The sequence below is a fragment of the Stenotrophomonas sp. PE591 genome, from assembly GCF_018320795.1.
Taxonomy (GTDB): Bacteria; Pseudomonadota; Gammaproteobacteria; order Xanthomonadales; family Xanthomonadaceae; genus Stenotrophomonas; species Stenotrophomonas maltophilia.
Genome location: NZ_JAAOKO010000005.1, coordinates 1 through 55,474 on the forward strand (window position 1 = coordinate 1; position 55,474 = coordinate 55,474).

The 55,474-nt window shown below is 62.8% G+C and carries 55 protein-coding genes (1 of these 55 cut by a window edge); 18 read left to right on the plus strand and 37 right to left on the minus strand.

The genetic code is table 11. The features are described from left to right. The coding region (locus JLDANKMP_RS13725) for a transposase (protein ID WP_212561428.1) at positions 1 to 283 on the plus strand (283 nt) is incomplete at its 5' end. An 11-nt stretch (positions 284 to 294) separates the two neighbouring features. Here the strand turns inward: JLDANKMP_RS13725 and JLDANKMP_RS13730 are convergent. From JLDANKMP_RS13730 to JLDANKMP_RS13755, 6 genes are all read right to left on the minus strand, one after another. Further along, a complete protein-coding gene (locus JLDANKMP_RS13730) occupies positions 295 to 711 on the minus strand; it encodes a hypothetical protein (protein ID WP_005407613.1) in 417 nt (138 codons plus the stop codon). A gap of 145 nt (positions 712 to 856) precedes the next feature. Then, on the minus strand, positions 857 to 1,831 hold the full coding sequence (locus JLDANKMP_RS13735) for a Dyp-type peroxidase (RefSeq protein WP_024957753.1): 975 nt from the start codon (positions 1,829 to 1,831) through the stop codon (positions 857 to 859). A gap of 123 nt (positions 1,832 to 1,954) precedes the next feature. Further along, positions 1,955 to 2,323 (minus strand): VOC family protein, encoded by a 369-nt coding sequence (locus JLDANKMP_RS13740; RefSeq protein WP_212561429.1) that lies wholly within the window; start codon positions 2,321 to 2,323, stop codon positions 1,955 to 1,957. 67 nt (positions 2,324 to 2,390) lie between these two features. Further along, entirely contained in the window at positions 2,391 to 3,158 is a 768-nt protein-coding gene (locus tag JLDANKMP_RS13745; protein ID WP_212561430.1) for a helix-turn-helix transcriptional regulator, read from the minus strand. A 123-nt stretch (positions 3,159 to 3,281) separates the two neighbouring features. Then, positions 3,282 to 3,857: an Ax21 family protein gene (locus tag JLDANKMP_RS13750; protein ID WP_005411880.1), complete on the minus strand. Its 576-nt coding sequence runs from the start codon at positions 3,855 to 3,857 to the stop codon at positions 3,282 to 3,284. A 454-nt stretch (positions 3,858 to 4,311) separates the two neighbouring features. Beyond that, positions 4,312 to 4,497: a hypothetical protein gene (locus tag JLDANKMP_RS13755; protein WP_130768359.1), complete on the minus strand. Its 186-nt coding sequence runs from the start codon at positions 4,495 to 4,497 to the stop codon at positions 4,312 to 4,314. Between the two features lie 274 nt (positions 4,498 to 4,771). Between JLDANKMP_RS13755 and JLDANKMP_RS13760 the strand changes: the two genes are divergently transcribed. Continuing rightward, positions 4,772 to 6,562, plus strand: a complete 1,791-nt coding sequence (locus JLDANKMP_RS13760; protein ID WP_014645525.1) for an ATP-binding protein — start codon at positions 4,772 to 4,774, stop codon at positions 6,560 to 6,562. Between the two features lie 88 nt (positions 6,563 to 6,650). Here the strand turns inward: JLDANKMP_RS13760 and JLDANKMP_RS13765 are convergent, their stop codons facing one another. The 9 genes from JLDANKMP_RS13765 to JLDANKMP_RS13805 form a co-directional block, all read right to left on the minus strand. Further along, positions 6,651 to 6,896, minus strand: a complete 246-nt coding sequence (locus tag JLDANKMP_RS13765; protein ID WP_008267212.1) for a hypothetical protein — start codon at positions 6,894 to 6,896, stop codon at positions 6,651 to 6,653. Between the two features lie 39 nt (positions 6,897 to 6,935). Next, entirely contained in the window at positions 6,936 to 7,577 is a 642-nt protein-coding gene (locus tag JLDANKMP_RS13770; protein WP_033835097.1) for a hypothetical protein, read from the minus strand. A gap of 16 nt (positions 7,578 to 7,593) precedes the next feature. Beyond that, positions 7,594 to 8,292 (minus strand): HupE/UreJ family protein, encoded by a 699-nt coding sequence (locus tag JLDANKMP_RS13775; protein ID WP_008264906.1) that lies wholly within the window; start codon positions 8,290 to 8,292, stop codon positions 7,594 to 7,596. A 29-nt stretch (positions 8,293 to 8,321) separates the two neighbouring features. Then, positions 8,322 to 11,459: a CusA/CzcA family heavy metal efflux RND transporter gene (locus JLDANKMP_RS13780; protein ID WP_014645523.1), complete on the minus strand. Its 3,138-nt coding sequence runs from the start codon at positions 11,457 to 11,459 to the stop codon at positions 8,322 to 8,324. A gap of 9 nt (positions 11,460 to 11,468) precedes the next feature. Then, positions 11,469 to 12,701 (minus strand): efflux RND transporter periplasmic adaptor subunit, encoded by a 1,233-nt coding sequence (locus JLDANKMP_RS13785; protein WP_014645522.1) that lies wholly within the window; start codon positions 12,699 to 12,701, stop codon positions 11,469 to 11,471. Next, positions 12,698 to 13,948 (minus strand): TolC family protein, encoded by a 1,251-nt coding sequence (locus JLDANKMP_RS13790; protein ID WP_014645521.1) that lies wholly within the window; start codon positions 13,946 to 13,948, stop codon positions 12,698 to 12,700. Before JLDANKMP_RS13790 ends, JLDANKMP_RS13785 begins: the two co-directional genes overlap by 4 nt. An 88-nt stretch (positions 13,949 to 14,036) precedes the next feature. Next, positions 14,037 to 14,402 carry a hypothetical protein gene (locus JLDANKMP_RS13795; protein WP_075075811.1) on the minus strand — a complete coding sequence of 122 codons (366 nt, stop codon included), beginning with the start codon at positions 14,400 to 14,402 and terminating at the stop codon, positions 14,037 to 14,039. Between the two features lie 130 nt (positions 14,403 to 14,532). Beyond that, positions 14,533 to 15,183 (minus strand): hypothetical protein, encoded by a 651-nt coding sequence (locus JLDANKMP_RS13800; RefSeq protein ID WP_033835782.1) that lies wholly within the window; start codon positions 15,181 to 15,183, stop codon positions 14,533 to 14,535. 19 nt (positions 15,184 to 15,202) lie between these two features. Then, entirely contained in the window at positions 15,203 to 15,853 is a 651-nt protein-coding gene (locus tag JLDANKMP_RS13805; RefSeq protein ID WP_223224807.1) for a HupE/UreJ family protein, read from the minus strand. Positions 15,854 to 16,232: 379 nt separating this feature from the next. Between JLDANKMP_RS13805 and JLDANKMP_RS13810 the strand changes: the two genes are divergently transcribed. Beyond that, the gene (locus JLDANKMP_RS13810; RefSeq protein WP_008264507.1) at positions 16,233 to 16,556 is read left to right on the plus strand and encodes a hypothetical protein; all 324 of its coding nucleotides are present in this window, start codon (positions 16,233 to 16,235) and stop codon (positions 16,554 to 16,556) included. A gap of 111 nt (positions 16,557 to 16,667) precedes the next feature. On the opposite strand, the gene JLDANKMP_RS13815 is transcribed toward JLDANKMP_RS13810, so the two are convergent. From JLDANKMP_RS13815 to JLDANKMP_RS13850, 7 genes are all read right to left on the minus strand, one after another. Continuing rightward, positions 16,668 to 18,002, minus strand: a complete 1,335-nt coding sequence (locus tag JLDANKMP_RS13815; protein WP_033836038.1) for an MFS transporter — start codon at positions 18,000 to 18,002, stop codon at positions 16,668 to 16,670. A 97-nt stretch (positions 18,003 to 18,099) separates the two neighbouring features. Continuing rightward, positions 18,100 to 21,345 (minus strand): CusA/CzcA family heavy metal efflux RND transporter, encoded by a 3,246-nt coding sequence (locus tag JLDANKMP_RS13820; protein WP_014645518.1) that lies wholly within the window; start codon positions 21,343 to 21,345, stop codon positions 18,100 to 18,102. Then, positions 21,345 to 22,520, minus strand: coding sequence for an efflux RND transporter periplasmic adaptor subunit (locus tag JLDANKMP_RS13825; protein ID WP_014645517.1), 1,176 nt, complete (start codon positions 22,518 to 22,520; stop codon positions 21,345 to 21,347). Before JLDANKMP_RS13825 ends, JLDANKMP_RS13820 begins: the two co-directional genes overlap by 1 nt. Next, positions 22,521 to 23,744 (minus strand): TolC family protein, encoded by a 1,224-nt coding sequence (locus JLDANKMP_RS13830; RefSeq protein ID WP_033836037.1) that lies wholly within the window; start codon positions 23,742 to 23,744, stop codon positions 22,521 to 22,523. 87 nt (positions 23,745 to 23,831) lie between these two features. Beyond that, a complete protein-coding gene (locus JLDANKMP_RS13835; RefSeq protein WP_049429827.1) occupies positions 23,832 to 24,395 on the minus strand; it encodes a sigma-70 family RNA polymerase sigma factor in 564 nt (187 codons plus the stop codon). 14 nt (positions 24,396 to 24,409) lie between these two features. Next, on the minus strand, positions 24,410 to 24,838 hold the full coding sequence (locus JLDANKMP_RS13840; protein ID WP_087948687.1) for a periplasmic heavy metal sensor: 429 nt from the start codon (positions 24,836 to 24,838) through the stop codon (positions 24,410 to 24,412). Positions 24,839 to 25,343: 505 nt separating this feature from the next. Next, entirely contained in the window at positions 25,344 to 25,625 is a 282-nt protein-coding gene (locus JLDANKMP_RS13850; RefSeq protein ID WP_033836035.1) for a hypothetical protein, read from the minus strand. Between the two features lie 72 nt (positions 25,626 to 25,697). On the opposite strand from JLDANKMP_RS13850, the gene JLDANKMP_RS13855 reads away from it, so the two are divergent. Continuing rightward, positions 25,698 to 26,312 carry a hypothetical protein gene (locus JLDANKMP_RS13855; RefSeq protein ID WP_033836041.1) on the plus strand — a complete coding sequence of 205 codons (615 nt, stop codon included), beginning with the start codon at positions 25,698 to 25,700 and terminating at the stop codon, positions 26,310 to 26,312. A 1,487-nt stretch (positions 26,313 to 27,799) separates the two neighbouring features. Here JLDANKMP_RS13855 and JLDANKMP_RS13865 read toward each other — a convergent pair. Both JLDANKMP_RS13865 and JLDANKMP_RS13870 read right to left on the minus strand, forming a co-directional pair. Further along, positions 27,800 to 28,855 carry a hypothetical protein gene (locus tag JLDANKMP_RS13865; RefSeq protein WP_158229108.1) on the minus strand — a complete coding sequence of 352 codons (1,056 nt, stop codon included), beginning with the start codon at positions 28,853 to 28,855 and terminating at the stop codon, positions 27,800 to 27,802. Beyond that, positions 28,845 to 31,235 (minus strand): hypothetical protein, encoded by a 2,391-nt coding sequence (locus tag JLDANKMP_RS13870; protein WP_130768356.1) that lies wholly within the window; start codon positions 31,233 to 31,235, stop codon positions 28,845 to 28,847. The genes JLDANKMP_RS13865 and JLDANKMP_RS13870 overlap by 11 nt, the downstream gene beginning before the upstream one ends. A gap of 1,023 nt (positions 31,236 to 32,258) precedes the next feature. On the opposite strand from JLDANKMP_RS13870, the gene JLDANKMP_RS13875 reads away from it, so the two are divergent. The 4 genes from JLDANKMP_RS13875 to JLDANKMP_RS13890 all read left to right on the plus strand — a co-directional run bounded on the left by JLDANKMP_RS13875 (position 32,259) and on the right by JLDANKMP_RS13890 (position 35,074). Further along, complete coding sequence (locus JLDANKMP_RS13875; RefSeq protein WP_212561431.1) at positions 32,259 to 33,209, plus strand: DUF2268 domain-containing putative Zn-dependent protease; 951 nt, start codon at positions 32,259 to 32,261, stop codon at positions 33,207 to 33,209. A 214-nt stretch (positions 33,210 to 33,423) separates the two neighbouring features. After that, entirely contained in the window at positions 33,424 to 33,696 is a 273-nt protein-coding gene (locus tag JLDANKMP_RS13880) for a hypothetical protein (protein ID WP_005407606.1), read from the plus strand. Between the two features lie 157 nt (positions 33,697 to 33,853). Continuing rightward, positions 33,854 to 34,540, plus strand: coding sequence for a L,D-transpeptidase (locus tag JLDANKMP_RS13885; protein ID WP_212561432.1), 687 nt, complete (start codon positions 33,854 to 33,856; stop codon positions 34,538 to 34,540). Positions 34,541 to 34,741: 201 nt separating this feature from the next. Next, complete coding sequence (locus JLDANKMP_RS13890; protein ID WP_343237742.1) at positions 34,742 to 35,074, plus strand: hypothetical protein; 333 nt, start codon at positions 34,742 to 34,744, stop codon at positions 35,072 to 35,074. 28 nt (positions 35,075 to 35,102) lie between these two features. On the opposite strand, the gene arsH is transcribed toward JLDANKMP_RS13890, so the two are convergent. Beyond that, positions 35,103 to 35,831, minus strand: coding sequence for an arsenical resistance protein ArsH (gene arsH, locus JLDANKMP_RS13895; protein ID WP_212561433.1), 729 nt, complete (start codon positions 35,829 to 35,831; stop codon positions 35,103 to 35,105). A gap of 17 nt (positions 35,832 to 35,848) precedes the next feature. Between arsH and JLDANKMP_RS13900 the strand changes: the two genes are divergently transcribed. From JLDANKMP_RS13900 to JLDANKMP_RS13915, 4 genes are all read left to right on the plus strand, one after another. Further along, positions 35,849 to 36,178, plus strand: a complete 330-nt coding sequence (locus JLDANKMP_RS13900; RefSeq protein WP_212561434.1) for a metalloregulator ArsR/SmtB family transcription factor — start codon at positions 35,849 to 35,851, stop codon at positions 36,176 to 36,178. Positions 36,179 to 36,215: 37 nt separating this feature from the next. After that, positions 36,216 to 36,719: an arsenate reductase ArsC gene (locus JLDANKMP_RS13905; protein ID WP_099529945.1), complete on the plus strand. Its 504-nt coding sequence runs from the start codon at positions 36,216 to 36,218 to the stop codon at positions 36,717 to 36,719. 13 nt (positions 36,720 to 36,732) lie between these two features. Then, positions 36,733 to 37,764 carry an ACR3 family arsenite efflux transporter gene (gene arsB / locus JLDANKMP_RS13910; protein ID WP_212561435.1) on the plus strand — a complete coding sequence of 344 codons (1,032 nt, stop codon included), beginning with the start codon at positions 36,733 to 36,735 and terminating at the stop codon, positions 37,762 to 37,764. Positions 37,765 to 38,244: 480 nt separating this feature from the next. Next, on the plus strand, positions 38,245 to 38,619 hold the full coding sequence (locus JLDANKMP_RS13915) for a hypothetical protein (RefSeq protein WP_212561436.1): 375 nt from the start codon (positions 38,245 to 38,247) through the stop codon (positions 38,617 to 38,619). Positions 38,620 to 38,679: 60 nt separating this feature from the next. Here the strand turns inward: JLDANKMP_RS13915 and JLDANKMP_RS13920 are convergent, their stop codons facing one another. After that, positions 38,680 to 39,354: an Ivy family c-type lysozyme inhibitor gene (locus JLDANKMP_RS13920; RefSeq protein WP_212561437.1), complete on the minus strand. Its 675-nt coding sequence runs from the start codon at positions 39,352 to 39,354 to the stop codon at positions 38,680 to 38,682. Between the two features lie 136 nt (positions 39,355 to 39,490). On the opposite strand from JLDANKMP_RS13920, the gene JLDANKMP_RS13925 reads away from it, so the two are divergent. Next, the gene (locus tag JLDANKMP_RS13925) at positions 39,491 to 39,946 is read left to right on the plus strand and encodes a nuclear transport factor 2 family protein (RefSeq protein WP_212561438.1); all 456 of its coding nucleotides are present in this window, start codon (positions 39,491 to 39,493) and stop codon (positions 39,944 to 39,946) included. Between the two features lie 149 nt (positions 39,947 to 40,095). Here JLDANKMP_RS13925 and JLDANKMP_RS13930 read toward each other — a convergent pair whose 3' ends face one another. The 5 genes from JLDANKMP_RS13930 to JLDANKMP_RS13950 all read right to left on the minus strand — a co-directional run bounded on the left by JLDANKMP_RS13930 (position 40,096) and on the right by JLDANKMP_RS13950 (position 43,180). Continuing rightward, a complete protein-coding gene (locus tag JLDANKMP_RS13930; RefSeq protein ID WP_005407597.1) occupies positions 40,096 to 41,121 on the minus strand; it encodes an NAD(P)H-dependent glycerol-3-phosphate dehydrogenase in 1,026 nt (341 codons plus the stop codon). A gap of 20 nt (positions 41,122 to 41,141) precedes the next feature. Continuing rightward, positions 41,142 to 41,660 carry a protein-export chaperone SecB gene (gene secB / locus JLDANKMP_RS13935; RefSeq protein WP_005407596.1) on the minus strand — a complete coding sequence of 173 codons (519 nt, stop codon included), beginning with the start codon at positions 41,658 to 41,660 and terminating at the stop codon, positions 41,142 to 41,144. Positions 41,661 to 41,759: 99 nt separating this feature from the next. Next, positions 41,760 to 42,197, minus strand: a complete 438-nt coding sequence (locus JLDANKMP_RS13940; protein WP_004153552.1) for a rhodanese-like domain-containing protein — start codon at positions 42,195 to 42,197, stop codon at positions 41,760 to 41,762. A gap of 57 nt (positions 42,198 to 42,254) precedes the next feature. Then, entirely contained in the window at positions 42,255 to 42,680 is a 426-nt protein-coding gene (locus JLDANKMP_RS13945; protein WP_005407594.1) for a hypothetical protein, read from the minus strand. Between the two features lie 32 nt (positions 42,681 to 42,712). Beyond that, complete coding sequence (locus tag JLDANKMP_RS13950) at positions 42,713 to 43,180, minus strand: YiiD C-terminal domain-containing protein (protein WP_061479369.1); 468 nt, start codon at positions 43,178 to 43,180, stop codon at positions 42,713 to 42,715. Between the two features lie 35 nt (positions 43,181 to 43,215). On the opposite strand from JLDANKMP_RS13950, the gene JLDANKMP_RS13955 reads away from it, so the two are divergent. The 3 genes from JLDANKMP_RS13955 to JLDANKMP_RS13965 all read left to right on the plus strand — a co-directional run bounded on the left by JLDANKMP_RS13955 (position 43,216) and on the right by JLDANKMP_RS13965 (position 46,409). Further along, entirely contained in the window at positions 43,216 to 44,025 is an 810-nt protein-coding gene (locus JLDANKMP_RS13955) for a uroporphyrinogen-III synthase (RefSeq protein ID WP_212561439.1), read from the plus strand. 104 nt (positions 44,026 to 44,129) lie between these two features. Then, a complete protein-coding gene (locus JLDANKMP_RS13960; RefSeq protein WP_012478740.1) occupies positions 44,130 to 45,107 on the plus strand; it encodes a uroporphyrinogen-III C-methyltransferase in 978 nt (325 codons plus the stop codon). Positions 45,108 to 45,113: 6 nt separating this feature from the next. Beyond that, positions 45,114 to 46,409 (plus strand): heme biosynthesis HemY N-terminal domain-containing protein, encoded by a 1,296-nt coding sequence (locus JLDANKMP_RS13965; protein ID WP_012478739.1) that lies wholly within the window; start codon positions 45,114 to 45,116, stop codon positions 46,407 to 46,409. Between the two features lie 109 nt (positions 46,410 to 46,518). On the opposite strand, the gene JLDANKMP_RS13970 is transcribed toward JLDANKMP_RS13965, so the two are convergent. Further along, positions 46,519 to 47,814 (minus strand): acetyl-CoA C-acetyltransferase, encoded by a 1,296-nt coding sequence (locus tag JLDANKMP_RS13970; protein ID WP_111193964.1) that lies wholly within the window; start codon positions 47,812 to 47,814, stop codon positions 46,519 to 46,521. 93 nt (positions 47,815 to 47,907) lie between these two features. Between JLDANKMP_RS13970 and JLDANKMP_RS13975 the strand changes: the two genes are divergently transcribed. Beyond that, positions 47,908 to 48,795 (plus strand): hypothetical protein, encoded by an 888-nt coding sequence (locus JLDANKMP_RS13975; protein ID WP_212561440.1) that lies wholly within the window; start codon positions 47,908 to 47,910, stop codon positions 48,793 to 48,795. Between the two features lie 99 nt (positions 48,796 to 48,894). Beyond that, the gene (locus JLDANKMP_RS13980) at positions 48,895 to 49,962 is read left to right on the plus strand and encodes a TonB family protein (RefSeq protein ID WP_212561441.1); all 1,068 of its coding nucleotides are present in this window, start codon (positions 48,895 to 48,897) and stop codon (positions 49,960 to 49,962) included. A gap of 100 nt (positions 49,963 to 50,062) precedes the next feature. Here the strand turns inward: JLDANKMP_RS13980 and JLDANKMP_RS13985 are convergent, their stop codons facing one another. The 5 genes from JLDANKMP_RS13985 to JLDANKMP_RS14005 form a co-directional block, all read right to left on the minus strand. Next, entirely contained in the window at positions 50,063 to 50,689 is a 627-nt protein-coding gene (locus JLDANKMP_RS13985; RefSeq protein ID WP_212561442.1) for a superoxide dismutase family protein, read from the minus strand. Positions 50,690 to 50,720: 31 nt separating this feature from the next. Continuing rightward, positions 50,721 to 51,290: a superoxide dismutase family protein gene (locus JLDANKMP_RS13990; protein WP_005407586.1), complete on the minus strand. Its 570-nt coding sequence runs from the start codon at positions 51,288 to 51,290 to the stop codon at positions 50,721 to 50,723. A gap of 93 nt (positions 51,291 to 51,383) precedes the next feature. Continuing rightward, positions 51,384 to 52,832, minus strand: a complete 1,449-nt coding sequence (ntrC, locus tag JLDANKMP_RS13995) for a nitrogen regulation protein NR(I) (protein ID WP_212561443.1) — start codon at positions 52,830 to 52,832, stop codon at positions 51,384 to 51,386. Further along, positions 52,825 to 53,886, minus strand: coding sequence for an ATP-binding protein (locus JLDANKMP_RS14000; RefSeq protein WP_049459769.1), 1,062 nt, complete (start codon positions 53,884 to 53,886; stop codon positions 52,825 to 52,827). Before JLDANKMP_RS14000 ends, ntrC begins: the two co-directional genes overlap by 8 nt. Before the next feature lie 114 nt (positions 53,887 to 54,000). Next, positions 54,001 to 55,474, minus strand: the 3' portion of a protein-coding gene (locus JLDANKMP_RS14005) for a TonB-dependent receptor (protein ID WP_212561444.1). It continues 572 nt past the right edge of the window; the window shows 1,474 of its 2,046 coding nt (coding positions 573-2,046); the start codon falls outside the window, past its right edge; it ends in the stop codon at positions 54,001 to 54,003.

Genomic DNA, 55,474 nt, shown 5'->3' on the forward strand with positions numbered 1-55,474 from the left:
CAAGGCCATAGCATCGCTGGTGGGATTGGCCCCGATGAACCGCGAAAGTGGCACCTGGCAGGGCCAACGGCGGATCAGTGGTGGGCGCGCGGTGGTACGCGAAGCCCTTTACATGGCGGCCCTGACGGCCATCCGGTACGAGCCAAGGCTGCGCGCGTTTTACGCTGGCCTGAAGGCCAAGGGCAAAGCGAGCAAGGTGGCGCTCGTGGCGGTCATGCGCAAAATGCTGGTGATCCTCAACGCCCGTAAGCGAGACGCCGAGGTGGCCCTCGGCTGCCCCTGACAAGACAGTTGCTACTGGGTAAGCACCAAACCCAGCCGCAGCGGCTGGCGCATGTCGGCCGGTGGCGCGGCCTGCAGGGGTGCACTCTGCAGGGTCGCGCGCAGGTCGGCGTCGACCTGGGCATCGCCCAGGCTGTCGAATTCCAGCTTCGAGATGCGGCCATCCGCCGCGATCCACACGCTCACCGGTAGCGGCGTCGGTGCGTCCGGATGTGCCTGCAGCCATTCCAGCACGCGCTGCGCCTGCGGGTCCTGCTCCTGCTGCAGGCGCTGCTGCAGCTGCCCCCCCACGGCGGCGGCATAGGCCATCCAGTGTGCAGGAGCTTCCTGCGCGGAAACGCTGGCACTCCCCAGTGCCAACGCGCCGAACAACGCGGCCAGTGGCCGCCACCAGCGGCGTGCACCGGTTGTGTTCCTTGCCATCGCCATCGCCCGCCCCTGCGCTCTCATCCAACGGCTGATGGTCGGCGCGGTAGATGACAGGCAGATGGCGGCACAGTAGAGCCACGCCATGCGTGGCGTGGATCTACTGGAACAGAGCGGCCAGTAGCATGCGCAAGGACGAGAGCCGCGATCAGTCGCCCAGGTCGGCCAGCACCTTGCGCGAGGGCGCGAAGAAGGTCACGCCGGTGGTGGCGGTGGAGAAATCAAGGATGCGGTCATGCAGCGGTGCGGGATTACCGATGAACATGCGCTCGAGCATCTTCTCGATCACCCACAGGCGGCGCGTGTAGCCGATGAAGTAGGTGCCGTACTCGCCGCGACCCGGGTTGGCGAACGGCATGTTGTCGCGCAGGATCTCGTGCTCGCCGTCGGCATCCTCGATGGTGCACAGCGTCTTGTGCGACTTCTGCGCATCGGCCGGCGCATCGTCCAGCTCGATGTTGTCGTGCTTGGTGCGGCCGATGATCGCTTCCTGCGCTTCGGTCTTCTGCGCGCGCCAGGCATCGAGGTTGTGCAGGTACTTCTGCACCACCACGTAACTGCCGCCGGCATGCTCCGGGTCTTCCTCGCCCACGATGGTGGCTTCCGGCAGTGACAGCCCTTCCGGGTTGGCGGTGCCGTCAACGAAATCGAGCAGGTCGCGGCCATCGAAATAGCGGAAGCCGGCCACGTCATCGACCGTCTCCACCGCATCGCCAAAGGCCATCAGCAGGTTGCGCTCGAACGCCACGATCAGGTCCATGGTACGTGCACGGATGTGGTACAGCAGGTCGCCTGGCGTGGACACAGCGGTATGGGTCGCGCCCTTGATCTCGCGGAACGGCTGCAGCTCGCGCGGCGGCGTGGTGCCCACCAGCGGCTTCCACACGCGGTGGCCGATGGCCACGTTGCAGGTGAAGGTGCGTTCGATCTCGCGGATGGCGGTGTTCTTGATCAGGTCGTCGGTGCTGGCCAGCACCTCGCGTGCCTTGGCGATCGACGCCTCGTCATCCTTCACCTTCAGCACCAGGAACGCCGCCGAATGGGTCAGTGGCGCGGTGATCTGCTGCGGCTCGTTGTCGAGCGTGTGGTTGACGGCGGTGATCGGTGCGGGCTGGGAGTTCACGGCGGTTCCTGCTGGCTTGAGGCGGGCGCATCGCGTGTGGCGATGTGCGGGCGATCATAGCGGAACCGCCTGACCGGGGACGGAGCGGTTCTCGTTCCGTCCACCGGCGAAGCTACGAAGGCCTCAGTCCACATCACTCCAGACCGCCAGTTCGTAGCCATCCAGATCGCGGAAGTGGAAGCGGCGACCACCCGGGAAGGCGAACACCGCCTGCACTACCTCGCCACCGGCGGCCACTACGCGTTGCTGCGCATCGGCCAGGTCCGCGCAGTAGAGGATCACCAGCGGCCCCCCGTGGGCACGCACCGGCGCGTCGGCCACGAAGCCACCTTTCAGACGGCCGTCGTCGAACTCGGTGTAGGCCGTGCCGTAGTCCGTGAAATGCCAGCCGAACACCCCGCCGTAGAAGCGCTTGCTACGGGCAATGTCGGCGACGTTGAATTCGATGTTGTCGATGCGGCGTTCGGCATCGTGGGGCGCGGCAGGATTCATGGCGTGGCTCCGTGGTGGGAGCCCAGCATCGATCAATGCAGCACAGTGGTCTTGAACAAAACGGCCATCATTGTCCCCACTCCAGGCGCAGCTCGCTGGCGGTCATGCCCGCCAATTCACGCGCCTCGCGGCTGAGATGGGCCTGGTCGGCATAGCCGGCATCAGCGGCCAGCATCGCCAACGAGTGCTGCGGCAGCGCACGGCTGTGGCGCAGGAAACGTTGCAGCCGCAGGATCCGCTCCAGCGTCTTGGCGCCGTAGCCGAACTGCGACTGGCTGAAACGCCGCAGGCTGCGCGGGCTCAGGCCCAAGTGCGCCGCCAGCGTATCCAGCGTGGCATTACCCGCGGCGAGCGCCTGGAACAGGACATGGGCGCGCTGCGCCGGCGTATCGAGCGCGGCCGCACCCATGTGCTGTTGCAGGCAGTGCGCCATTCGCTGCAGGCGCTGTGCAGGCGCGGTGTCGCCGATGGAGGCCGCCGCCTTGTTCGCCCACGCGCCCTTCAGGTCGGCCAGTAGCACGGCCTGGCCGATGATCCCGGCCAAGGGCAGGCCCAGCGCGGCCAATGCCTGGCCGGGACGGAAGCGTGCGCCCAGCACCTGCGCACCGGGTGCCAGCGCCGGGTGCGCGGCCACGCGGTCCGGGCCGACGACGAACAGCGCACCGTCGCGCCAGAGGATATCCACGCAGCCATCGGGCAATACGGTGATGTGCCCATCGGCATCGGCAGGAAGCTGGCTCTGCCACAGCTGGCCAAAGTGGCCGCGCAGCGGCGCAGGCGCCAGATGCTCCTGGTAGGTCGTGCCGGTGCCTGCAAGAGAGGAAGGGTCGCCCATGCCGCATTGTGGCGCCACGGGGCCCATAAAAGTGAAGCCCGGCGCGAGGCCGGGCTTCGGTTGGCGTGTGGGAGAGAGAGAGAGTCACACGCCAGCACAACACGCACTAACGACAGGCGTTTGTTACCAGGTGAAGCGCGGGCCCACGAACCACTCGCGGTCGCCGGCCTTGGCCAGCTTCACTTCGCCACTCAGGCCCCAGTTCTGGTTGAACTTGGCCGTGGCGCCGACACGGCCGTAGAACTCGCCGTCCGGGTTGATGCCGTGCTTCTTGGTGTAGTCCTCGTAGCCGGCCATCACGTAGCCTTCCACGTACGGGTTGAACGCGGTGCGCACGCCAACTTCGGTCGAGTAGCCGTTGAAGTCCAAGCCATGCTTCATGTCGAACTTCTGGTACGCAACGCGAGCCACCAGGTCGGTGTTCGGTGCGATGCCGTAGTTGTAGCCGGCGCCGATGCGCCACTGGTCGACGTCATTCTTGAACTTGTCGGTCTCCTGCGCGCTGTAGTCGCCGAAGATGTGGAAGTTCGGGTGCACCGCCACGGAACCCTTCACCTTCCAGCCGTCGGCGTCGCCGCCCTTGGCATCGGTGTTCACGTAGCCGCCTTCAACGTAGTTGTACGACAGGCCATCGGTTGCCGATGCAGCGAACGGCAGAGCAGCCAGAAGACCCAGGGCGAGCAGCGAATTCTTGTTCATCGGGACACACCTTTAATTATTTTGGTTTCGTCGGCCGCCTCCCGGGAGGGGAGAGAGAAGAGGCGGTCGACAGGTGTGAATTATCCGTTAGGGGGTCTAATCAACCCTGAATATTGAACTGACTGGTGTATAAATAAGGCTGGCGTTCAGGGAACTCCGCATGGGACCGCTTAGCCACGTGCCCATAGTTGGGCACTTGAACGCCAACTATGGGAACACATCGGCGTCCCAACTATGGGAACACTCTCGGGCACCGACTAGGGGTACGCCCCGAGTAGCCTGGGCGAGCGGCACTGAGACCAAGAAGATCTAGGCGTGAATAGCCCTGAGGCTCACTCAGACCTTCCGCTCAGATCGCCGGCAAGGCCGCCGACGCGCAGCGAGCCAGCAGGCCCACCCGACAAAGAAGACGGCAAAAGAAGCGATAAACAAGCCGACGATCAGGATATCTCGATCAATTGCGTTCATGTCCTCGCCACCGTTTGAGGTGATTTTCTTGACTATCTGATGATATCGAAATTGGTTTGGCTCTGCGAACGACCTCAAGCACATCGGCCCATTGCTTTTGAGAGATGGCGGCGATGCAGACGAATCCGTCAACCAAATCAATCAATGTGCTGCCCTCAACACTGCGCAGCATGCAAGGATCTCTCTTCGTCTGCCCGATAGAGCGCCGCCAACTAGAATCTGGCAATCGTGGTGGAACATTGGACACAATTCTAGCCAGCTACCCCTGCTGCGCAGTTGTCCTACTCCGTCAGACTGAAGGGAGCGCATCTTCTCTCCAGCTCCTAGGTCACTCCAATTCCATTCCGCCTCCTGCTACGGTAGCGGGTACGGAGAATTCGCCGAACGAAATCGGCTGAGCATTGACTTCGTCGCAAATGGAAATGAAAAATTTCTAGGGGGGATACATGCATATAAAGAAGATCACGCTACATCGCTTTAAGCAGTTTCGGGACACAGAGATAGAGATTGATCAAGGCCTTTCGCTTGTTGTTGGAGGAAACAACTCCGGCAAGTCCTCGATTCTGCAAGCTCTCGCTATCTGGCAGTTCTGCAAGACTATGCTAGAGATCGAGAAAGGGCGATCCAGCTGGCTGCAAACCAAGAACAAAACTGGCCTGGGCATGGGTATTGCGGATTTCACGCCGATGCAAATTCCATCGCTCAGCCATCTCTGGACCAATCTGAAGACTAGCAAGGACGACGAGCCCGACGGCTATACACTGAAGATTGGCGTCTATTGGGACCTGCCCGACAAACAGGAGCGGCACTTGGAGATAGGTCTGTCACAGGCCAATGATCGTCTCTTTGTGCGAACCACTTCAACGAATCTGGTAGCTGCTGAGATCGTCAACGCAAAGGGCGAGCCGATCGATGGCAACGTCCCGCGAGTGGGATATCTACCGCCATTCGCTGGCATCACTGATCGTGAAGGCAGACTGACTCCTGCCATGAGAGAACGTCTGATAGGCCAAGGCCTATCGGGTGGAGTCATTCGCAACGTCCTATTCGATCTGCACGAACACAACAGGAGGGAACGTGAACGCCTGCGTGGAAACAGCAGAAAGTTGAAGGATTCCTCGCTGAAATGGCTGCGCTCGAACGACCCTTGGGAGATCCTGCTACGCACGATGCAGTCCATCTTTGCCACTGATTTGAGGGTCGTTCCTTTCAACGAGAGATTTCACAGCTACCTTCGTGTAGAGAGCGCCAAGGGTGAACTGAAGGGTGACACATTCAAGCGACACCCCAAATACACTCCAAGAGACCTTATGGTGGAGGGAAGTGGCTTCCTCCAATGGCTGAGCGTGTACGCCCTCGCACTCTCACCCGATGTCGACGTCGTTCTTCTCGATGAGCCGGATGCACATCTGAACGCGACCCTGCAGAGGGAGCTGCTTATGTCCCTCGGGCACGTTGCAAGCCTCCGCAACAAGCAAGTACTGATGGCCACACACTCTCCTGAACTGATTCGCTTTTACGATCATGGGAAAATTCTGGCTGTCGCAGAAAGAAAGGCAAAGTACCTCCAAGAGGAAGTGGGCAAAGTCAAGGTTCTTGGCGGGATTGGGACGATCCAGACCCCTACCCTGCACTCCTTGATGGAGCACAGACGTATGCTGATCTTGGAAGCCGAGAGCGATTGGCGCTTCCTCCAGCTAATCGCTAAACAAGCAAACTTTGCGTGGCCCAAGAACGTTGTCCCTTGGTACTGGACGGGATCTGCCGGCGAGAGGCAGCAACTCTACCTCCAGCTGTTGGCGGAGATTCCTGGTCTTCGGGCAATCAGCATTCGGGATCGCGACGATGAGCCACATGCGACGGTCGGTAATGATCTTATCGACAAGTCTTTCACTTCCAAACAACCCCATTTCAAAGCCATGAAATGGCGGCGTAGGCACATTGAGAACCATCTCCTCTGCACGAGCGCCATAGCTCGCGCAGCTGGATCACCTCAAGGCGATGTCACCGCCTTCTTCGCCGAGCACGCTCTTGTTATCCCTGCTGATCCAACAGCTAGCGATATCGCACTACCAATCCGTGATGCGCATGGGAAAGAAATATTCATAAGCGGAAACTCCGTTCTTAAAAAATTCCGCGTAAGCAGAGAAGACGTCGCCAGGAATCTAACCTATGGAGAGGTACCCCAAGATATGCATACCTTCTTTGCCGAATTGAGTCAGCTTGCACAGCCCTGAATCCACGCGTCAGCTCAACGTATGCATATAGGTTAGAAGGGGAAGGATGGTCCGGCCCCTCACAATCCGGACCATCCTTTGCAGCCTACTACTTCTTCTTGGCTGCAGACTGCGCCTGAGCGTCGCACCTGTCCTTCAGCGCCTTGGTCTGAGGATCGGCAAGATCCACCTTGAACTTCGTCCGGTCAGCCAGCTGTTCACACGTAGCAGGCTTTGCCTTAGGCGCCTCCTTCACTTCCGACTCGGCATGAAGCGCCGGATCATGTGCGAAGGCCGATGCGGACGCTGCAATGGAAGCGAAAAGGACGCTGATGAGGGCAAAACGATTCTTCATGTTGCTTCTCCTAGGTTGATTTCGGCGTTATGCCGGGTGTCACGGCTGGTAGAGGTCGGCTTGGTAGCCGGTAATTTGCACCTCGATGATCACGGGGGTGCTGCCGCGGTTCTGCCAGTACCACCCATGGGTACCTTCAAAGGGAGCAATGAACGTTCCCTCAGCCTGACGCTGGGCGCCTTCAACGGCGTAGCTGGTCCAGGGGCCCTTCACGTCGGGACGCTCGCCGTGCATGTCCACGGCAACATCAGACGTGGCCTTCCAGCTGAAAACCATCCCAGCGCCCTGAGCCATATGGGCCTTCACCTCCTGGCCCTTACCAGGGGCAAGCTCGATCGTCAGTGAGTCCTGCCGTAAAGGAGTGCTGGCGAGAGAGACAGCGGCGGGTTCGAAGGTCTGCTTGCCATTGCTCCCGAAGGCAACCTTGGCCTTCTCGAACAGCGCCGAGACGGCTTCGGCGCTGCCAGCAGATGCCGGAACTGGGGGAGCTACGGCCTCTACCTGGTCAGTGGAGGCTAGGGCGTCCAGACCCAGAACCTTGCCTACGCCCGTAGGGTCGATTCCGTACTCCGCGGGAAGCACGGTGGTGAGCAGAATCACCCCTGCAACGGCAGCGGCCAGGGCGGTGGATTTCAGCAGCTTGCGAGTGCTGGGCAGCTGATTGGAAAGCGTGATGGACATGAGTACCTCTGTAGATTCAGGAAACGAAGTAGCCGGTGAGCTGCATGCCAACAAGCACGAAGCCGGCGCACATAAGGGCGGTGTTGATGCTGTACGCCTGTCGATGGAATGACGGCAAGCGGCGCCAGAAGCCCATCACGATCAAGATGCCTGCGAGCGCGAGCAGCTGTCCGATCTCGACCCCCACGTTGAAGGCGAGCATGTTTGGGACAAGCCCGTCAGGTGAGAGCGAGAAATCCTGCAGCTTTGTCGCTAGACCAAAGCCATGGAAGAAGCCAAAGATCAGCACGGCGGCTTTGGTGTTGGGCTGTACCCCAAACCAGCGCTTGAACGCGCCCATGTTGTCCAGCGCCTTGTAGACAACCGACAGGCCAATGATTGCGTCGACCAGGTACGCATTCACATGCAATCCGCCCAGGACACCTAGCAACAAGGTGGTGCTGTGGCCGATCGCGAACAACGTCACGTAGATGCTGACATCACGCATCCGGTACAAGAAGAAGATCACCCCGAACAGAAACAGGAGGTGGTCGTATCCAGTCACCATGTGCTTGGCGCCGAGGTACGTGAACGCGATGAGCTGCAGGCCGGTACTGTCTTCCAGGAAGGCCTGGTCGCCTTCACTGACGCCATGCGCCCAAGCAACGCAAGGCAGAAGGATGGCTGCAAGCAGGTAGAGCCACGCTTGGGTTCGTTTGGAAATGGTCAACTGCATGTTCCTGGGAGGGGTTGAGATGGACGGGTTCACGCTGCGTCCTCCTTCCGCTCATCCCCTTCGCGGTGGATGAGGCGATAGAGCGCCGGCAACACCAGCAAGGTCAGCAGCGTGGAGGAGATGATTCCGCCGATAACGACCGTCGCCAGCGGGCGCTGAACTTCCGCGCCAGCCCCAACGTTTAGGGCCATTGGCAGGAAGCCCAGGCTGGCAACCAGGGCCGTCATCAGCACGGGGCGCAGCCGGGTCAGTGCACCTTCGGTTACCGCTTGGTGCAGGGGAGTGCCCTGTTCCCTAAGGCTCTTGATGAAGCTGATCATGACCAGGCCGTTGAGCACGGCGACGCCCGACAGCGCGATGAACCCCACGCCTGCAGAAATGGACAGGGGTATGTCACGCATCCACAGAGCCACCACGCCACCGGTCAACGCAAGTGGAACGCCGCTGAACACGATGGCAGCATCCTTGCCCGAGCCGAACGCCATGAAGAGCAAGCCGAAGATCATCACCAGGACGACCGGCACGACCACGGACAGCCGCTTGCTGGCAGAGATGAGCTGCTCGAAGGTACCGCCATACTCAATCCAGTAGCCTTCCGGCAACTGCACCTCCTGACCAACCTTCTCTCGCAGCTCCTCTACGAACGAACCAAGGTCGCGACCACGTACATTGCTGGTGATGACGACGCGACGCTTGCCGTTCTCGCGACTGACCTGGTTTGGGCCTGGCGCAACTTCAACTTTAGCCAGCTGCCCCAGCGGAACGAACGCTCTCTGTTCGCCGGAACTGGCCCCGAGGGCGACGGCTACCGGTAGCGATGCGAGCGTCCGGGTGTCCTGACGCAGGTTCTCGGGCAGACGAACGACGATGTCGAAGCGACGATCACCCTCAAAGACCTGACCGACCGCCTCACCGCCCAGCGCAACAGAGATGGTCTTCTGGACCTCGTCGATCGAAACGCCATAGCGGGCCAAAGCATCCAGGTCAGGCGTGATGGTCATAAGAGGCAGACCACTGATCTGCTCTAACTTCACGTCTGCGGCGCCTGGGATGGAACCTGCGGCGTCCTCGATCTGGCTGCCGATCTGCGCCAGCTGATCCAGGTCGTCACCGTACAACTTCACCGCCACCTCGGCGCGTACACCGGCAATCAGCTCGTTCATGCGCATCTGCACGGGCTGGGTGAACTCGTAGTTGTTGCCGGGAATTGCTCGGACAGCCTTCTCCAGCTCAGCAATGAGCTGCGCCTTTGGCTTGCGGGGATCAGGCCATTGGTCGCGATCCTTGAGCATGATGAAGGTGTCTGCGACCGACGGTGGCATGGGGTCGGTCGCTACCTCTGCTGTGCCGATCTTTGCGACAACCTCATCGACCTCGGGGAACTTCTTGATGGTCGCTTCAAGCTGGCGCTGCATGCCGATGGCTTGCGTCAGACTAGTGCCGGGAATGCGCAGCGCGTGAAGCGCAATATCACCTTCGTCCAGATTCGGAATGAACTCAGTGCCCATGCGACTGGCCAGAAGACCCGCCAGTACGGTGAGAACGGCTGCACCACCCACAACCAGTTTGCGAGCACTGACTGCCCGTTCCAGCATCGGGCCATACAGCTTGGTCACGCCCCGCATAGCCTTGGTTTCCTTCTCCGAGACCTTGCCCGTGACAAACTGAGCAACCGCAGCGGGAACGAACGTGAGGGACAATGCCATCGCACCAGTCAGCGCGATAACGACGGTCAGGGCCATCGGGTGGAACATCTTTCCTTCCACGCCGGAGAGCGCAAAGATCGGGATGTAGACGGCGGCAATGATGAACAAGCCGAACAAGCTGGGCTTGATCACCTCGGCACTGGCGCTGGCGGCCAAAGCAAAGCGCTCATCCCGGGTCAACAGACGCCCCAGGGCGTGCTGACGCTCGCCGAAGCGGCGCAGACAGTTCTCAACAATGATGACCGCGCCGTCGACGATCAGACCGAAGTCCAGCGCACCCAAGCTCATCAGATTTGCTGAGACACGGTTCTGGACCATGCCGGAGATGGTCAGCAGCATGGTCAAAGGAATGACCGCGGCCGTGATCAGTGCGGCGCGAAGATTTCCGAGCAGAAGGAACAGCACCGCAATGACCAGCAGGGCACCTTCCAGCAGGTTCTTCTTGACGGTTTCAATGGTGCGGTCGACCAGCTCCGTACGGTCATAGACCGCATGCGCGCGGACACCTTCTGGAAGCGTCTCGTCGATCTCCTTCAGCTTGGCAGCGGTTCGCTGAGCGACTTCGCGGCTGTTCTCACCAATGAGCATGAATGCAGTACCAAGTACCACTTCCTTGCCATCTTTGGTCGCTGCCCCCGTTCGAAGTTCGGTGCCCTCGTGAACGTCTGCGAGGTCACCGACGCGAAGCGGCAGCCCCTCGCGATTGGCGACCACGATCTTGCGCAGGCCGTCCATGTCCGCCACTTGGCCAGGAACGCGTACAAGGTACTGTTCACCACTCTTTTCAATGTAGCCGGCACCCACGTTCGCATTGCTGCGCGCCACGGCCTCCATCACATCCTGCATGGTCAGCTCGTACGCCTGAAGCTTGCGCGGGTCAGGCGTGATGTGGAACTGCCGCACATAGCCACCGACGGTGTTGACCTCTGTCACACCTTTCAGATGTCGCATCTGGGGGCGTACCACCCAATCCTGGAGGGTACGAAGCGCCATCGGCGTCCAGGTCTCTTCAGCACCCTTCTCGGCTTCCACGGTGTACATGAAGATCTCACCGAGACCGGTGGCGACCGGGCCCAGCGTTGGCTTCAGCCCAGTTGGGAGCTGGGATGCGGCTTGCTGCAAGCGCTCGGCCACCTGCTGCCGCGCGAAGTAGATGTCGGTACCGTCTTCGAATACAACGGTGACCTGGGAGAGACCATAACGCGAGATGGACCGCGTGTACTCCAGCTTGGCCAAGCCGGCCAAGGCTGTCTCGACGGGGAACGTTACCCGCTGCTCTGCCTCCAGTGGAGAGTAGCCTGGTGCTTCGGTGTTGATCTGGACCTGGACATTGGTGATGTCAGGGACGGCGTCGATTGGCAGCTTGCTGTAGTTCCAGATGCCCAAGCCTGACAGCGCCAGGACCAGAAGCAGCACAAGCCATCTATGCGCGATGGACGCGCGAATGATTCGCTCTAGCATGATGGATCCTTAGTGGTCGTGGCTGGCGCCAGACTTCTCGATGTCTGCACGGATCAGATAGCTCTGCTCGGCGACGTACCGCGTTCCGGGCTTCAGTCCGCCAAGAACCTCTGCCCACTCGCCATCACGCTTTCCAAGCTCAAGCATGCGCACCTCATAGGTATCGCCCACCTGCGCAAATACGACGGTAAAGTCGCGAAATCGCTGGAGCCCTGACTCTTTGACGGCCAGTGGAACAGGTGTCTCGGCAATGATGACCTCGGCCGAGACAGCCATTCCTGGACGCCACTTGCCGTCACCATTGGGGATACTCACGCGCGCAACCACGCTTTGGCCGCTGCTTGCCAGCGGAAGCAGGCTTTGGAGCCTACCTTCAGTCTCCAAGGCACCCGTGGCGGAACGGATCCGCACTGCTTGACCTGGAGCGAGACGCTCGGCGTCAGTGCCCAGAGCTCGTAGATCGACCCAGACCTCTGACAGATCGGCAACGTCGAACAGTGTGTTGTCGCCGGCCACATCACCAACACTGGTGTTGCGCGCAAGAACGATGCCGCTGAAGGGAGCAATCACCGCGTAGGTGCGCATGCTGTCATTGCCTTCAACCGTCGCCAGCGTCTGCCCTGCCGAAACGCGTTGGCCCATCTCGACCGACACGCTGCGGACAATACCTGGGAATCGTGCTTTGACGGCGGCCTGGCGGCCAGTGTTGACCGCGATGTTTCCCATCAGCGTGACCGTATCGCGGATAGTGCCAGCGGTAGCCTCTTCCACCACCACACCCGCATCCTTGGCAGCGCTTGGCTCGATGGTGGTACGGCCTTCATAGGACTGATAGGACCAGGTGTGTGTCTTTCCTCCTACCACTGCGTCTGCCTTCACGTCGAAAGAATGAGGTTCCACGACCTCGCCGTTCCCTACGAGATAGTCGTTTTCGGCGGTGAAAGTGAAATCATTGACCTCACCGTCGAGGCGCTTCAACTGCATTGTTGCCTTCACCTCATTCGGTGAGATCGGCTTGTCATTTCGATAGGCGTAGAGGCGGAACTGAGGAGGCGTGTTGGTTTCATAGACGGTGACTTCAAGTGCGAAATCACCATCGCGGAGCATGCGACCGCGGTTGGGGCCGCGCTCGTAGTCGCCGGCCGCGGCGGCGGATTCTGCGGCTTCTTTCTCAACCGGCTTTTCACCGCCACAGGCGGCCAGTGCCAGCGGAAGCAACATAAGAAGGGCGTAACGATTCATGGGCGGATATCCTGGGCGGAGGCGGTGAGGCGATCTGCCTCGACCAGCAATCGGAGATAGAGTGCGGCGGACTCGACTTCGCGCTCACGAAGGTCGAACAGCGTCTTCTGCGCCTGGCTCAATGCGAGATAGGAGAATCGACCCTCCTCGAAGCCACGACGGCTCTGATTCATCGCCTGCTCCGCCTTGGGGAGCTGCCGCTCACGAACGGAGGTGACCTCCAACTGCGCTTGGCGCAGCTGTTGATAGACTCCGAACAGCTCCTGGTTGAGCTCCAACATTTGTGCTTCACGGCGTGACTTGAGCGCACTCAGTTCGTAGTCGACTTCGGATACCAAGTAGGCTGATCGACGCCGGGTTCCCAAGGGAACCGAGATCGACATGACCAAGCCACTGTCCTTCGTTGCTTCAAGACGGCGAAGTCCAAATCCAACACTCACGTCAGGCTTCGCGCTGGAAACGGCGACATCGCGGCGCGCGGCAAGAACTCTGGACTGGGCATCGAAGGCACGTTGCTGTGGCGCGTTCTGAAGGCGTTCGGACAGCGTCTGGTAGTCATCCAGCGGAGGGAGGATGTTTGTATCGCCGGCGACGGTGTCGAAGTCAGCGGTGAAAGAGCCCCAGGAAGACGCAAGCGCCATGCGCGAGGCCTCCAACCGCTGGACTGCTTGATCACGCTTGAGCTCTGCATCGGCCAGGGCAATTTCAGCGGCCCTCAGGTCTGAATCCGGGTTCCGTGCCGCAGAGACCCAGCGGGCCACCTCTCGCTGAAGCGCGCGGGCCATACGAATCCGCTCTTCCGCATGCTCGACATGCTCCTGCGCCGCAAGCACGTCGATGAATCGACCAGCGGTGCGTGTGGCGATGGCCACCCGGGTCACATCAGCCTCTCGCAGGGCTGCATCCACCTCGGCGCCGCCAAGCGCTTGGCGGGCCGCCCGCTTGCCACCCAGTTCCAGAATCTTGGATACCCGGAACGTTGCCTCGGCAGCGTCCATACCTCGCACGCTGCCACTACCGGCCACGTTCTCCAGTTCTCCGCCGAGCACCAACGGGGCTGCTAAGCCCTCTCGCGCCGCACGGTTCTTTGTCGCCTCTATTTGTGCGGCATCTGCCTGCACGCTTGGGTGAGTGCCCAGAGCGCGGGCGACCGCATCCTCCAGGCGCAGCACTTCGGCGGCGTAGCCAGGAACGGCCACACCGCAGGCGCCGGCAACAGCCAGCGCCCACACACTACGGAATTTCACGGAAGCCTCCGGAAAGAAAGTCAGAACGACGCGCCGCCTTCCGCTACACGGGAGGCGCGCTCAGGCTGCTAGAGCGCAGCTAGGGTCGTCAGACGATCGGAGGTCGGAAGGGTGACGCCGGGTGCCCTGCAGGCACCCTCAGAAGTCGCAGAGCATGGACTTCACCGGCCAGCGGTAGTGAAGCCAGGTAGACGTGGGGCGTGAACAGGCTTCCAGCGAAACTCGCATCTGCCTGATGCAGTACCGCATGAGCGCCAGTGGCGTGATCCGGGTCCAGATTGTCGCCCGCACCGCCGGCATGTGAATGGCCATGATCCACCGCTGCTGCGATGTCATGTTCCAATCCGTGCAGTTCGCTGAGCTGGATCACCATCGGCCGCGCAACGACACTCAACAGCATCAGCGCAAAGAAGCTGATCCTGAGGGCAAGGCCGTGGCGGGCGGAAAGACGCATATAGGTTAGCTTAAGCGGGGCTGGCTGGGGTTGTCGAGGGGGCCGAAACTGGGCGCAGCCCATCGGAAATACCGCACATAGGGCGGTGGCCGGGCCTTAAGCGCACCCGGCCACCGCTAACCGCTGCGGTTTACATCTTCTTGATCAACTCGTACTCCCCTCCGGTGCGGAGCAGAAGCGTTACGGGCTCCTCGCCCCTGTTGCGCCAGAACCATCCGTGGTTGCCGTCGAAGGCAGCCAGGAGCACCCCCTGCTTGGTGGCTTCCCCTCGACCCTTCTCATAGCTGATCGCTCGACCGCCGCCGTCTCCGTGGGCGTCGAAGTTCACGACGCCGCCTTCAACAGACCACTGGTAGCTGGCGCGCTCGCCCGCCTTCATGACGAGCTTGATCTCGGTGCCTTGGCCCGGCGCCAGGACAACCTGTTCTTCGTCCCGCCATTCAGCAGCGGTGGCCGCATTGCTCGCGGCAGGCTTCTGAGCAACTTCAACGGTCTTACGGTTCTGCGTGGACACCTGCGTCAGCAGGGCGGCTGCCTCGTCTTCGGCGGCCTTTGCGTCCATCGCAGCGTCAGCTGCCGCTTCCTCGGCAAGCTGTTCCTTGATCTCCCCCATTTCCTTCAAGCCCAGTACCCGACCAACACCAGTGGGATCGATTCCGTACTCAGATGGCATCACCACTCCAACCAGGAGGACAATGGCGATGCCGGCGGCAATTGCGGTGGTGCGTCCCAACTGGCGGCTGGTGGGGAGGTCGCCTTCGGCGGGCTTACTGTTGTACATGATGTAGTTCTCTTGAAAGTCAGGAAACGAAGTAGCCAGTGAGCTGCATGCCGATCAGAATGAATCCGGCGCAGAGCATGGCGGCATTGGCGGTGTAGGCGTGCTTGAAGAAGCTGGGCGTGCGGCGCCAGTAGCCCATTGCGATCAGAATCGCGCCAAGCGAGAGGATCTGGCCGATCTCCACGCCGACGTTGAACGCGAGCAGGTTGGGCAACAGACCATCGGGTGAGATGTCGTACTCGATGATCTTGGTTGACAGACCAAAGCCGTGGAACAGGCCGAAGATCAACGTCGCAACCTTTGTGTTTGGCTGGAAGCCGAACCAACGCTGGTAGGCGCCCAGATTGTCCAGGGCCTTGTAGACCACAGACAGACCAATGATCGCGTCGATCAGGTAGCTGTTGATGCCCACGTTGAACAGCACACCCAGCAGCATCGTTGTGGAGTGCCCGATCGCGAACAGCGTCACATACAGCGCGACATGCTTCATCCGGTACAGGAAGAACACCACGCCCAGGAGGAACAGGATGTGGTCATAGCCGGTGGCCATGTGTTTTGCGCCCAGATAGGCGAATGCGATCAGATTTACTCCAGATATTTCCTGGATGTAGCCCTTGTCGCCTTCGGCGATCGCGTGAGCCAACGCCCCGTCAGCTGTGAGTAGCAGCATGAACAGGGAAAGCAGTGCGAGTAGAGTTCGCGGCCAGTGCGACCGTAGTGGGGGTTGGAGAAGGACGCGCGAGAGCGCCCCGGATTCAGAACTGGGGATCATGATGAGGATCTACGAATGCGGTCAGCGGACCTCCGCCAAAGCTATCCGCTACGACACTGGGAACCGGCGCAACGTGCTACGAGTGCGCAGAGGGCGCGCACGGCACGTCACACGGATCACTGCGTGTAAGCGGGGTCCGGGCGGGGAACGAATGAATAATTTCTTGCAGCGACGAACGTCCAGTAAGGATTGACTGGACGGGCGCTGCCAAGCCTCTGCTCAGTGCGAGCACGAGGCCTGGGTCTCAGGCGATAGGAGGCCTGAACAGGGATGAGCGATGATGCTGAAGCTCTGCCGCTGGCTGGTGCCAGGGATGGATATCGCTCAGATCAACTCGAGCGGGTCCAGCAAGGCTGGCCAAGATGCCTACAGAAGCCGTCAGATCGGCCTGGTGCAACAGGCTGTGCAATCCAACCGCGTGTTCAAGATCACGGTCTGCGGCATCACTCACCCCAACATGGGGGTGACCATGTTCCACCGCAGCCTGCACGATGTGCTGCAAGCCGTGCAGCTCACCCAGATGATTCAGGACGGGTCGCACGAACAGACTCGCCACCAGCATCATGAAGATGCAGCTGCGCAACAGCACGCTGGTTGGTAGACGAAGGGATCGCACGGGCAAAGACTAGAGGCTTGTTCTGGCAAAGTCGATATGACAACGTCGGGCGCGAGCGGTGAAAGTGCCCTCTCGCGCCCCTTGTTCAAGTTTCCGTCATCCAGGCCAACGAGGGTGCACGTCGTCGATGACATACCGATGTGAGTGCTTGCCGTTGGAAGAAGCGTGTTCCGCCCAGTGGGGATGGTCCGCAGCCAGATCGTCGTGACCGTGGGAGATCTCGTCCGGGTCATGGGCGGGCCAGATTCTCCAGGCGAACACGAATCCGGCGATGCCGACTACTGCCAGTGCCATGATCGCCACTGGCATTCCAAACTTCGCACCCACGGCTCCCGCCAGAGGGTAGGCAATCAGCCAACACACGTGGGAGAGAGAGAACTGCGCTGCGAACAGGAATGGCAGATCGGTGGATTCCGCTGATCGCCGCAGCAGTCTGCCGCCAGGAGTCACCAGCCCCGCATAGCTCATCCCCAACAATGCCCAGCCGGCGAGCACGATGGGCCAACCTATGGAGGAGGGCGAGAGCAGCCAGGTAAGCCCGAGGGTCACAAGTACGATGCACATTGCAAGGGCTGAGGAGAGCATCACGCGCCTGTCAGCCACCCGATCGAGAACCTTGGGGAGGACAAGCGCCGTCAGCATCGAGCCGCCACCGAAAGCTGCCAGCGCCCATGCCACCTGTGACTCTGCTCCGCCGAGAACGTTGCGCACCACAACGACGGTGTTCACGAACACCATGGCGCCGCCGGCGGCCGCACACAGATTAAGGGCAAGCAACCCTTTCAGCCTGGGCGTCTTCAGGTAGATCCGCATTCCTCGAATCGCGCGGGCGTAGGGACCGTCCTTTCTTAGGGACGGAGCAACGAAGGGGAATGCAGTTGAGAACACCAAGATGGCGGATATCACGAAGCCTACGGACGTACCAGCGAACAGGCCGTGGAAGCTGATCAGCGTCAGCAGAGCAGCGGCCAACGCGGGACTCAGCAGGCTCTCCAGGTCATAGGCCAGGCGCGACAGGGACAGTGCTCGGGTGTAGTCGCGTTCCTCCTTCAGGATTTCCGGGATCGTCGACTGGAACAGAGGGGTGAAGCACGCCGAGGCCGACTGCAGCAAGGCAATGAGCAGGTACACCTGCCAGATCTGGTTGACGAACGGCAGACAAAGCGCCGCGCCCGCCCGCACCAGGTCGAGGGCAATAAGCACCGGTTTGCGTAGATTTGCCGGGACGATCGCTCCGGACAGAGGGGCCAACAGCACGTAGACAATCATCTTGATTGCCAGAGCCGTACCTAGCACAGCGCCCGCCTCAGCCCCCGCCAAGTCATAGGCCAAAAGAGAGAGCGCCACGGTAGCCAAGCCCGTGCCGATCAGCGCGATAACCTGCGCAGCGAACAGGTTCCTGAATGTTGGAAAGCGTAGGACCTCGATCATGGCTCACCTCTAGATGGAACAGTGGAAAGCGCCGCTGCCCTGCGGATCGTAATCCGATCCGCAGGGCAGGACGTGAAGCCGTGGAAGGGGCTTGCGCTCAATCGACTTCGGGTACCGGCAAGGGGTCTTCAATGCCCGCGGCCTTCCTGCGCGCAGTTCTTCGGAGTACCAGCCCGCACAGCGCAGGCAGCACGAACAGCGTCAGTACGGTTGCCGTGGCAAGACCCCCGATAACCACTGTAGCCAGTGGCTTCTGCACTTCGGCGCCCGTACCTGTTGCAATCGCCATCGGGACGAAGCCCAGGGAGGCAACCAGCGCGGTCATAAGAACCGGTCTAACGCGCTCCATTGCACCCAGTTCGACCGCCTCATCTGGCGGAAGCCCCTCGTGCAGGCGTTTCTTGATCGCGGAGATCAGAACCAGGCCGTTGAGCACCGCGACACCAGATACCGCGATGAAGCCCACAGCAGCTGAGATCGAGAAGGGGATTCCTCTCAACGCCAATGCGAAGAATCCACCGGCCAGAGCAAGTGGCACCGCAGTCAGTACCGTACCTGTCAGCAAACCGTTGCCAATCGCCATGTAGAGGACGGCTGCAATGAGAATGAAGCAGAGAGGCACAATAATCGCCAGTCGCTTCGTTGCTGCCTGCAGATTCTGGAACTGCCCGCCCCATTCGATCCAGGAACCCGTGGGCAACTGCACCTGCTGGGCAATAGCCGCCTTGGCGTCGTCAACGAAGCTACCCAGGTCACGCCCGACCACATTCGCTTCCACATAGATTCGACGTTTGCCATTGTCGCGGCTCACTTCGTTCAGACCCTGTGTGAAGCGGAAACTGACCAATTCACGAAGCGGAACAGACTGACGGCCTTCCTGACTGCCTGGCGGCAGCATAACCGGAACGGCTCCTAGTACATCGAGATCGCTGCGGTCCACACGGGGCAGACGAACCACCACGTCGAAGCGCCGATCACCTTCGAAGATCTGGCCCGCCATGCGACCTGCCAGAGCAGCAGACACTGTGTCGGCCACTTCCTTGACGGTGAGTCCGTAACGGGCGATCGCGGCCCGGTCGAACGCCATGTCAAAGGTCGGGAAGCCTCCCGTCTGCGCCACACGGACATCCGATGCGCCCGGAATCTTCTTGAGGACGGCCGCAATCTTGTCAGCGCTGCCGGCAAGCGCCGTCAGGTCTTCGCCATAGATCTTGACTGCAACGTCGCTACGAACGCCGCCGATCAGCTCATTGAAGCGCATCTCGATGGGCTGGGTGGCGTCATAGTTGTTACCAACAAGAAAGGCTGTCTTTTCTCGAATCCTCTCGATCACCTGCTCTTTGGTCTTCACTCCATCCGGCCATTGGTCCTTGGGCTTGAGGATCACGTAGTTGTCGGACGCATTGGGCGGCATGGGATCTGCGGCCAGGCTTGCGGTACCGGCCTTGGAGTACACCGTCTGTACCTCCGGCAACGTCATCAGTGCCTTCTCAAGAGGAAGGTCGATGGCGACGGACTGCTCGATCGATGTGGACGGGATGCGAACGGAGGACAGGTTGAGATTCTGCTCATCCAATGTGGGCATGAACTCCCGACCCACAAAGCCAAAGGCCACAACGCCGGCCACCAGGACGCCAAGACCACCGGCCAGGTAGGGCATGGGTTGGCGGATTGCGCTGCGAAGCATCGGCTGATAGCGGCTCTTGGTAGCAGCTACTACCCGTACTTCCTTCTCGGAAATGTGGCCCTTGAGCATGACCGCCACCATCGCCGGAACGAAAGTGAGGGAGAGCACGAATGCAGAGGCCAGCGCCAGCATCAGGGTAATGACCATCGGAGAGAACATCTTCCCCTCGACGCCCTGGAAGGTCAGGCAGGGCACGAAGACCAGGAAGATGACCGCCTGCCCATATACGGTCGGGCGGACCATCTCCTTGGACGAGGCGATCGTTTCATGCAGGCGCTCCGATAGATTGAGCGGGCGCCCAAGTGCATGCTGTCGCTCTGCCAGGCGGCGCAGTGCGTTCTCGACGATGATGACCGCGCCGTCGATGATCAGGCCAAAGTCGAGCGCACCCAGGCTCATCAGGTTGCCAGAGATCCCGAGCTTGTTCATGCCGATCGCGGTGATCAGCAGGGACAACGGAATCACCAATGCAGCAATGACAGCAGCTCGCCAGTTTCCGAGCAATGCACACAGGATGACCACGACTAGAAGAGCGCCTTCGGCCAGGTTCTTGGCGACGGTCTTGATCGTTGCGACAACCAGCTGGGATCGGTCCAAGGTGGGAACAATCGTCACGCCCGGCGGCATGGTCTTGCCGATCTCCTGCAGCTTGTCACCCACCGCCGCCGCCACAGTTCGGCTGTTGGCGCCAACCAGCATGAGTGCACTGCCGACGACAGTCTCGTATCCATTGCGGCTGGCAGCACCGCGGCGGAGCTCACCGTCAACGACCACACGTGCGACGTCACCCACCGTTACGGGAACTCCGTTGCGATTGCCCACAACGGCACGGGCAATCTCGTCCACGGAGCGGATGCGGGCGTCTGCGCGCACCAGATAGGACTCGCCCGACCTCTGGATGTAGTCTGCTCCGACCGACAGATTGGCATCCTGCAACGCGTCGGCCAGGTCGGTATAGGAGAACCCGTACTCCGCGAGCTTGCTCGCATTGGGCTCAACGACATACTCCTTGACGTAGCCGCCGAGGCTGTCGACGTCTGCTACGCCTGGCGTCGTGCGCAGCTGAGGCCGCACAATCCAGTCCTGGACTGTGCGCAAGTAGGCCAGACGTGCCATGTTGTCCGTCAGCCGTTCCCCTTGATCAGTCAGGAACGAACCGTCGCTTTGCCAGCCAGGCTTACCATCATTTCGCGGGGCATCTTTGCCATCTGGGTGGGTGAATTCAACGCTGTAGTGGAATACTTCGCCCAACCCGGTCGAAACCGGGCCCATCAGTGGTTCGGCACCCTCCGGCAACTGGGGCCGAGCCTGAGTCAGACGCTCGGTGACCTGTTGGCGCATGAAGTAGAGGTCTGCGCTCTCATCGAAGATCACCGTGACCTGGCTGAAGCCGTTGCGCGAGAACGACCGGGTGTTCGCGACGCCCCGAAGTCCTGCCATCGCGGTCTCGATCGGGTAGGTAACGCGCTTCTCGACCTCCACTGGACTCAGCGTCGGGATGACGGTGTTGATCTGGACCTGCTTGTTCGTGATATCCGGAGTCACGTCGATCGGTAGCAGGTTCAGTTGCCACCCGCCGATCACCGCAATCACCAGTGTGATCAACAGAACCAGCCAGCGGTGCCGTACGGCACCCGTGAGTACTTGCTCGATCATTACTCGTCTCCGCCCGACTTTTTCATCTCGGCTTTCACCAGAAACGCATTACGGGTAGCAACCGGGGTTCCCGCAGTGACGCCAGAAAGGATCTGCGCCATACCACCGCTACGGAGGCCAATGAAGACCGGCTGTGCAGTGAACCCCTTACTGGTTCTGACGAAGAGGACGTCTTTTCCGTCGATGTTCTGGACCGCCTCTTCCGAGACAGACAGCCCCTCACCCGATCCGGAAGCGGTGACCAGCCGGACCTGCACACCGTCACCCACAACCAATCCGTTCGCCTCTGCGCTCGGGGTGATTACGACTGTGGCAGCCCTTGTCAGCCCACCTACGGCGGCAGCAACTGAACGGACCTTTCCTGAGGTGACGCTTCCGTCGGAGCGGGTAATGGACACGCTGTCGCCGGCCTTGATCCGACCGGTGTCACCCGCACGAACGGAGGCCTGAATCTCCACGCCATTGGAACCTGTGACCCTATAAAGGGAGGCCTGCGGCTCGACGAAAGCGCCCAGAGTCACTTGCGAGCTGCTGATGGTTCCATCGATAGGGCTGATGACGTTGACGCTACCTCCTCCATCCACATTGGCGGTGCGTGCCACCAGGGCAGCGCGTTGTGCTTCTGCTTGCGCTGTGAGATAGGCGGCGCGACTCGCCTCAGCCTCTTGTCGTGCCAGCACGCCCTGTGCGAGCAACGACTCATCGCGCTTGACGTTCTTTTCGGCGAGGGAGAGGCTGGCGCTGGCCACACGAAGGTCAGCCGCAATACGGGCCCCATCAGGGCTGGCTACGCGTGCCAGCACTTCGCCCTTCTTCACCTTGTCGCCCACCTGCCGGATGACATCGGTGACGTTACCGGCCGCACGTGCCACCACGACGGCCTCACCACCGGGGATTGCCACGACCGAACCCGATGCGGTGATATTCGCCGCTACCTGAGCGGAAGTGACGGGCTCCACCGAGATCCCGGCAGCGGCAAGATACTCCTTGGGAATCGCGACTTCCTGAGCTGCCTCCGCCTCCGCCGGCGCACTGGCGCTGGCTTCGTCTTTCGCGGGGTCGACCACCGTCTCTGAAGGGGCGGATAAGCGTGCAATGCCAAATCCCGCGCCAAGCGCCAAGGTAGCCACGCCGATCATCGTCAGGGTGTTAACAGCCGGAATACTTCTCTTCATCTACATGTCTCCAAAGGCAATCTGACCGCTGGCCACGGCGAGCGATGCGTAGGCGGCAACGCGTGCGAGTCGTGCATCCACCACGCTCAGCCTCGCGTCCGTCAGCGTGCGACGGCTAAGCAGCAGCTCAACCAGTGGGGTTCTACCGGCCTCGTATCCCAAGCGCGCCATTCGGTAGGCTTCCGTGGCTGCTTCCTCTCCCTTGGAGGCAGCGATCAGTCCTCGCTTGGCGGCGTCAACACGCGCAAGCGCAGTCGCACGGTCCGCCTGGCTCTGGAGGCGTGCTGCATCCAATCGAGCACGGGCGGCGTCGCTCCGTGCTCGAGCCGCGCTGATCCCGCCGCTGTTCCGGTCAAACAATGGGATGCTCAGAGACACGCCGACGACCAATGCGTCCCCACCGGCGGCGAAGTTGCGACGGCCTGCGGTGAGGTTAAGGTCCGGTGCCCGCTTGAAGCGTTCAGTGCGCAGAACCGCATCGCTCGCATCGACGTCTGCCTTCGCAGACAGGACAGATGCCGAATCGACGTTCGCAATTGCGGGCGCAACCCACTCGCGCACCAGGAGTGACTCGGACGTGCCTGAGTAGGGTTCAGCTCTTCCCGCCAGTACTGACAGTTGCTCGAGAGCTGCAGCCGCCTCTGCCTCTCTTGAGGCGGCAATCGCTTCTGCTGAGCTCAAGCCGGCCTGGGCTTGTGCTACGCGCAGGCTGGCCTCCTTTCCTGCGTCAACCAGCGCCTGAGCTGCCTTCAGGTCGCCTCTGGCGCGATCAACATCTTCGGCAGCAATGTTTCGCCGTATCAGCCCAGCCTCGGAAGACGCGTAGGCAACAGCCAAGGCTGCGGCGAATTCGACTTGTGCCTGGTGCTGGCGAGCTTCGGCCGCCTGCAGCCCTTTCTCTCCCGCCTGGATTCGAGCCCCACGTTGGCCAAAGATCTCGAGTGGCTGGCTGATGGTGTAGGTCGTCTGCCGCTGGCTCGCGCCATTGCTGGGGGGAGCGTTGAGATTCTCTGCGAGGGCATCAATGGTGGGGTTACGTAGCGCTCGCGCTTGGCGGGCTTCGCCCGCAGCGGCAGCTGTGTCGAACCCCTTTTCCTGAAGGAAGGGGGATTGGGCCCTGCTCTGCTCGAGCAACGCGCTGAAGTTCGGGGCGTCCGAGGCATAGGCCGCAGAGATACTGGTCAGGGCCAGCATCACCGTCAGGGCAAGCAATGATGGTTTCATGAGGATCCGGTGCAGTGGGGCCGCAATCTCGGCCGTCTTTCTGCACTACGCGGCCTGCGCGGCCTTCCCCTCGAATCCGGCGAAAATTTATTTCCCGCGGCTCAGTGCATCTGTCAGCTTGGCCCGTGCTCTCAGTACGCGACCCTCTATTGTTTTGAGACTGATACCCAGGGCGGAAGCTGCTTCAACCTGGGAAAGGCCGACGAAGGCAGTCAGAACCAGGGCTTCACGCAGGCTCGGGTCGATCGTGTTGAGAACCCTTCTTACTTCTGCGAGCTCAAGCTGAGAGCCGGCAACCTGCTCTGGCCCGGCCTGCTCGGAATGCAGGGCGCGTCCTTCCTCGTCATCCAAAGGCTTGGCCCGGAACAGGAAATGGCGGACGCGTCGAAACCGTTGCGTATCACGAACCTTGTTGATTCCAATACGCATCAGCCAGGGAAGTACCGAGCGCGTCGGATCGTACTCTGACAGGCCTCGCCAAGCGGCAACGAATGTCTCCTGCACGACATCATCGACGTCGGTTTCGGGCAGGCCCATGCCTCGAACCATCTGCTTGATTGCTGGCGAGTGACGGCGGACCAGGCGAGCGAAGGCCTCAGCATTACCTGCCGCAGCTTCAACTGCCCAGTTGTTGTCGTCCTCGATGGTCACAACGTTTGTGTGGCTCAGGGAGAGTCGGTGCGAAGTGCTTCAAGGAGTGCCTTGTCGTAGGCCGGCCGGTGCTCGGGTTTCAAGCCCTCGCGCATCTCGAACACATGCTCGAGCGTGATGCGCTGGAGATCGCCCGCAGCCCGCTCCACCTCACGACTTGCACGTTCCACCTGGGGGTTCCATTTGGGGTCAGCCGCGATGGCGTCCGCCAGCTGGCGGTTGGCAATCCGCAGGCGCGCTTCGATCTCACCTCGCCTTGTTGCGAACAGCTGTTCCTTGGCCTGGAGGATCTGCTTCTCCGAGTCGTCCAGAGGCACCACGGCGTGAAGGCGTTCATGGAGATCGCTGTGCCCAGGATTGAGCGAGTGCCAGGTCCAGCCGATAGCCAGCGCGCACACGACGCCAATGATGGCGCCAGCGATTGTTGCCAGCGGCAGCCTCATGAGGGGTCCGATTGCCATCAGCGTTCCACCAGTAGAGCGTATGGGGACATGGAAGCTGGGGCCGCGACCCATGTCGGGCGCGAGGGTGCCTGGGTGACAAAGAAGGCGGAGCCTACTCCTCCGCAGGTAAGCACCGCCGCGAGCGCGGCGCATGCGAGTGCCCGGCGGAACTCTCGCTTACCGGCCCATTGCGAAGGGGAAGCTTCTTGGGACAAGCGCTGAACTAGCACATCAGTGGCCTGCTCATTGCCGCAGGGCCGAGTGGCAGCCGAGGCCCTTGTCAGCCATTCATCTACGTCACTCATTTGAAGTTCTCCTCATCTGCCCTTCTTTATACGCACGCCAATCCCCCTTCCCCTCAAAGCTGCACATCAGTTCCCTCCAGCATTCGTGCTTGAGTTCCCCAAGTCCCGCCCTGAAGTTCCCCAAGTCCCGCCCTGAACCGTCCAGAAAGCCCTGCTCTGGGCTGGGAGGCAATGCCACCTCAGATCGAGGTCCTGTTCCCCTAATCACCGACCTTGCCGCCCCGCGCCTCAATTTGCTGAGTCAACACCGAGAGCAGCTGCTGGAAGGCCGCGTTGAAAATCCACCCGCCCTCCGGCCCGTGAGCCTCAGTGATCCCAGGAAGAATCGAGGCCCAGGCTCTCGATAACAAGTCTGGATACGGATGCGTGATGATTAGCGTCCGCACCCCGTACTCCAGGGCCTTCAAGTAGCCACGGTGCGCCGCAAGATCTGTCTCGCACGCCTCTAAGCGAGCCTTTAAGTCAGAAATCTCAAAATTCATTCCAATGTGCTTCTAGATGGACAATCGTCACAATCCGCATGATATTGCCGCAAGCCAGTGGAGCGCGCGCACTTGAGTATCCTGAACGTCCTGCTTAGCCCTGAACGGATGCTGGTTGCAGTTGACACTCTCGCCGAGGATGCACTCACCGGCGCCAAATCGTCCGGCGCGAAGTTCTTATTGATTCCACAACACAACGTGGTGCTTGCCTGCCGCGGTAGCACTCAATTCTTCCTTCGGATCTACGCACTTATGCTGCAGGCCAGCTTTCGGGCGGACTTCACAATGGAGCAGCTAGCCAAGGAACTGACATTGGTGATCGACCAGCTTTGGCCTGAGTACGAGAAGGCAGCCCTTGAAGCAGGCCTGTCGAGGCAAACCCTAGGCACCGAACTGGTACTTGGAGGGTGGTGCCCACGCGCCGGACGAATGATAGCCACCGCCTACGCCAAGTCCAACAGCACCGCAGCAACGGTGGTGCAACCCTTGGTCGGAGGTCTGGCGTCACCCGGCGAGCCCTTGCGGGCCATGCCTGACAGCTTTGCGGCGGATGCGGTAATTGAGGCGGGCAGGATTCAAGCGGCATGGTTAAACAGCGCCGCTGGCCGGCAGGTCGCAGGTGGTCGCCTGCTGGCAATCGACCTGCGCCAAGGGCGATCGGTCGTCCAAGATCTTGGACAGCTCTGATGCTCTGCGCATCCGTCGACGTAGCAAACAGCACTTATGCCACCCTTCGGCACTATTGCTGACACCTCGCAACCGTGGAATGCACTCGTGTTCGTCAGGCAGACGGGGCATCTAAGACCAAGAGACTTCTAAGACCACCAGGAAGGCTTCAGCTCATAGATTGGGTATACGAGCTACGCCCTTCATCCCTCCCACTGGGAGAAGAAGGCTACAGGCAAGTTCCGCGGATCGCACGATGTTCGATGCGACATCCATCTCGATGTGGATTCGTTTTGCCACGGCTTCGGATATCAGCAGCTGTCCTTGTAGCGAAAGTTTCAACTGACATGCAAGACGAAATGCTCTGTTTATCGTTCTTCGCGAAACACCGCGAATCATCATCTGTTGCCGCCTTAGCCGGACCGCATAGTGAGCGTGGTGGTGCGGTAGGCCAGACTTGAACGACCCTCGTCTTCCGCTCAGCTGCGCAAGCACCTGGAAGGATGGAAGGACGCACTGGTCATCACCAAGCAGAGCGTCAATCAATCGAGCAAACTCTCTTCGCTCATCTGCCACTCGACCGCGTCCTAGTGGGAGCTCCGGATTCGATCCAATTCCAGGCAGAAGTTCGGACGCAGATTCGATAGGCTGGAGAAGAATGTCCAAGACAGAAACGCACTGATTTGCCGATAGATTGAGTAGCTCATTGAACTCTAATCGACTCGGATCATTCCTTCTAAAGAGTCTGAAGCAATTCACTCTAGTCCAGCTCTTGTAGTCAGAATAGCTTGCAGGCAAGCGTGCAGGAGGTCGGTAATCCAACTTTCGCCCCTCGCCTCTAGCCACGACTGCCTCTATAAACACCTCCAAGTTCGAGAGTTCAAGCCTCTGATTTGGATGATTTGAGCACCAAGAGATCAGTTCCTCTATGCACTGATTGATCCAGCGCTGAGTCGGGTTCGCCGAGTCAAAGCGTGTGCGCCTGTCTAGGCGATCTCCGCAGGATGGGCACTTTCTCAATGCAATGCTCTTCAACTTCCCGAGTCCACAATTGGAACAGCTGTTCTCAATCCTGGCGTCGTGCAGCGAGCAGTGAGAATAAGCATCGAAGCTCCAAATCAGCCTCTCTGTGGCGCTCTCGTCCATATCGCTAGCTCCGATGCAAATCGGACACCAAGCGGCGTGTCGACTCCAGCTCGCTGCCCTTGAGGAGACGATCTCTGAGAGTCCATACAAAGTAGCACCGACAAGTGACTGCCCAGTCAGCTTCTCTAGTGAACGCGCACGCCGTACTGACACAGGCCCGAGCCCATCGAGTCTGCGCTGATCAATGTATCTAGACGGCACCTCCGACGAGTGGGTGTCGATAAGCTGAAGCATCTTGCACCACGAAATTCCGCTGAGCTTAGCCAAGCGATTTGCGTATCCATTGAGCGACTCTGTCCAGGGAGTACCTGCATCACGAAGCTCAAGAGGTGGAAGTACCGTCCATCTTGGTGGTTCCATCCTCACAGATCGCCTTCGCTAGGCAATGAGCCCTTGATGGTCAAGAAGTCCGCTAGGCGTAGAGAACGCTTGCCATCGGCAAGTCTATTGAACGCGTCTATCTCTCCCCAGAGCAGCCTGTGATTCCTTTCGGTTCCAGACGCTGCTCGCAGATGCCCGAGCTCGATGGTATTGGAACCATTGCGACAACGCTCTTCATTCGCCCGCATCAAGTACCGCAGAGTTGGGCCAAAAATTCCTCCTCCATTGAGAGCAATGAGCTCTAGGTTTTCCTGGAGAAGGCTACCTTTTGAAAGTGGAAATCCCTTGCCGATCGCCTTGATCAGAGAGGCGTAGGATCGCAGGTCGTCATTGTCATTCAGACCGTACGGACGCATATAGAGAACGTCAGATCTATTGAACACCTCTTGGGAATCCTCATAGAGCGTGGACGCTTCATGGGTTCCTATCATGATCGCCACACAACCAATTTCTTCAACAAGCGCCATGATGCCAAGCATGTAGTTGCGTGAACTCTGACTCTTCGGAACCCTGCAGATGTTCGCAGCCTCCTCTATGACGATGTACCTCAATCCGCGAATTCTAGACATGCGCTCAAACGAAAGACGAAGGTCTCTCTCCGCTGTTCTCGCGCGCACTTCACGCCAGAACACTGAAGAGGCTCGCCGCTCTGCGGCCACGTGCGTTTGGTCAGGATCGCCACCGGTTTCCATAGCATTAGTCCAGCTAGTGTCGGGCTCAGTTATTTCCTGATGTAGGCGCAAAGCGAAGTCTTTCGGATTGAACTTGTCGCCCTGATTCAGGATTGCCCTTACGGAGATCAGCGGCAAGTGGCCTGTTGGCCAAAGTTGGGGATTTCCTCCGAGCTCAGGCAACAGCTGCCGACGCAACTCGCTCTTTCCTGACCAGGAGGGCGCTATCAACCAAACAAAGTCTCCTGGCCGAGCTCTCGAAACTGATTTCAGTAGGCTGTGCTGGGTAGTTAGAAAGCGCTGATGTGGTATGAAAGGGAAGCTCATCTCATCAGCTGGAAAATGGGGCAGGATGCTAGCGTCCATGCGAATCCCCTTCCACAATGAGATCGGGGAGCTCATCAAAGTTGACGACCAATCTCGCTTGAACCTTCGATCGACTCGCATTTGGCGGGGCTTGCGTTTCCTTTCCACTTGCTAGCCCCATATCATTGGCTCGCTGCCTGGCGTTGGCCATGCTCGTCCTCTCATAGTTCTTACGCTGCAGCTCCTCCTTCTTGCTCTCAACATCCGGCGTGATGAACTGCTCCCACATTGCCTCGAAGTGACGATCCTGCTCGGAGTAGTGACCAATCTCCGAGACCTTCGAGCACCATGCCTTGTAGCGTCTCTTCGTGGTCTGAATCCAAACGAATGAAATATCCTCAGGATCACGCCGAGCACTGAGGATCTTCTCTTCATGCGCGCGCGACGCGAGATCCGCGTTCGTGTAGCTTCTCCTCCAGTGTCTGATCCCCCTTGTTCTTTCATAAGAGCATGATTTCAATTTCACTGAAGTTTGAAATAGGAAGTCATCGTCTACAACCGTTGGTATTCCAGAGTTTGGAGCAGTCAACTGACTGTTCTCAAATCGCTCTCGCGCACCTGCGAAGCCATCCACGGGCATCTCGGGCATCAGGCTGTACAGAAGGTGGTGAATTTCGGATTCTACGGTCGAGAAATCTAGGCGCGCGGTCGATCTGCTTTTGAATTTTCCATCGACACTTCTACCGGCTTTATCTGGCTTTGTGCTCCCAATCAATTTGTGGCTGACCATGGAATTGATAAGCCCTTGAACCGTCTCACACTGTGAGTTGAAGCGACTCGCGCCTGTCGGCACTGTGAGTATGGAGATGCCATAGGTTCGACAGAGATCACCTAAGGCTGACTTCAGATCAGTGCCTCGATCGATCACGATTGCGTGTGGAAGCTTCGCGTGCTCGCGCACATAGTTCCTCAGCAAAATTAGTGGCCCTTCGCGCCGAGCGGGACCGAAGACAAAGGCATGGGCCATAACCTTAGACGACGCTTCGTCACGGCCGCAGTACAGTACCGGGCAGTGGTCTTGCTGCCCTTCGTCTTCTTGTGTAAAGACTCGGTTGTCAACCTTGGTTGCATCGATGTGCAGGACAGAGTGCACAGCAAGCGCTTGGCCTGATCTAACCCGAGCGTCGGAACGCGGCCTATTTGCTTGATAGTTTCGCTTACCGCCGACAGCAAGATCACGTTGCCCCCTTGAAACGGATCGAACTCTTCTGACGAGCGCCTTCCGGCCAGGCACAGGAACGCCAGCGCACTCGCACTGCAGGGCTAGCTCACGATACAGATCGGCTAGCGTCGCAACCTTACCCTTTAGCCAATGTGAGCCAATGACTCCGCGTACAAGTTCTGATTGCGCGTGAGTGAGACGACTGGATCGGTTCCCGCACTTTGCGTAGTTGGTGATGAGATCATCTAGAGGATTGCGACCCTCTGCGCGCGCTAGTCTCACCCGCTCCTCCAACTTCCTCATCTTGGGTGTCGCTCGCTTTCCTTCACGAGCAAGGCATTCAAGCTTCTTCAGCCTTGCAACTGCCTTTGCCACATCAACTGAACTTGCGAGCGCAACTGGGCCGCTAGCTTCGGCATACAGGTTGTTGATGTTCTTACAGCACTCGGCCGCAATCGCCTCCGCCTGCTCTTGACTTAGGCTTAAGAGAAAGTTGCGCGTATCGGTAATCGGTATGTGCCCTATGGGCCCGTGGACTAGCCTATCCGCCAAGAGTCCTGCTGCGACCCCAGCGTTGAACCAAGGGATCTCTTCCATAAGAAACGCGATGCTTTTTGGCCCCATGTAAAGCTGCTTTTCCACCGCAGCAAAGCCCTCTCGGCGCACCATTGAGAGATCTTCATCCCAGTTTTGGTAGATGAACTGCAAGTTCCTATGGTATCGGCTGATGTTGCTGGGTGAGGCCCAGATCTTGTACTCGATCCCATGGGATGCTGCCCATCGCTCATACACCAGATTGCGATATTTCCCACCGTCCAGCACCCACTCTTCGGGCTTTCTCTCCACAAGAGTGCTGAGCTTGGAGATGGGCTTACATTCCACGATTTCCACGGAGGACCGTCGAACCACAAAGAAGTCTGCATGGGCGGTGCACACATGATTGCCGCGCCTTATGCCACGACAAGTGACCTGGCAAACATATGAGATGACGTCAGGATCAATTTCTAGCTCATATGCAAATGTTTGCTCGACTGTATGGCTTTCCAGCCTGCGAACATCGCGACACTTTCTTGAATAGAAGTCGACGACCACATTGTCCAGTGCATAGGCGCCAACGCTGCGCCCTGGTTCCTGGCCAAAGAGCTCGAGTGCGAAGGACCTATCTTCTACTGATAGATCTAGCGTTCTTAGATGATCCCTCAGCTGATCTGGGGTCATTGCCATCTCCCTCATGGTGGGAGATGGCTGCACGGCCCCCTCCCGCTTTGACGAGCACTTGAAAGAAGCACGGGTCGGGAGTAGATTCAGCTACGCGGAACTAAGCGCTAGCTGCGAACAAGCCCTGGCCTGCCAGCCAGGGTTTGTTGTTTCTTCTCCCCAGAGATCTTTCTTACTTAGCTCATTGCACGGGCTCCTTGATAGGTGCCTGCCGAAGGGACAAACGTCCACGGCGACCTGGAAAGTTCACCGCTTCGATGCCTAAGCGCCCCTGCACTGCAGCTCGTCTACCTGCATCTAGGCTACGGAATCCAAGTAGCTGCCTGGCATCCCCCACGCGAACACAGATCCCAGACTCATCAACGATCCTGTCTGCCAGTTCCTCTTCTGAGGACGCTTCAAGTGCCGCTCTTTGCAGGGAAAGTGCGTTCATTCCTCCAACATACGCAAACCAATGCTCGTTGCAAGCTCGTTGAGTCCCTCTGCATTTCGCAAGCCATAAATGGTTATACCTCCTTTAAAATCAATCCATTACAATCCTTGAAGCCTTAGTACGTCGAGCGTTCTCCGGACGAGTCGAATGCTAGATTGGAGCCCATTGCGCGAGTGGAACTAACAGTGGCTTTTCATTTGTGGGTCCATGCCACATTGATTAGCGACTTCTTGCATTGCGCGTTGCGTCCATCCGAGATCCGTGCTGCCTCACTAGGTTCAGCCACGTCTTCACAACCTTGCATCGGAATCCAGGTAGGTGGCAGACGCCAGCAGACTGCACGGTCTGGAGAGCGGATATTCATTCGCGTACCCATAGTTGGTTCAGCTATGAAAGAAGTCTCCAACTATGCAATCATTTCCTTCGATATCAATTAGCTACGCTACGAGCGCCCCGACTATGGGGCCAAAGTGCTAATAGTCGGTGAATGTAGAGCCTCGGCTGCACCCAACTATGAGGCCAAAACGCGCTCTAACTATGGGCACGTGGCTACGCTGTCGGCTTCTTACGCGCACCACGCTCGATACTTGATGCGGGCACTGATCCTGATCGCCTCGCCGGTTGCGCTGCCGCAGGCACAGGCGGCTGAGCGCATCGTTGCTACCGGGCACATCGTCGTACAGACAGACGATGTCACGCGCTTCTTCAAGGTGCTGGACGCCAACCAAGGGCGCCCAAGCGCCGATGATCTGCAACACGGCTATCTGGATGCGGGTACGGATGCCCTGCGCAGCTTCACCGACCGCCGTATCGGCTCGATGGAGCGGCTGGCCAGGGCCATCCAGGACAAGCCGGCATTGTTTGCGAAAGCGAGAACCTGCGCGACCGCATTGCCATCGATCCGCACGCGCGTCGCCGCTGCCGTCGATCGACTTGGCGCCCTGTTGCCGTCTGCGCGCTTTCCCCCGGTCACCGTACTGGTGGGCCGCGGCAACAGTGGTGGCGTGACTACCGAAGCAGGTGTGGTCATCGGACTGGAAGCACTGTGCAACGCCGACTGGATGCAGACCGACGTAGGTGACCGCTTCGTGCATCTGATCGCGCATGAGTATGTGCACGTGCAACAGCCCGGTGCACGCGTGGACATCGAGCAGCCCACCCTGCTCTATCAGACCCTGCTGGAAGGGGGCGCCGAATACGTGGCCGAACGGATCTCCGGGCAACCGGCCAACGCGCATCTGCAACGTTGGACACAGGGTCGCGAGTGTGCGCTGGAGCGCGCGTTCCTGCAGGACAGCATGGGTACCGATCTTTCGAGGTGGCTGTACAACGGTCCCGGCGACGATGCGCGCCGCGGAGATCTCGGCTACTGGATCGGCTATCGCATCGCCCATGCCTATGTTGCGCGCGCGGCCGACACGCGCAGCGGCGTCGCCGAACTGCTGGATGTCCAGCCTGGGAACGCTGCAGCGCTGCTGGAAGCAAGTGGATGGCAACCTGCGTGCGGAGCAGGCGGAAGCACGCAGACGCGCATGCCGTGATGCCGGCTTCATGCAGGTGAATGGGTAACGTTTAACAGGCACAAGGCGCTCCGCCGATGCAGATCAGTTCGCTTGATCCCGCTTGTTAAGGTTTGTTGATCTACAGGCCTTCACAGCCCATCCACGTACTCAAATTCCAGCTGAAAGCACGGGCTAGCGCCGGGAACAAACGCCGCTATATTCCAGCTTCCCCAGACGAAGGAGGGAGTTGGAAATGAAACTGACCAAGCAGCACATCAACGCAGCACGCGCCATCACCGTCGCCATCGTGGCCACCGTAAGCCTCGGCGCTTGCGCCACCTACAAGGACGAGTTCGCAACCATCAACTCGCGCCTCGATCAGCTCGACGTAAAGGTGCAGGGCGCTGCCCAGAGTGCCGAGTCCGCCAACCAGTCGGCGCAGCAGGCCAACCAGCGTCTGGACCAGATCGAAGGCCGCGTACAGCAGCTTGAAAGGGCACCGGCCGGTCGCAAGCCGCGCGGCTGATAGCTCCCTCATCCTTTGAATTGATCCACCTCTGTACCGGGAACCAGTGGCCTTCGCCGGCCACTGGCATCCTTCCACCCAGGATTGCATTGCAAGGAGCCGTCCCATTCGTACCTCCTCCTCCCCTGCACGCCGCGTCCTCCATGCCGCACTGGCGTTGGCACTGGTCGTTGCGTGCAGCGGCGTAGCCAACGCCAGGGACAAGGACGCACCTGCATCACCGGTAGCCGCCGTTGATGAACTTCCGGCTGACCAGAGCGTGTCCGAAACGGTGATCGAGCTGGCCGGCTGGGTCGTCGCCAGCAAGGACAACCAGGGCTATCCGTTCGCAATCATGGACAAGGCCGCCGCGCAGGTCCTGATCTTCGGCGGCGACGGTAAGCTGCGCGGCGCGGCACCGGCGCTGTTCGGTTCGGCCATCGGTGATCACTCGGCCCCTGGTGTTGCCAAGCTCGCACTGAGCGCGATTCCCGGCCATGACCGCACCACCCCTGCCGGCCGTTTCATTGGTGGCTACGGCCCCTCCGACGATGCCGGGCGCGTGCTGTGGGTGGACTACGATTCCGCCGTCTCGATGCACCCGCTGCCGCCAGGCACCCCGAAAGAGAAACGCGCCCAACGGCTGGCAACGCCGACGCCGGACGACAACCGCGTCACCCACGGCTGCATCAACGTCTCGCCCGCGTTCTACGAGCAGATCGTGCAGTCCACGTTCGAGAAGGGCGGTGTGTTCTACATCCTGCCGGACAAGGATTCGATCGCGAAGACGTTCCCGGAGTTCGCGCAGAGCCGTGGCGCCGCAGATGGCGACGAGAAGAAGACCGCACAGCATGCCGGCGAGTAGAGCGTTCCTGCATCCGCCTTTGTCGCTGCGGCGCACGCCTTGACCGAGCCTGCCCGCCCGGGCAGCTGCGATGCACCGTCGGCTGCTGGAAAGTCGCCTGCGGCTGAGGCAAGGCGCCATCCCTTGGGAGCCAGCACGCTGGCATACTGCGCCCGTTGATGATCCTGCGAGGCAATGTCTGCCTCGTCCAAGAGGCCGCCGGTGGACCTACTCTTCCAGTTTCTGCTGAGCACGATGGGTGGCGTATTCGTCTTCCTGTTCTTCGTGGCGCGCGAGTACCTGCGTGGCCTGGGATGGCTGCTCGGTTCCTGGGATCCGAACATGGGGCACGCGACCGAAGATGAGCTCATTTCGAAGGCCAATCGCAGCGCCTTGCTGATTGCGGCGGTGCTTCTGGCGTGGGCCTTCATGGGCCCTTCTCCCTACCGCCACAACTGGGAAATCGAAGTAATGGGCATCGGCGCCGGCATGTTGCTGGCCTATGTGGTGATCATCCGCCTTGCAGGTTCAAGGGTGAAGAGGCTGCTTGGGTGAGCGTGCCTCACATCAGCACCAATGAGGATCAGGAAGCCGTAGCCTCTGCAGCCCGCGCCAATGCCGCGGCGTGCGTGTCGCCCTTCCTCTCGCTGTAGCGGTCTACCAGGTAGTCCGACCGGCCCCGCGTCAGCAGCGTGAACTTCACCAGCTCTTCCATCACATCCACCACCCGATCGTAGTACGGCGAGGGTTTCATCCGGCCGTCGTCATCGAATTCCTGCCAGGCCTTGGCCACCGATGACTGGTTGGGGATGGTCAGCATGCGCATCCACCGGCCGAGCACGCGTAGCGTATTGACGGTGTTGAACGACTGCGAGCCGCCACTCACCTGCATCACCGCCAGCGTCCTGCCCTGCGTGGGCCGCACGCTGCCATCTTCCAGCGGCAACCAGTCAATCTGGTTCTTGAACACGCCGGTGACCGTGCCATGCCGCTCGGGGCTGACCCAGACCTGGCCTTCCGACCACTGCGACCACGCATGCAAGCGCTGCACTTCGGGGTGGCTCATGTCCACGCTGTCCAGCATGGGCAGCGCATGCGGATCGAACACGCGGGTTTCGCACCCCAGGTGGCGCAGCAATCGCTCGGCTTCCAGTGCCAGCTTGCGGCTGAACGACTGCGGACGAAGCGAGCCGTAGAGCAGGAGGATGCGTGGTGGCCCCAGATCTGCGGCGGCAAGCTGGCGGTGATCGGGCTGGGGCAGTGAGGCGTCTACCAGGTTCGGCAGGTGGGCACTTGTGACTGGCTTATTCATTCGACTATTCTAGAAATATGGAAATGTCGAATGCAATCGCCGCCCTCACCGCCCTCGGCCATGCCACCCGCCTGGCTGCCTTCCGCCTGCTGGTGGAGGCTGGCCCGGCAGGTCGCATGGCGGGCGACATCGCCACGGCCCTGCAGGTGCCCCCAGCCACGCTCAGCTTCCACCTGAAGGAGCTGGTGCAGGCCGGGCTGGTGGAGAGCGAAAGCCAAGGCCGCCATGTCTGCTACCGCGCCAACTTCGATGCGATGAACGGCTTGATCGAGTACCTGACGCACAACTGCTGCGCGGGCTCGCCAACCGAGCAATGCATGCCCACGGCGCCCGCCTGCAAGGGCTGACCCCACACAGATCCTCTCCTCTCAAGGCAATTGCTCCATGACCCGCAATGTCCTGTTCCTCTGCACCGGCAACAGCGCCCGCAGCGTGCTTGCCGAAGCCACCCTGCGTGCATGGGGCGGCGATCGCTTCACCGCCTTCAGTGCCGGCAGCCAGCCCACCGGCCAGGTCAATCCGTTCGCGCTGGCACAACTGCATGCCGAAGGAATGCCCATTGAAGGGCTGCGCAGCAAATCATGGGACGAGTTCGTGGATGCAGCGCCAATGGACCTGGTCATCACCGTGTGTGATGCCGCTGCTGCCGAAGCTTGCCCAGTGGTGTTCGGTGACTTCATCCGCAGCCATTGGGGCCTGCCCGATCCGGCGGCTGTGGCAGGCAGCGATGCCGACAAGGCCGCAGCCTTCGCGCTGGCCCATGCCATCGTGAAGGCGCGACTGCGTGCATTGCTCGCCTTGCCTGACTCATTGTGGTCCGACCGCGAAGCGCTGCAGCACGCGCTGGATCAGATCGGCCAGTTGTTGCCGGCCGACGGCGCGCAGTAACGGTGCCACTGCCATGAGCCTGTTCGAGCGGCACCTGACCCTGTGGGTTGTGCTGTGCATTGCGGTCGGCACGCTGCTGGGCCACTTCCTACCCGGTGCCTTCGCGGTGCTGGCCTCCGCCGAAGTGGCCAAGGTCAACCTGCCGGTTGCCGCGCTGATCTGGCTGATGATCATCCCGATGCTGCTGAAGGTCGACTTCACCGCAATGCGCCAGTTGCAGCAGCACTGGAAGGGCATCGGGGTAACGCTGTTCATCAACTGGGCCGTGAAGCCGTTCTCGATGGCGCTGCTGGGCTGGCTGTTCCTGCGCCATGCCTTCGCCGACTGGCTGCCCGCAGCACAGATCGACAGCTACATCGCCGGGCTGATCCTGCTGGCAGCGGCGCCCTGTACTGCCATGGTGTTCGTGTGGAGCAACCTGTGCCGCGGTGATGCCAACTTCACCCTGAGCCAGGTGGCCTTGAACGACGCGATCATGGTGGTCGCGTATGCGCCGGTGGTTGCGCTGTTGCTCGGCCTGTCGGCGATCACTGTGCCGTGGGACACGCTGCTGTTGTCGGTGGGCCTCTACATTGTGGTGCCCGTGCTGGTGGCCGCCCTGCTGCGGCACTGGATCCTTTCGCGCAGCGGCGAGGCGGGCCTGCAGCGTGCGCTTCGAAGGCTGGGACCGCTGTCCCTGTCTGCGCTGCTGCTGACGCTGGTGGTGCTGTTCGGATTCCAGGGCCAGCAGATCGTGAAGCAGCCGCTGGTGATCGCACTGATTGCGGTGCCGATCCTGATCCAGGTCTACTTCACTTCAGGCCTGGCCTATCTGCTCAACCGCCGCTTGGGCGTGGCGCATTGCGTGGCCGGCCCGTCAGCGCTGATTGGCGCCAGCAACTTCTTCGAACTGGCTGTGGCCACAGCGGTGGGACTGTTCGGCGTGCACTCGGGAGCGGCGCTGGCCACCGTGGTGGGTGTGCTGATCGAGGTACCGGTCATGCTGTCCGTGGTGCGGATCGTAAACCGTACACAAGCCTGGTACGAGAGACGCGAAGAGCACTGACAGATCAAAGTGTGCGGGAATCGATTTACGTTCTTCGCCCCGCACTGTCGTCATCGACTTGGTGGGGTGCCCGTACGCCACGTCATCAACTTCGACCCATGTCGCATATTCCCCATGCCGCTACGGCCGTTGCGGCGCCTGCGTCTGCGACAGCTTAACAGCGTGCAAAAATGCCAGAAGCGTCTTTGATCAAGCGTTGAATGCAACTGTTCTGATTGGCACCGCGCAGCAGCACGCGTACAGATGACGTTCCATCGAAAAAGGATGGCCGGGCTTCGAAAACCCGTGCGCTTGTTTAACAACGCTTGCCCGCCGGCGTCACCCCTCGTGGCGCCGGCGGGCAATCCGTCTGCCGGCTATGGCGGGCGGAGCGTGGAGGCCCTGTGCCTGCCGGTTTCAACAAGCGCCCGGTTTTCGAGCCACGTCTCCGCCCGCCACCTTTACGTGGCGGCTGCCGTCTGTCCTGCACGGAGCATTGCCATGAGCACACCCGAATCCTCCCGACTACGCACGCAGTACGTGCCCGCCAACGCGGACGTGCCTTCGGAAGCACCGCACCCGCACGATCCTCTCGGTTTCATCGCCACCCTCGACCGCATTGGCAAGGGCGCCGCCGCCGACGGCCAGCCCTGGCCGGAACGTCATCAGATGCCCGGCCGCCGCATGGCCTTGGCCGACGCGGACTGCGCATTGACCGGCCTGCGCGTGGCCCTGGAAATGCTGCTGGCTGCCGAGCGCGTGCGCCAGAACGGACCCGACGAGGAGTACGTGGGCGACCGTGTGATGGAGGGCCTGATGATGGTCAGTCTGTCGCTGACAGCACAGGTCAGCGCACGCATGCGGCCGGAAGGGTGATACGGGGAACAACGCTCACTGCAACGCCGGGCACGGCCCGGCGCTGCGGTGCGCGCCACATCACTCGCAGAGTGCGCTGTCTTCCTTCAACGCGGCATCCTGCAGTGGCTGGCGCTGTTCGATCTGCGCACGTTGTTCCGCCGTCGGCTCGCCCAGCCACCATACACGGCAGCGCGCGGTAAGACGGCCAACCATCTTCGACTGATCGGGCGAGTACAGCATCGCCAACGCGGTGCCGGGGCAGTCGTGGGCCTGGCAGGCGGTATAGAACCACCACGGCTCGCCCTGCAGCACCACCAGCTCGCCAGGACCGCTGGGCCCGCTCAACAGGCGTTCACGCAGCGATGGAATCTCCTTGTCAGCGGATTCGGCTGCGGCCGTGTTCTTCATCAGGGTGTTGAACGCGGCCAGCACCTTCGGATCCTTGCGGCCGCAGTCGTCCACGGTATTGCCGCCCACCAGGGTGAAGAAATGCGTCGCCAGCGGATTGTCCGCGCAGGTGAGTTCCCCGCCGGCGATCGGGTCTTCCGGTTCGCCTTCGTTATCCCACACCGAGGGGTCCACACCCTCTTCGGCGGATGGTTCCTTCTCCACCACCGTGGCGGTAGCGGCCGGTGCTTCGGTGGTCGGTGCCGGCGCCACAGCAGGTGCAGTCTCGCCAGTCTTCTCCGGTGCCTGTCCGCAGGCTGCCAGCAGCGCGGCCATCATCGCCATCCCTGTGATTCGCATCTTCATTCCGTGTCCTTGTCTGATCTGCGCTGCATCCACCGAATCGGCGGCCGCGTGATTCTAACCAGCGGCGCGCTAGGATGCGTCTGAAGCCTTCCCATCATCACCAGGGCCTGGACGCATGCGCCGCACACGACTCGCCATGATCTTCTGCAGTGCCCTGCTGGTGGCATCGCCGGCAATTGCACACGATGCAGAAGGCGCGAAGCCCGCACAGCCGCTTCCCGATATCGCGCTGCCCGCACCGCTGGACCGTGTACTGCGCGACTACGAGCAGGCGTGGCGCACGGGTGATGCCAAGGCGCTGGCTGCGCTGTTCGCTGAGGATGGCTTTGTGCTGCAGAGCAACCAGCCGCCGGTGCGCGGTCGCAATGCGATCGAGGCCGCGTATGCCGGCCAGGGCAGCAGTCCGTTGCGGCTGCGTGCCTTGGCGTATGCGGTGGAGGGGAATACGGGCTACATCATTGGTGCGTACAGCTACGGCAACAACGTGGGCGATACCGGCAAGTTCACGCTCACGTTGAAGCGCGTGGGTGATGGGCCGTGGCTGATCTTCTCGGACATGGACAACACCAGCGCGCCGCCGCGGGCGCGGTGATCGGCGTTGCAGTAGATCCACGCCATGCGTGGATATGCAGCGCGCGTGATGCCAAGCAAGCTTGGCACCCACCAAAGCCTGTCTCCCGTCCGGCACCCGCGTGTACTCCCTGATGAAAAAACCCCGGCACTTGGCCGGGGTTTTTCGATTCACTTGAACAGCGTGTCCGGGTACTCCGGTTTCTGTTCCCGCGCCAGCAATGCGCGCAGGCCTTCTTCCGGCGTCTGCTCGCCATGCAGCACGGCACGCACGCGGTCGGAGATCGGCAGGTCGATGCCATGGCGGCGCGCCTGTCGCATCACTTCGTCGGCGGTCTGCACCGATTCGACCACCTGGCCGATTTCGCGCACGGCATCCTGCAGCGTCTGGCCACGGCCCAGGGCCAGGCCCAGGCGGCGGTTGCGCGACAGGTCGCCGGTACAGGTCAGCACCAGATCGCCGAGGCCCGCCAGGCCCATCAGCGTTTCCGGCTTGGCACCGATGGCAGCGGCCAGGCGCAGCATCTCGTTGAGGCCACGGGTGATCAGGCCGGCACGGGCGTTGAGGCCCAGCTGCATGCCATCGGCCACGCCGGTGGCCACGGCCAGCACGTTCTTCATCGCACCGCCCAGCTCGGCACCGACCATGTCGTCGCCGGTGTAGGCGCGGAACGCCGGGCCATGCATCGCCTCGGCCACCGTCTGCGCGAACTCGGGCACGTCGCCGTGCACGGTGATCGCGGTCGGCAGGCCCTGGGTCACTTCCTTGGCGAACGACGGCCCGGTGACAACGGCCAGCGGCACGTCCTCACCCAGCACTTCGCGCGCCACTTCATGCAGGAAGCGGCCCGAACCGGGTTCGAAGCCCTTGGTGGCCCAGGCCACGCCGGCACCGGCAGGACGCAGCGGCGCCAGCGCACGCACGGTTTCGCCGAAGGCATGCGAGGGGGTCACCACCAGGATCCAGGCCGCGCCCTCCACCGCCGACGCCAGATCGGTGGTGGCACGCAGGCTGTCCGGCAGCGGGATGCCCGGCAGGTAACGCGGGTTCTCGTGGCGCTGGTCGATGGCTTCGACCACGGCAGCATCGCGCCCCCACAGCACGGTCGGATGACCGTGCCGTGCGAGCAGGCTGGCCAGCGCGGTTCCCCAGGAACCGGCGCCAAGCACGGCGATCTTGTCAGCGGTAGTGCTCATCCGTGACGTCGCGGCAGGAATCAGGCGTTGCCAGCCGGCTCGGAGTCAGCCAGCGACGGTGCGTCGCCCTGCTCCTGGCGCTGGCGCAGGGTTTCTGCGTACAGGCCTTCGAAGTTGATCGGCTGCAGGAAGAACGGCGGGAAGCCGCCGGCCTGGATCAGGTCGCTGATCAGCTGGCGCACGTACGGGAACAGGATGTTCGGGCACTGGGTGCCGAGCAGCACGTCGATCGACTGCGGGTCCAGGCCGACCAGGCCGAACACGCCGGCCTGCTTCACTTCGGCCACGTAGGCGGTGCGCTCACCGGCCTGGCAGGTCAGGGTCACGGCCAGCACGACTTCGAAGGCGTTCTCACCCAGGCGCTGCACCTGCTGGTTCAGGTTCAGCTGCAGCTCCGGCTGCACCTGGTCATTGAAGATGGTCGGGGCGTTCGGCGACTCGAAGGAGACGTCCTTGACGTAGATCTTCTCGACGGTGAAAGCGGGGCCGGTGGCGGCATCGACCGGCGCAGCAGCGCCGTTGGTGATCTCTTCGGACATTTCCAGTAACTCCAATGAATGCAATGAAAACGATGGTCGAATTACTGCGATGGGGGCGGGATCAGGCCCATACAAGGCCGGATCCGCCACCTGCGGCAATCAGTTGCGGCCCTTGACCAGCGGCAGCTCGGCCTGCTGCCAGGCGGGAATGCCGCCGTCGAGCACGTAGACCTTCTCGAAGCCGGCCTTCTTCAGCGCCTTGGCGGCGGTTTCCGAGGCGTTGCCGCTGCGGCACACCAGCACCACCGGCGACTGCTTGGCGTTGGCCACCAGCTTGTTGTCCGGGCCGAAGGCACTGGCCTGGGCGTTGCGGCTGCCGGCAATGTGGCCCTTCTCGAAGTCACCGCTGGCCGACAGGTCGACCACCACCGTGCCGCCCGCGTTCATCAGCTGGGTCAGTTCGGCGGGCTTGATGCCCTTGAAGCCCCGGAACAGGCGGCGGATCTCGGTGACGATGATGGCCACGGTCAGGCCGACCAGGGCCGCGGACAGCATCGGGTTTCGGCCTGCAAAGGCCAGCAACTCTTCGTAATTCACTCAGGTCACGGGTCGATTAAGCGGGCGCCGATTGTCGCACAAGCCGGACGCGGCCCGTCACTGCCCCTTCCACAGGTCCGGCAGGCCGGCGGTCTGCCACCAGCGCTTGGCCTCCGGATCCCACCGCCAGCGCTCGACCACCATCACGGTGCGTTCGGCCTGGGTGTTCTGGTTGATCACCCCGATTTCGACCCGGCGCTCGACCAGGCCGCCTTCCAGCGCCGCGCTGCTGCGCTCGCGGTAGGACGACACGCGCAGCTGCGCGTAGCGGTTGAGCTCGAACTCGGTAGGCGGCTTTTCCTTGCGCAGCTTGGGGTCCAGATAGCCGATGGCATCGTCCATGCTGCCCCAGCGGATGGTGGCGCCGTAGGCGATCTGGGTCTCTTCCAGCAGCTTGCGCTGCTTGCGGCTCAGGTCGTCGGCCGAAGCCACGGCGCTGACCAGCAGCAGGGAACACATCAGGAACTGGATGAGGCGGCGCATCGGTGGTTTCCCCAGAACGTCAGCCTGCCATCCTACCCTTTGGCGAAGGCAACAAAGCGACCGCTGAACTCGGCGGCAGGCCTGCCATCGGCACCGGGCTGGGTGGCGATGATGCTGATGCGGGCCTTGCGGCGCTGGCGGAAGGTGTTCAGGAAGGCGTCCCAGCCGGTGGCCTCGGCCGCTTCGGCGTGGGCGTGCAGGTCTTCGTAGACCGGCGCCAGGTAGCGCAGGTTGCTGTCGGCCACGTAGACCTCGGCATCGTGGCCGGCCAGGCGCAGGCGCAGGCTGACAAGCGCCCAGCCGGACAGGGTCAGCACCGAGGCCAGGCTGCCACCGAAGGCGTTGCCCTTGTCGTTGACGTTGGCGGCCAGCGGCGCGGTGATGCGCAGCACGCCATCGGCATAGCCGTCGAGCTGGATCTGCATGGCGCGGACCGCCGGCATGCAGTCCAGCACGTCCTGCAGGGCGGCCAGCGAGGAAGTCAGAGCATCAACGGACATCGGAGCAGAGACCACGACAACGAAGGGCCCGCATAATGCAGGCAATGGCCGACCATACGATACCCACTGGCGCCGCCGGTTCCGAGCCGGGCTGGACCTTCATTTCGCTGCGACCGCAGGGCCAGAATTCCGCGCTGCGCCGCGCCGTTGCTGGGCTGGGCGGGCATGTGGTGGCCCTGCCACCCTGGCGCCTGCAGCGCTTGAACGGCATGCCAGTGGTGCGTCAGCTGCAACGCGCGCTGAACTGCGATCGGGTGGTGTTCACCAGCCCGGCCGCCGTGACCGCGGCCGCCAACCTTCTGCCACTGGCCGAGGCGCAACGCAGCCCGTGGCTGACCGTGGGCGAAGGCACCGCGCGCGCGCTGCGGGCGCAGGGCGTCGGCGAGGTGCATGCACCGCAGCGGATGGACAGCGAGGGCCTGCTGGCGCTGCCGGTGCTGGCCGAGGCGCGAGGCCTGCGCATCGGCCTGGTCACCGCGCCCGGCGGACGCGGGCTGATTACTGCACACCTGCAGGCCGCAGGCGCCACGATCGAACGTGCCGATGTCTATCAGCGCCGCCTGCTGCGCCTGTCGCCCCGCACGCTGGCTCGATTGGCGCATTCAGCGCAGCCGTGGGTGCTGGCGGTGAGCAGTGGTGAGGCGTTGCTGCATTTCTGGCAGCAGCTTCCGCCGGCATTGCAGCAACGCCTGCAGGCCCAGGCCACCGTCGTCGTGGCCAGCGAACGGCTGGGCGATCAGGCGCATGCACTGGGGCTGCAGCGCGTGGTGCGCGCGGCCGGGCCCACCACGGCGCAGCTGGTGGCCGCTGCACACGCCACGCTCACCGTCCCGGCAGCGACCTGAACAGGGACGTGGGTCACGCTTGCCGCTGTGGTCGGCAACAGTGATGCTGTGCACAACGCGGCCTGCCGGATCCTGACCGGCGACGTTGCCGACAAGGAAGCCCCATGAACGAGACTCCGCCCGTTTCCCCGCCCCGTCGACCCGTGCGCTGGCTGCTGCCGCTGGCCGGGGTGGTCGTGCTTGGCGTGGGCGGCTATGCCGGCTGGTACGTCTGGCAGCAGCAACAGCACGAACAGGAAGCGCAGGCACAGACCATGGCCGTGCAGCTGCAGGGCCTGGAGGCGACGCTGGATGCACTGCGCCGCGACCAGCGCGCGACCAGCCAGCGGCTGCAGGATGCGGCGACCACCAACCGCGTGCTGCGCGACGAGATGCTGGGCCTTTCGCAGCGCAGTGCGCTGCTGGAAGAGAACCTGGCCAAGCTGGCCGACAGCGCCAACCAGGGCCGCCAGGCGGTACAGCGCGATGAGGCCGAACTGCTGCTGACCCAGGCGGCGCAGCGGCTGAATTATGCCGACGATGTGGAAGGCGCGCGCCGCCTGTATGCACAGGCCGCCACCGCGCTGGCCGATCTGCCCGACAGCGATGGCCTGAACCTGCGCCAGGCATTGGTGCAGGAGCGCGATGCACTCGATGCGCTGGGCGCCGGCCCGCGCGTGCAGTCGCTGCAGCGGCTGGATGCCTTGGCCAGGGCACTGCAGGGGCTGCCGTCGCAAGTGACTGGCAACGCTGCGACCGACACCGCAAAACCGTGGTGGCAATCGACGCTGGCCCCGTTCGTGGACATCACCCCGAGCCGCCAGAATGGCCCGCTGACCGCCGCCGAACGTCGCAATGCCGACGACGCCCTGCAGCTGGAACTGACCCTGGCGCGCGCCGCGATCGAACGCGGCGACCGCACGGGCCGCGATACCGCACTGGAACGCGTGGAGCACTGGGCACAGCGGCGCTGGCCGGATTCACCGGCCCTGCGCGCGCAACGTGCTGAACTGAAGGCCTTGCGCGAGCTTCCGCTGCAGGCCAGCAACACCGTGCTTGGCAGCACCCTGCAGCAACTGCGCACCCAGACCGACCGGAGGTAATCCCGCATGAAACCCCTGCAATCCCTGGTTGTGCTGTTGCTGGCGGTGGCCATCGGCGTGGTGGCCGCGCAATGGCTGGGCGCCGATGACCTCAACCGTTTCGGTGAAGTAACCCTGCGCTACGGCGGTTACGACTACCACAGCAACCTGCCGAAGGTGGCGCTGCTGTCGGTGATCGCAGTGCTGGTGCTGTGGCTGCTGTGGAGCCTGATTGCCGCACCGTTCCGCGCCTGGGGCCGCTACCGCCGCAAGCAGGGCCGGGTGCGCCTGATCGACGGCCTGCAGGCCTACGAGCACGGCCAGTGGCAGCGTGCCGAGAAGCTGCTGGATGGCGCTGCCAAGGACCCTGAAGTGAGCGCGGTGGCGCTGGCCAATGCCGTGCGCAGCGCACAGGCACGTGCCGACGGCCCCGCCGGTGAAGCGCTGCTGCAGCGTCTTGGCGAGAGCGATGCCACCCTGCAGGCGCTGCTGCGCGCCGAACAGCTGCTGGCGCGCGATCTGCCGGTGGATGCGATCAACGCATTGGACGTGGCGGCGATCCAGCCGCTGCCGCCGCGCGGCCTGTGGCTGCGTACCGAAGCGCTGGCGCGTGCCGGCCGCGCACACGAGGCCTATGGCCAGCTGGGTGCGCTGCGCCAGAGCAAGGTACTGCCGGCCGAATCAAACAGCGAACTGGAAGCCCGCCTGGCCGCACAGGCGCTGCTGGAAGCGGCCGACGTCAACGCATTGGCCGCACAGTGGGAAGCCACGCCGAAGGCGCTGCGGCCGACCCCGGACGTGGTGGGCGCCTATGCCAGCCGTGCGGTGGCCCTGAACTGGGATGAGCCGGCGCTGCTGGCGCTGGAACAGGCGCTGGACCAGCGCTGGGACGACGAACTGGTCGCGCTGTACGGCCGTCTGCCGGCCGAGCGCCTGGCCACCCGCCAGGCCAACCTGGCGCGCTGGCGCAATGTGCATGATGGCTCGGCCGCACTGCATCTGGCGCAGGGCCGCGTGGCCCTGGCCCAGCAGCAGTGGGATGCCGCCGATACGTTCCTGCACGAGGCCATCGCCGCCGGCGCCGGTGCCCCGGCGTGGGAGGCACTGGGTGAACTGTTCGCGCAGCGTGGCGAGCACGCGCTGGCCGCGCAGTGCCTGGCCAATGCGCTGCGACTGCAGCGCGGCGAGGACAGCGTGGCGCTGGTGCGCGGCAGCGAGGCGCCACTGCGTGCCACGGTGGAAGAGCAGCCGATCGCGGTGCAGCCCCCGGTATATGACGCCAATGAAGAGCGCGACGAGTTCGGCAACCCGCGGTTGCCGTGAAGCGTGCCGACCAACGGTCGGCACCCTCCGGAGCAACAAAAAAACGCCGCCCATTGGGCGGCGTTTTCGTACCAGCGCTGCCGGCCAGCGGCCGGCACTACCGTGATGCTCAGCGTTCGACGATCGCCACCACGCCCATGCCGCCGGCGGTGCAGATCGACACCAGCGCGCGGCCACCGCCGCGTTCGGCCAGCTGCTTGGCTGCGGTAGCGATCACGCGGGCGCCGGTGGCGGCGAACGGGTGGCCGGTAGCCAGCGACGAGCCCAGCAGGTTGATCCTGTCCGGGTCGATACGGCCCATCGGCGCATCCAGGCCCAAGCGGTTGCGGCAGTAATCCTCGCTCTCCCACGCACGCAGGGTGCACAGCACCTGTGCAGCGAAAGCCTCGTGGATCTCGTAGATGTCGAAGTCCTGCAGGGTCAGGCCGTTGCGCTTGAGCATCTCCGGCACGGCCACGGTCGGTGCCATCAGCAGGCCTTCGCCATGCACGAAGTCCACCGCAGAGACGTGCGCATCGCGCAGGTACGCCTGCGGCTCATGGCCGTGCGCACGCGCCCACTCTTCACTGGCCAGCAGCACCGCGGCGGCGCCATCGGTCAACGGCGTGGAGTTGGCGGCGGTCAGGGTGCCACGGCCGGAGACCTTGTCGAAGGCCGGCTTCAGCGTGGCCAGCTTTTCCAGCGAGGTATCCGGACGCAGGATGTTGTCGCGCTCGACGCCACGGAACGGTGCGATCAGATCGTTGAAGAAACCGCGCTCATAGGCAGCGGCCAGCTTCTTGTGCGAGGACACCGCCCACTCGTCCTGCGAGTCGCGCGAGATGTTCCATTCCTTGGCCATGTCCTCGCAGTGGTCGCCCATGCTCTTGCCGGTGCGCGGCTCGGCCACGCCCGGGAACTCGGGCTTGAGCTCGGAGAACTTGAAGCCGGAAGTGAGCGCGCGGATCTTGTCGCCGGTGCTCTTGGCACGGTTGGCGGCCAGCAGGCGCGCGCGCAGCTTCTTGCCGTAGACGATCGGCACGTCAGAGGTGGTGTCCGAACCGCCGCCGATGCCCGATTCGATCTGGCCCAGCGCGATCTTGTTGGCGACGGTGATGATGCTGTCCAGCGAGGTGCCACAGGCGCGCTGCAGGGTGATGCCCGGGGTCAGCGGCGACAGGCCGGACGACAGCGTGGCTTCACGGCCCAGGTTCCAGTCGCTGGAGTGCTTGATCACCGCACCCATCGCCACTTCACCCAGCTGCTGGCCGTGCAGGCCGAACCGTTCGACCAGCGCGCCCAGCGTACGGACCGACATGCCGAGGTTGCCGACATCCGAATACGCGGTGTTCTGGCGGCAGAACGGAATGCGGACGCCACCGAGGATGGCGACGGGACGAGCGTTGGGCATGGAGATACCTGGCATGGATGAGGGTGTCTGCAACATGGCCTGCACGGCGGAGCAGGCATAATGGAGCCAAGTGTAGCTGCCGCCCTGTGATGGGCCAACCGTGGAACCATGAGCAAACCCGACCCCGCGATGAATGCCCTTGGCGTGCTGGCCCTGGAACTGGCCGGCGGCGAAATCCCCCGCCAGGCGGTACTCAGCGCCGAACAGGCCGGTGAACTGGCCGATCGCGTCGGCCGCGACCTGTCCAAGCTGGTGCCGCAGGTGGCCAAGCTGGACCTGGTGTTCGCCGCCGCCCATTTCGACCCGGCCGAGGTGCTGCGCCCGGGCTGGCCGATCCATCGCCGCCTGGAAGAACTGCAGATGCGCGCCCCGGGCCGCAACCAGGGCCCGCGCCTGCTGGCCTTTGGTACCGACGCCCAGGGCGACGTTCCGCTGCCGTTCCAGGCCGATGCCAGCCTGGTGGGCGGCGGCCTGCGCGTGGTGCCGTTCCTGCTGACCGGCAGCGACGTGGCGACGACCAATGCGGTGGCCGAGGCGCTGGAAGACACGCTACTAGCCAACGGCATGGCCCATGCCGACACCGCGTTGATGGCGCAGAACACCTTCGGTGCCCGCATCGAGCACGCGCGCTATTTCACCGTGAACGACCTGGCCGCGATGATGTCGATGCAGTACGACAACCAGGGCCTGGCCGCGCTGTGGCCGCTGATCGAGACCGCGATCATGGCCCCCGGTGAAGACGAATGGCTCAACGCCGCGCCCGAGCCGCTGCTGCGTTACACGCATGGCGAAGCACGCATGGCGCTGTTCGATCCGGCCGGCTGGTGCGCGCACTACGATCAAGGCAAGAACGATTGCGACCGCCTGAAGGGCATCTACGAGCAGTTCCTGATGCGCCAGCGGCAGATGGCCGCCGTGCTGGAAGCGCATGGCGTGCCGGTACTGTTCGTGCACTGCGAGGCCGGCCAGGACGCGCGCGAACTGCTGGCGCGCTGATCAAGCCGCACCACGCGCCGCCAACCGGTTCGGCGGCGCGATGTGCCACCATTGCGGGCTTGTGCATGGATCACTCATGCGCGATCAAGGACGAACTGCATGCTGTATACACTTCAATGCGCAGGGCTGACCCTGCTTGCCGCAGCCGTCTGTGGCCTTCCGATCATGGCCCAGGCAGCGGTACCGGTTGCCGCGACACCCACCTGCACAGTTGCGCCGGCCTTCGCTGCTGCCGAGGCGGAGCCCGAGGTCTATGACAGCCATATCAGCTTCAGCAACACGGTCAAGGTGCAGGTCAACGTCGATGCGCAGGGCCGCGCCCACGATGCGCGCGTGCTGAACGGCTCCCGCAACCGGGTGCTGGATGATGCAGCCCGGCAGGCGGCCCTCAGCTGGAAGTATCAGTGCAAGGGCGTGGGCGGCATCGCGCAACCGGTCGTGCCTGTTCCGGAACCGGCTTGCCGGCTGGACCGCCTGAGCTGGGCGGACAACGAACCCAGGTTCTCCAGCGCAGTGCGGTCCAGCGGTTTGCGCGGCTCGGCGGAAGTCTGGTTGCGCCCGGTGGCCGGCGATCCGGCAAAAACGGAGGTGAAGATCGGCCGGAGCAGCGGGGATGCACGCATTGATGACACGCTGCTCAACGCCGCACGGAACTGGCGGCTGACCTGCCCGCCGGACGCGCCCGTGAAGCACCCCTGGATCAGCTTCACCCAGTCATTCAACTTCGAACCGCGGCGCCAGCCAGCGGCCACGGAGGCATCAGAGCCGGAGCCAGATGATGTGGTGATTGCAAATGATGCCCTGCTGGAATTCGGCACCGTCGCCGGCTTCGTCGAAGCGCTGCCGAAGATGAAGGGTGTAGATCTTGCGCCGGATCAGTCGAGTCAGCCGGGGATGACGCTCTACGACACCAGTCTTGGCGCGATCATGCGGGAAATCGAGATGACCGAGGGACGGTTGAAGCCGGTGACCATGACCCACTGGCTGGTGATGGTGCCGCCCCACCGCACGGCACCGGCCGTGGTGCGCACCTTCAAGCGCGAAGTGATCGATGCCAAGACGGGCAAGGCCCACATGCAGACCGATATCTCGATCCTGTGTGAAAGCGGCCCCGCCGAATGCGCTGAACTGCGGCAGCGACGCGACACATTGCTGCGATCCCCCTGACCGCAGCAAAGGCAGCCGAGCATCGGCTCGGCTCTACAGGAAGGGATGCAAGAAAAACGCCGGCTTGCGCCGGCGTTTTCCATTTCCAGCAGGAGCGCGCTTACGGCGCCTTCTGGATCACCGCACACGCCAGGCGCGCGCCGGCGTTGCCGGTCGGCTGGGTCTTGTAGTCATCCGCATCGGCGTGGACGATCAGGCCACGGCCGATGATGTCGAAGTCATCACCCTTGCCGATGTTGACGTTGCTCGACACCGGGCCGTCGATGGTGGCCACGCCCTTGTCGTCGGCCTTGATGTTGGGCATGTCGCCGCCGTGGTGCGGATCGGTGGCGACATTGCCGTGATCCTGCTTGCCCGGGTTGAAGTGGCCACCGGCGCTCATGCCGTCCGGGGCGCCGCAGTCGCCCTTCTCGTGGATGTGGAAGCCGTGCTCGCTGCCCGGCTTCAGGCCGCTGATCTGGCCGGTCACGTGGACCTTGCCATCGACCACCTTGAAGGTGACGCTGCCCTTGGTCTCGTTGCCCTGGGTCGGTGCCAGCTCGGCGCTGGCCGTAGCATCGGCAGCCGGTGCAGCCGCCGGGGCCGGCGTTGCAGCCGGTTCGGTGGTGGCACCGTCGGCCGGCGCGGCCGGAGGGGTTTCAGCCTGCGGCGCGGCCGGCTGCTGGTTGCAGGCCGCCAGGCCCAGCGCAGCAATGGCTGCGAACAGCGAAGTGTGGATCAAGCGCATGGAATCTCTCCCTGGATGATGCCTGCAGTGATCAGCGGACAACCCGGATCACGCCACAGGCGATGCGGACGCCGGCATTGCCGGCGGGCTGGCTGCGATAGTCGTCGGCGTTGGCATGCACGACCAGTGCACGTCCGGCGATATCGGTGGCGGCGCCTCCGCCAAGGGTAACGCCCTTGAGGTGGATATCGACGTTGGCGCGGCCCTGGGCGTCGGCACGCAGATTGTCCATGTCGCCCAGGTGGTGCTTGCCGGTGCCGGCGCGGCCATGCGCAGCGCCACCGGGATTGAAGTGATTGCCGGCACTGCTGGCATCCACCGCACTGCAGTCGCCGCGCTCGTGGATGTGGAAGCCGGCCTGCTGCATCGGCTGCAGGCCACCGATCAGGCCGGTGATGTGGATACCGCCGGGCTCCACCATCAGTGCGATGCGGCCACTGACAATGCTGGCCGAGGCCGGCGCAAGATTGGCCTCGCCCTGCTTCGCTGCGCTGACCACGGTCGGCGGCGGCGGAGTAGGTTCGGTCTTTTTCGGCGCGCTGCCGCAGGCAGACAGCAGCACGGCGGCGGACAACGGCAGGATGGCAAAGGACAGACGCATCAAGGACTCCTTGCAGATGACACTAAGCGTTGCATCGTCCATGAACGATCAACAGTTCGGCAAGCGGGCGCGAGGATCGCGTGCAGGGGCCGTTCAATGGCCCCCGCGGCGGCGTCCGGCGCCCAGCTTGCGGGTAAGGGTATTGCGGCCAAGGCCCAGGCGGGCCGCGGCTTCGGCACGGCGGCCGTGGGTGATCTGCAGCGCGGCCTCCAGCAGGGCATGGTCGACCCGCTCGCGCACCTGCGCGTGCAGCCCTTCCACGCCTTCGGCCAGCTGACGGCGTGCCCATTCGGCCAGCAGCGCTTCCCACTGCCCCGGATCGGCGATGGTGGTGCTGCTGCGACGACCGCGCGTACGGTTGAGCGCGGTATCGACGTCGGCCACGCCGATGGTGTCGGCGGCCGCCAACGCCGCCATCCGCCAGCACACGTTTTCCAGTTCGCGCACGTTGCCCGGCCAGTCGTGTTCGCGCAGCGCCTGCAGTGCGGCCGCGGTCAGCCGCTTCGGCGGCGTATCCAGCTTGCGCGCGGCGGCGGCCAGGAACGTACTGGCCAGCTGTGCGATGTCCTCGCGGCGCTCGCGCAGCGGTGGCAGCTGCAGGCGCACCACGTCGAGGCGGTGCAGCAGGTCGGCGCGGAACTTTCCTTGTGCAACCAGCCCTTCCAGGTCCTGGTGGGTGGCGGCGACCACGCGCACGTCGACGCGGATCAGTTCACGGCCACCGACGCGGAAGAACTCGCCCTGCGCCAGCACGCGCAGCAGCCGGGTCTGCAACGGCAGCGGCATGTCGCCGATCTCATCCAGGAACAGCGTGCCGCCATCGGCCTGCTCGAAGCGGCCGATATGGCGGCGCTGCGCGCCGGTGAAGGCGCCGGCTTCGTGGCCGAACAACTCGCTTTCCAGCAGCTCGGACGGGATTGCAGCGGTATTGAGCGCGACGAAGGGCCCCTGCGCGCGCGGTGATTCGCGATGCAGCGCATTGGCCACCAGCTCCTTGCCGGTGCCGGTCTCGCCGGTGATCAGCACCGCCAGCGGTGCCTGCGCCAGGCGACCGATGGCGCGGAACAGCGCGCGCATCGGCGGGGTATCGCCCACCAGTTGCGGCGGTTGGTCGCTATGCGCTTCGGCCGCAGGTGTGGCCGCGGCCAATGCCGGTGCGACGGCCGGCAGCACCCGTTGCGCCAGTGCCACCGCATCGTCCAGATCGAACGGCTTGGACAGGAATTCATGCGCGCCACCGCGGAACGCGCCGGCCGTGCTGGCTACATCGGTATAGGCCGACATCACCACCACCGGCAGCTGCGGCAGCGCGGCCTTGAGCTTGTCCAGCAGCACCAGGCCATCGTCGCCGGGCATGCGAACATCGGTGAACAGCAGCGCCGGTGGCGGGCCTTCGCTCAACGCCTGCAGGGCGGGTGCGGCGCTGTCGAAATCGACGACCTGGTAGCCCGCCTCGCGTAGCGCGGTGCACAGCACGAAGCGCACGGCCCGATCGTCATCGACCACCCAGATGCACTGCGGGGACGAAGAGGACTCAGACATCGCGCGGGGCCTCCTCGGCCGGGGCAGCGCCGCTGACGATCGGCAGCAGCAGAGTGAACACGGTATGGCCCGGGCGCGAGCGGTAGGTCAGCGTGCCGCGATGCTCGCGCGCCACCTGCTGGGCCAGCGCCAGGCCCAGGCCAGTGCCTTCGGCGCGGCCACTGACCAAGGGCAGGAACAGGTGTTCAGCCAGTTCCTCGGGAACGCCACGGCCGTCGTCGGCGATTTCCAGGCGCAACGCCAGCGTGTGCAGCTGCTCGGCAATGCGCACGCCATGCTCCACGCGGGTACGCAGGGTGATGTTGCCGGCGCCGGCCTGGATCGCGTTGCGCACCAGGTTCCAGACCGCCTGGGTGAGGCGGTCGGCGTCACCATGGAATTCGGGAATGCTGGGGTCGTAGTCGCGCTGCAGGCGCACCGCCCAGCCGGCTTCGCTCTCGGCCAGGCGCAGCACGCGCTCCAGCGCGGCATGGATGTTCAGTTCGGCGTGGGGCGCCGCCGGGGCCGGCGACAGCAGCTGGTCGAGCAGGCCGTTGAGGCGCTCGATCTCCGAGCCGATCAGTTCGATCAGCTCACGTTCGCTGGCGTCGCGCTGCGCCGCGCGGCGGGCCAGCAGCTGGGCCGCGCCCTTCAGCCCGGCCAGCGGGTTGCGCAGCTCGTGGGCCAGCCCCTTCAGCGCCGCGCTGAGCGCGCTGGGCAGCGCCTGGGTGGGATCGAGTCCTGGGAACTCATCGACCGGATGCGCCTCCAGCAACCAGCCGCCATCGTCGCGGCGGCTCATCCAGCCCTCGGCGAAGCGCGGCGCCTCGCCGGGCACCGCCAGCGCCAGCCGGTTCAAGCGCAGGCTGTCGCGCTCATCGCGGGCCAGGAAATGGGCCAGGGCTTCGCCCTGCACTTCCAGTGCGGCCAGCGGCCGACCCAGCAGGCGCCGGACGCTGACGCCCAGCCAGCGGGCGAAGGCCGGATTGCAGCCGGCAATGCAGCCATCGGCCCCGGCCCAGGCCAGCGGCGTGCCCAGGGCATCGAGGGACGGCGGGGGTGAGGGGTCGGACATTGCACCAATGTAGTGCAAAACGGGGGTTCGGGGTCGGATCCCTTTCCGTCAGGAAAGGGCTCTGACCCCCGCCGCAGGTCGAGCAAGCTCGACCACTACCGGATGCGTGGTCGGTTACAGCTTCATGTTCAGGCCGACGAACACGCTGCGGCCCGGGGCCGGCGAGAACATCGGGCGGGCGCTGTCCCAGAAGAAGCTGTCGTACCAGGCGTAGGCGTACTGGCGGCCGGTGACGTTCTTCAGCTGCAGGTCCACGCTGAAACGCGGGGTGAGCTGATAGGCCGCACTGAGGTCGAGCACGGCGAAGCCACCGAACTTGCCGGCCACGTTGCGTTCTTCCAGGTAGTAATCGCCCTGTGCACGCGCCTGCAGGCCCAGCCGCAGCGCATCAGCGGCGCGGTAATCCACACCCAGATTGCTGATATGGCGCGGGGTGGCAGCCACTTCGCGGCCCTGCAGGGAAATGCCGGCATCGCGGTCGTCGCGGGTGATCTTCGCTTCCTGGTAGGCGTGCGAGGCCCATACCGTCCAGTCGTCGCCCAGTTGCAGGCTCAGCTGCGCATCCACGCCGCGTCGGCGGGTCTTGCCCAGGGTGACCGTGGTGCCGGTGGCCGGCATGTTGGATACCTCGTTTTCCGCGTCCTGCTGCCACACCGCCAGGCGCGCCTGGGCGCCCTGGAACGGCTGGAACTTCAGGCCCAGCTCCATGCCGGTATTGGTGGACGGCTGCATCGGCGCCTGCCCCGGGGTGAGATAGGCCGGTGCGGTGGAGCCGGTCAGCACCTGGAAGGTGCGGCCCCAGTTGGCATAGACGTGGGTGGTCTGGCCCAAGCTGTGGATGACGCTCAGCTTGGGCTGACCGATGGTGCCGTAGTCCTGCAGGCGTCCGCGGACGCCGTTCATCAGGTGCGTGCTGCCACTGAAGCGATCGATACGATAGGCCGGCACGATCTTCCACGCCTCGGCGGGCCGGTAGATGGCCTGCACGTAGGCGCCCCAGTTGTCGAAGCTGTGGCGGTCGTCGTTCTGCACGCGCGCCGGCGGCTGGCTGTAATCGGTCGGTTCGGCGTAGGCGTAGCGCTCGCGGATATAGCCGTTGTCCTGCTGCTCGTAGTTCAGGCCGCCCTCGACAGTAAGCGCGGGGCTGGCCTGCCAGGTCAGCGTGCTGAGCAGGCCATGCTGCCGCTCGTCCCACACGCGGCGCTGGCGCGGCAGGTTGCCGGTGGGCAGGTTGCTGAAGGTCACGCGGCGGTCGTCTTCGTAGCGGTTGTAGTACAGCCGCGTGCCGAAGGTGAGTGCGTCGGACAGCTTCATATCCAGGTGCGCGGCAAGCTGGCGCATGTCGCGGTCATCACCGTCGTTGCCGTTGCGCAGCTCGCTGCCACGGCGCTGCGTGCGCAGTTCCTCGGCGGTCATGAAGCCCGGTTCGTCGGCCTCATGGTGGTAGGCGCGCGCCGTCAGGCCCACGCGCAGCCCTTCGTCCAGCATGCCGAAGAACCACTTGCCGCCCAGCGAGTACTTCCTGGAGGTGTCGTGGTCGCGATAACCATCGCTGGCCTGGGTGCCGACAAAGTAGTTCTGCGCGAAG

Excerpts from the sequence above, each read along its gene's own strand:
- JLDANKMP_RS13750 (WP_005411880.1), bottom strand. The coding sequence starts at position 3,857 with ATGAACAAGAATTCGCTGCTCGCCCTGGGTCTTCTGGCTGCTCTGCCG.
- JLDANKMP_RS13740 (WP_212561429.1), bottom strand. The coding sequence starts at position 2,323 with ATGAATCCTGCCGCGCCCCACGATGCCGAACGCCGCATCGACAACATC.
- JLDANKMP_RS13980 (WP_212561441.1), top strand. The coding sequence starts at position 48,895 with ATGCTGTATACACTTCAATGCGCAGGGCTGACCCTGCTTGCCGCAGCC.
- JLDANKMP_RS13795 (WP_075075811.1), bottom strand. The coding sequence starts at position 14,402 with ATGCGTCTTTCCGCCCGCCACGGCCTTGCCCTCAGGATCAGCTTCTTT.
- JLDANKMP_RS13970 (WP_111193964.1), bottom strand. The coding sequence starts at position 47,814 with ATGCCAGGTATCTCCATGCCCAACGCTCGTCCCGTCGCCATCCTCGGT.
- secB (WP_005407596.1), bottom strand. The coding sequence starts at position 41,660 with ATGTCCGAAGAGATCACCAACGGCGCTGCTGCGCCGGTCGATGCCGCC.
- JLDANKMP_RS13780 (WP_014645523.1), bottom strand. The coding sequence starts at position 11,459 with ATGCTAGAGCGAATCATTCGCGCGTCCATCGCGCATAGATGGCTTGTG.
- JLDANKMP_RS13755 (WP_130768359.1), bottom strand. The coding sequence starts at position 4,497 with ATGCTGCGCAGTGTTGAGGGCAGCACATTGATTGATTTGGTTGACGGA.
- JLDANKMP_RS13785 (WP_014645522.1), bottom strand. The coding sequence starts at position 12,701 with ATGAATCGTTACGCCCTTCTTATGTTGCTTCCGCTGGCACTGGCCGCC.
- JLDANKMP_RS13875 (WP_212561431.1), top strand. The coding sequence starts at position 32,259 with ATGCGGGCACTGATCCTGATCGCCTCGCCGGTTGCGCTGCCGCAGGCA.
- JLDANKMP_RS13775 (WP_008264906.1), bottom strand. The coding sequence starts at position 8,292 with ATGCAGTTGACCATTTCCAAACGAACCCAAGCGTGGCTCTACCTGCTT.
- JLDANKMP_RS13800 (WP_033835782.1), bottom strand. The coding sequence starts at position 15,183 with ATGTACAACAGTAAGCCCGCCGAAGGCGACCTCCCCACCAGCCGCCAG.
- JLDANKMP_RS13930 (WP_005407597.1), bottom strand. The coding sequence starts at position 41,121 with ATGAGCACTACCGCTGACAAGATCGCCGTGCTTGGCGCCGGTTCCTGG.
- JLDANKMP_RS13945 (WP_005407594.1), bottom strand. The coding sequence starts at position 42,680 with ATGCGCCGCCTCATCCAGTTCCTGATGTGTTCCCTGCTGCTGGTCAGC.
- JLDANKMP_RS13730 (WP_005407613.1), bottom strand. The coding sequence starts at position 711 with ATGGCGATGGCAAGGAACACAACCGGTGCACGCCGCTGGTGGCGGCCA.
- JLDANKMP_RS13770 (WP_033835097.1), bottom strand. The coding sequence starts at position 7,577 with ATGTCCATCACGCTTTCCAATCAGCTGCCCAGCACTCGCAAGCTGCTG.
- JLDANKMP_RS13955 (WP_212561439.1), top strand. The coding sequence starts at position 43,216 with ATGCAGGCAATGGCCGACCATACGATACCCACTGGCGCCGCCGGTTCC.
- JLDANKMP_RS13825 (WP_014645517.1), bottom strand. The coding sequence starts at position 22,520 with ATGAAGAGAAGTATTCCGGCTGTTAACACCCTGACGATGATCGGCGTG.
- JLDANKMP_RS14000 (WP_049459769.1), bottom strand. The coding sequence starts at position 53,886 with ATGTCCGACCCCTCACCCCCGCCGTCCCTCGATGCCCTGGGCACGCCG.
- JLDANKMP_RS13900 (WP_212561434.1), top strand. The coding sequence starts at position 35,849 with ATGGAAATGTCGAATGCAATCGCCGCCCTCACCGCCCTCGGCCATGCC.
- JLDANKMP_RS13965 (WP_012478739.1), top strand. The coding sequence starts at position 45,114 with ATGAAACCCCTGCAATCCCTGGTTGTGCTGTTGCTGGCGGTGGCCATC.
- JLDANKMP_RS13880 (WP_005407606.1), top strand. The coding sequence starts at position 33,424 with ATGAAACTGACCAAGCAGCACATCAACGCAGCACGCGCCATCACCGTC.
- JLDANKMP_RS13905 (WP_099529945.1), top strand. The coding sequence starts at position 36,216 with ATGACCCGCAATGTCCTGTTCCTCTGCACCGGCAACAGCGCCCGCAGC.
- arsH (WP_212561433.1), bottom strand. The coding sequence starts at position 35,831 with ATGAATAAGCCAGTCACAAGTGCCCACCTGCCGAACCTGGTAGACGCC.
- JLDANKMP_RS13920 (WP_212561437.1), bottom strand. The coding sequence starts at position 39,354 with ATGAAGATGCGAATCACAGGGATGGCGATGATGGCCGCGCTGCTGGCA.
- JLDANKMP_RS13975 (WP_212561440.1), top strand. The coding sequence starts at position 47,908 with ATGAGCAAACCCGACCCCGCGATGAATGCCCTTGGCGTGCTGGCCCTG.
- JLDANKMP_RS13815 (WP_033836038.1), bottom strand. The coding sequence starts at position 18,002 with ATGATCGAGGTCCTACGCTTTCCAACATTCAGGAACCTGTTCGCTGCG.
- JLDANKMP_RS13765 (WP_008267212.1), bottom strand. The coding sequence starts at position 6,896 with ATGAAGAATCGTTTTGCCCTCATCAGCGTCCTTTTCGCTTCCATTGCA.
- JLDANKMP_RS13865 (WP_158229108.1), bottom strand. The coding sequence starts at position 28,855 with ATGGACGCTAGCATCCTGCCCCATTTTCCAGCTGATGAGATGAGCTTC.
- JLDANKMP_RS13850 (WP_033836035.1), bottom strand. The coding sequence starts at position 25,625 with ATGAATTTTGAGATTTCTGACTTAAAGGCTCGCTTAGAGGCGTGCGAG.
- JLDANKMP_RS13925 (WP_212561438.1), top strand. The coding sequence starts at position 39,491 with ATGATCTTCTGCAGTGCCCTGCTGGTGGCATCGCCGGCAATTGCACAC.
- JLDANKMP_RS13840 (WP_087948687.1), bottom strand. The coding sequence starts at position 24,838 with ATGAGGCTGCCGCTGGCAACAATCGCTGGCGCCATCATTGGCGTCGTG.
- JLDANKMP_RS13990 (WP_005407586.1), bottom strand. The coding sequence starts at position 51,290 with ATGCGTCTGTCCTTTGCCATCCTGCCGTTGTCCGCCGCCGTGCTGCTG.
- JLDANKMP_RS13820 (WP_014645518.1), bottom strand. The coding sequence starts at position 21,345 with ATGATCGAGCAAGTACTCACGGGTGCCGTACGGCACCGCTGGCTGGTT.
- JLDANKMP_RS13810 (WP_008264507.1), top strand. The coding sequence starts at position 16,233 with ATGATGCTGAAGCTCTGCCGCTGGCTGGTGCCAGGGATGGATATCGCT.
- JLDANKMP_RS13745 (WP_212561430.1), bottom strand. The coding sequence starts at position 3,158 with ATGGGCGACCCTTCCTCTCTTGCAGGCACCGGCACGACCTACCAGGAG.
- ntrC (WP_212561443.1), bottom strand. The coding sequence starts at position 52,832 with ATGTCTGAGTCCTCTTCGTCCCCGCAGTGCATCTGGGTGGTCGATGAC.
- JLDANKMP_RS13760 (WP_014645525.1), top strand. The coding sequence starts at position 4,772 with ATGCATATAAAGAAGATCACGCTACATCGCTTTAAGCAGTTTCGGGAC.
- JLDANKMP_RS13960 (WP_012478740.1), top strand. The coding sequence starts at position 44,130 with ATGAACGAGACTCCGCCCGTTTCCCCGCCCCGTCGACCCGTGCGCTGG.
- JLDANKMP_RS13830 (WP_033836037.1), bottom strand. The coding sequence starts at position 23,744 with ATGAAACCATCATTGCTTGCCCTGACGGTGATGCTGGCCCTGACCAGT.
- JLDANKMP_RS13915 (WP_212561436.1), top strand. The coding sequence starts at position 38,245 with ATGAGCACACCCGAATCCTCCCGACTACGCACGCAGTACGTGCCCGCC.
- JLDANKMP_RS13805 (WP_223224807.1), bottom strand. The coding sequence starts at position 15,853 with ATGCTGCTACTCACAGCTGACGGGGCGTTGGCTCACGCGATCGCCGAA.
- JLDANKMP_RS13870 (WP_130768356.1), bottom strand. The coding sequence starts at position 31,235 with ATGACCCCAGATCAGCTGAGGGATCATCTAAGAACGCTAGATCTATCA.
- JLDANKMP_RS13950 (WP_061479369.1), bottom strand. The coding sequence starts at position 43,180 with ATGTCCGTTGATGCTCTGACTTCCTCGCTGGCCGCCCTGCAGGACGTG.
- JLDANKMP_RS13985 (WP_212561442.1), bottom strand. The coding sequence starts at position 50,689 with ATGCGCTTGATCCACACTTCGCTGTTCGCAGCCATTGCTGCGCTGGGC.
- arsB (WP_212561435.1), top strand. The coding sequence starts at position 36,733 with ATGAGCCTGTTCGAGCGGCACCTGACCCTGTGGGTTGTGCTGTGCATT.